The organism is Kitasatospora sp. NPDC057965 (assembly GCF_042887135.1).
Classification (GTDB): Bacteria; Actinomycetota; Actinomycetes; order Streptomycetales; family Streptomycetaceae; genus Kitasatospora.
The window spans coordinates 1-57,114 of record NZ_JBHVPZ010000013.1; the positions used below are offsets into that span (position 1 = coordinate 1).

Annotated in this window: 44 protein-coding genes and 1 pseudogene (1 of these 45 only partly in view); 21 read left to right on the plus strand and 24 right to left on the minus strand. The window is 73.7% G+C overall.

The features are described from left to right. Positions 1-63: 63 nt before the first annotated feature. Positions 64-1,716 (minus strand): cytochrome bc complex cytochrome b subunit, encoded by a 1,653-nt coding sequence (locus ACFVVU_RS18285; protein ID WP_380689839.1) that lies wholly within the window; start codon positions 1,714-1,716, stop codon positions 64-66. A 373-nt stretch (positions 1,717-2,089) separates the two neighbouring features. On the opposite strand from ACFVVU_RS18285, the gene ACFVVU_RS18290 reads away from it, so the two are divergent. Then, positions 2,090-2,434: a hypothetical protein gene (locus ACFVVU_RS18290; RefSeq protein WP_387790890.1), complete on the plus strand. Its 345-nt coding sequence runs from the start codon at positions 2,090-2,092 to the stop codon at positions 2,432-2,434. A 91-nt stretch (positions 2,435-2,525) separates the two neighbouring features. Further along, positions 2,526-2,873: an ArsR/SmtB family transcription factor gene (locus ACFVVU_RS18295; RefSeq protein WP_387790892.1), complete on the plus strand. Its 348-nt coding sequence runs from the start codon at positions 2,526-2,528 to the stop codon at positions 2,871-2,873. 40 nt (positions 2,874-2,913) lie between these two features. On the opposite strand, the gene ACFVVU_RS18300 is transcribed toward ACFVVU_RS18295, so the two are convergent. Then, positions 2,914-6,858, minus strand: a complete 3,945-nt coding sequence (locus tag ACFVVU_RS18300) for an amino acid adenylation domain-containing protein (RefSeq protein ID WP_387790894.1) — start codon at positions 6,856-6,858, stop codon at positions 2,914-2,916. 521 nt (positions 6,859-7,379) lie between these two features. Between ACFVVU_RS18300 and ACFVVU_RS18305 the strand changes: the two genes are divergently transcribed. Then, positions 7,380-7,613: a hypothetical protein gene (locus ACFVVU_RS18305; protein WP_355361372.1), complete on the plus strand. Its 234-nt coding sequence runs from the start codon at positions 7,380-7,382 to the stop codon at positions 7,611-7,613. A gap of 44 nt (positions 7,614-7,657) precedes the next feature. Here the strand turns inward: ACFVVU_RS18305 and ACFVVU_RS18310 are convergent, their stop codons facing one another. Then, positions 7,658-8,962: an MFS transporter gene (locus ACFVVU_RS18310; RefSeq protein ID WP_387790897.1), complete on the minus strand. Its 1,305-nt coding sequence runs from the start codon at positions 8,960-8,962 to the stop codon at positions 7,658-7,660. A 148-nt stretch (positions 8,963-9,110) separates the two neighbouring features. On the opposite strand from ACFVVU_RS18310, the gene ACFVVU_RS18315 reads away from it, so the two are divergent. Next, positions 9,111-9,845 carry a TetR/AcrR family transcriptional regulator C-terminal domain-containing protein gene (locus ACFVVU_RS18315; protein WP_387790899.1) on the plus strand — a complete coding sequence of 245 codons (735 nt, stop codon included), beginning with the start codon at positions 9,111-9,113 and terminating at the stop codon, positions 9,843-9,845. Between the two features lie 11 nt (positions 9,846-9,856). Then, positions 9,857-10,369, plus strand: coding sequence for an isochorismatase family protein (locus tag ACFVVU_RS18320; protein WP_380682679.1), 513 nt, complete (start codon positions 9,857-9,859; stop codon positions 10,367-10,369). Here the strand turns inward: ACFVVU_RS18320 and murQ are convergent. Then, entirely contained in the window at positions 10,356-11,276 is a 921-nt protein-coding gene (gene murQ, locus ACFVVU_RS18325) for an N-acetylmuramic acid 6-phosphate etherase (RefSeq protein ID WP_387790900.1), read from the minus strand. The two genes, ACFVVU_RS18320 and murQ, sit on opposite strands and share 14 nt — an antisense overlap. Before the next feature lie 72 nt (positions 11,277-11,348). Here murQ and ACFVVU_RS18330 point away from each other — a divergent pair, with 72 nt between their 5' ends. Beyond that, positions 11,349-11,987, plus strand: a complete 639-nt coding sequence (locus tag ACFVVU_RS18330; protein WP_387790902.1) for an endonuclease — start codon at positions 11,349-11,351, stop codon at positions 11,985-11,987. A 578-nt stretch (positions 11,988-12,565) separates the two neighbouring features. Here the strand turns inward: ACFVVU_RS18330 and ACFVVU_RS18335 are convergent. Then, a complete protein-coding gene (locus ACFVVU_RS18335) occupies positions 12,566-14,146 on the minus strand; it encodes a hypothetical protein (protein ID WP_387790904.1) in 1,581 nt (526 codons plus the stop codon). Positions 14,147-14,166: 20 nt separating this feature from the next. Continuing rightward, the gene (locus ACFVVU_RS18340; RefSeq protein ID WP_387790906.1) at positions 14,167-14,850 is read right to left on the minus strand and encodes a DUF6445 family protein; all 684 of its coding nucleotides are present in this window, start codon (positions 14,848-14,850) and stop codon (positions 14,167-14,169) included. A 142-nt stretch (positions 14,851-14,992) separates the two neighbouring features. On the opposite strand from ACFVVU_RS18340, the gene ACFVVU_RS18345 reads away from it, so the two are divergent. Next, on the plus strand, positions 14,993-15,535 hold the full coding sequence (locus ACFVVU_RS18345; RefSeq protein WP_387790908.1) for a PaaI family thioesterase: 543 nt from the start codon (positions 14,993-14,995) through the stop codon (positions 15,533-15,535). A 150-nt stretch (positions 15,536-15,685) separates the two neighbouring features. Here ACFVVU_RS18345 and ACFVVU_RS18350 read toward each other — a convergent pair whose 3' ends face one another. Then, entirely contained in the window at positions 15,686-16,693 is a 1,008-nt protein-coding gene (locus tag ACFVVU_RS18350) for a YdcF family protein (RefSeq protein WP_380682673.1), read from the minus strand. After that, positions 16,690-18,000, minus strand: coding sequence for an MFS transporter (locus ACFVVU_RS18355; RefSeq protein WP_387791110.1), 1,311 nt, complete (start codon positions 17,998-18,000; stop codon positions 16,690-16,692). The genes ACFVVU_RS18350 and ACFVVU_RS18355 overlap by 4 nt, the downstream gene beginning before the upstream one ends. A gap of 94 nt (positions 18,001-18,094) precedes the next feature. Between ACFVVU_RS18355 and ACFVVU_RS18360 the strand changes: the two genes are divergently transcribed. Continuing rightward, positions 18,095-18,682: a MarR family winged helix-turn-helix transcriptional regulator gene (locus ACFVVU_RS18360; protein ID WP_380682672.1), complete on the plus strand. Its 588-nt coding sequence runs from the start codon at positions 18,095-18,097 to the stop codon at positions 18,680-18,682. A gap of 51 nt (positions 18,683-18,733) precedes the next feature. Here ACFVVU_RS18360 and ACFVVU_RS18365 read toward each other — a convergent pair whose 3' ends face one another. The 3 genes from ACFVVU_RS18365 to ACFVVU_RS18375 form a co-directional block, all read right to left on the minus strand. After that, positions 18,734-20,287: an esterase/lipase family protein gene (locus ACFVVU_RS18365; RefSeq protein WP_387790910.1), complete on the minus strand. Its 1,554-nt coding sequence runs from the start codon at positions 20,285-20,287 to the stop codon at positions 18,734-18,736. A gap of 130 nt (positions 20,288-20,417) precedes the next feature. Beyond that, positions 20,418-21,395, minus strand: a complete 978-nt coding sequence (gene pip, locus ACFVVU_RS18370) for a prolyl aminopeptidase (protein ID WP_380682670.1) — start codon at positions 21,393-21,395, stop codon at positions 20,418-20,420. Positions 21,396-21,555: 160 nt separating this feature from the next. Beyond that, complete coding sequence (locus tag ACFVVU_RS18375) at positions 21,556-22,239, minus strand: TetR/AcrR family transcriptional regulator C-terminal domain-containing protein (RefSeq protein WP_380682669.1); 684 nt, start codon at positions 22,237-22,239, stop codon at positions 21,556-21,558. Positions 22,240-22,390: 151 nt separating this feature from the next. On the opposite strand from ACFVVU_RS18375, the gene ACFVVU_RS18380 reads away from it, so the two are divergent. After that, positions 22,391-24,013: an MFS transporter gene (locus ACFVVU_RS18380; RefSeq protein ID WP_387790912.1), complete on the plus strand. Its 1,623-nt coding sequence runs from the start codon at positions 22,391-22,393 to the stop codon at positions 24,011-24,013. Positions 24,014-24,054: 41 nt separating this feature from the next. Here the strand turns inward: ACFVVU_RS18380 and ACFVVU_RS18385 are convergent, their stop codons facing one another. Together ACFVVU_RS18385 and ACFVVU_RS18390 are read right to left on the minus strand one after the other, a co-directional pair. Further along, the gene (locus ACFVVU_RS18385; RefSeq protein ID WP_387790913.1) at positions 24,055-24,879 is read right to left on the minus strand and encodes a lysophospholipid acyltransferase family protein; all 825 of its coding nucleotides are present in this window, start codon (positions 24,877-24,879) and stop codon (positions 24,055-24,057) included. After that, positions 24,876-25,769 carry a GNAT family N-acetyltransferase gene (locus ACFVVU_RS18390; protein ID WP_387790914.1) on the minus strand — a complete coding sequence of 298 codons (894 nt, stop codon included), beginning with the start codon at positions 25,767-25,769 and terminating at the stop codon, positions 24,876-24,878. Before ACFVVU_RS18390 ends, ACFVVU_RS18385 begins: the two co-directional genes overlap by 4 nt. A gap of 281 nt (positions 25,770-26,050) precedes the next feature. Here ACFVVU_RS18390 and ACFVVU_RS18395 point away from each other — a divergent pair, with 281 nt between their 5' ends. Beyond that, the gene (locus ACFVVU_RS18395) at positions 26,051-26,461 is read left to right on the plus strand and encodes a hypothetical protein (protein WP_380688070.1); all 411 of its coding nucleotides are present in this window, start codon (positions 26,051-26,053) and stop codon (positions 26,459-26,461) included. A 64-nt stretch (positions 26,462-26,525) separates the two neighbouring features. Here ACFVVU_RS18395 and ACFVVU_RS18400 read toward each other — a convergent pair whose 3' ends face one another. Then, complete coding sequence (locus tag ACFVVU_RS18400) at positions 26,526-27,905, minus strand: serine hydrolase domain-containing protein (RefSeq protein ID WP_380688068.1); 1,380 nt, start codon at positions 27,903-27,905, stop codon at positions 26,526-26,528. Between the two features lie 252 nt (positions 27,906-28,157). On the opposite strand from ACFVVU_RS18400, the gene ACFVVU_RS18405 reads away from it, so the two are divergent. Continuing rightward, a complete protein-coding gene (locus ACFVVU_RS18405; protein WP_380688066.1) occupies positions 28,158-29,840 on the plus strand; it encodes a carbohydrate binding domain-containing protein in 1,683 nt (560 codons plus the stop codon). 157 nt (positions 29,841-29,997) lie between these two features. After that, entirely contained in the window at positions 29,998-31,311 is a 1,314-nt protein-coding gene (locus tag ACFVVU_RS18410; RefSeq protein ID WP_387790916.1) for a YhgE/Pip domain-containing protein, read from the plus strand. A 67-nt stretch (positions 31,312-31,378) separates the two neighbouring features. On the opposite strand, the gene ACFVVU_RS18415 is transcribed toward ACFVVU_RS18410, so the two are convergent. From ACFVVU_RS18415 to ACFVVU_RS18440, 6 genes are all read right to left on the minus strand, one after another. Continuing rightward, a complete protein-coding gene (locus ACFVVU_RS18415) occupies positions 31,379-32,722 on the minus strand; it encodes a M1 family metallopeptidase (RefSeq protein WP_380690293.1) in 1,344 nt (447 codons plus the stop codon). 160 nt (positions 32,723-32,882) lie between these two features. After that, entirely contained in the window at positions 32,883-36,899 is a 4,017-nt protein-coding gene (locus ACFVVU_RS18420) for a Pls/PosA family non-ribosomal peptide synthetase (RefSeq protein ID WP_387790918.1), read from the minus strand. A gap of 370 nt (positions 36,900-37,269) precedes the next feature. Then, positions 37,270-38,148 (minus strand): NmrA family NAD(P)-binding protein, encoded by an 879-nt coding sequence (locus ACFVVU_RS18425; RefSeq protein ID WP_387790920.1) that lies wholly within the window; start codon positions 38,146-38,148, stop codon positions 37,270-37,272. Positions 38,149-38,254: 106 nt separating this feature from the next. Further along, positions 38,255-38,728 (minus strand): hypothetical protein, encoded by a 474-nt coding sequence (locus ACFVVU_RS18430; protein ID WP_387790921.1) that lies wholly within the window; start codon positions 38,726-38,728, stop codon positions 38,255-38,257. Between the two features lie 136 nt (positions 38,729-38,864). Beyond that, on the minus strand, positions 38,865-39,386 hold the full coding sequence (locus ACFVVU_RS18435; RefSeq protein WP_387790923.1) for a MarR family winged helix-turn-helix transcriptional regulator: 522 nt from the start codon (positions 39,384-39,386) through the stop codon (positions 38,865-38,867). A gap of 130 nt (positions 39,387-39,516) precedes the next feature. Continuing rightward, entirely contained in the window at positions 39,517-39,720 is a 204-nt protein-coding gene (locus ACFVVU_RS18440; protein ID WP_380681942.1) for a hypothetical protein, read from the minus strand. Between the two features lie 288 nt (positions 39,721-40,008). Here ACFVVU_RS18440 and ACFVVU_RS18445 point away from each other — a divergent pair, with 288 nt between their 5' ends. The 6 genes and pseudogenes from ACFVVU_RS18445 to ACFVVU_RS18470 all read left to right on the plus strand — a co-directional run bounded on the left by ACFVVU_RS18445 (position 40,009) and on the right by ACFVVU_RS18470 (position 46,958). Next, positions 40,009-41,643, plus strand: a complete 1,635-nt coding sequence (locus ACFVVU_RS18445) for an FAD-binding oxidoreductase (protein ID WP_387790925.1) — start codon at positions 40,009-40,011, stop codon at positions 41,641-41,643. Further along, entirely contained in the window at positions 41,640-41,948 is a 309-nt protein-coding gene (locus ACFVVU_RS18450; RefSeq protein WP_387790927.1) for a hypothetical protein, read from the plus strand. Before ACFVVU_RS18445 ends, ACFVVU_RS18450 begins: the two co-directional genes overlap by 4 nt. A gap of 345 nt (positions 41,949-42,293) precedes the next feature. Continuing rightward, a pseudogene (locus ACFVVU_RS18455) lies at positions 42,294-42,653 on the plus strand (helix-turn-helix domain-containing protein); the annotation flags it as partial. 234 nt (positions 42,654-42,887) lie between these two features. After that, on the plus strand, positions 42,888-43,493 hold the full coding sequence (locus ACFVVU_RS18460) for a toll/interleukin-1 receptor domain-containing protein (RefSeq protein WP_380681939.1): 606 nt from the start codon (positions 42,888-42,890) through the stop codon (positions 43,491-43,493). Next, positions 43,490-44,923 carry a TIR domain-containing protein gene (locus ACFVVU_RS18465; RefSeq protein WP_380681938.1) on the plus strand — a complete coding sequence of 478 codons (1,434 nt, stop codon included), beginning with the start codon at positions 43,490-43,492 and terminating at the stop codon, positions 44,921-44,923. The genes ACFVVU_RS18460 and ACFVVU_RS18465 overlap by 4 nt, the downstream gene beginning before the upstream one ends. 4 nt (positions 44,924-44,927) lie before the next feature. After that, positions 44,928-46,958, plus strand: a complete 2,031-nt coding sequence (locus ACFVVU_RS18470) for a hypothetical protein (protein WP_380681937.1) — start codon at positions 44,928-44,930, stop codon at positions 46,956-46,958. 129 nt (positions 46,959-47,087) lie between these two features. Here ACFVVU_RS18470 and ACFVVU_RS18475 read toward each other — a convergent pair whose 3' ends face one another. Next, positions 47,088-47,774 carry a hypothetical protein gene (locus ACFVVU_RS18475; protein ID WP_387790929.1) on the minus strand — a complete coding sequence of 229 codons (687 nt, stop codon included), beginning with the start codon at positions 47,772-47,774 and terminating at the stop codon, positions 47,088-47,090. A 297-nt stretch (positions 47,775-48,071) separates the two neighbouring features. On the opposite strand from ACFVVU_RS18475, the gene ACFVVU_RS18480 reads away from it, so the two are divergent. Continuing rightward, positions 48,072-49,196, plus strand: coding sequence for a LuxR C-terminal-related transcriptional regulator (locus tag ACFVVU_RS18480; protein WP_387790931.1), 1,125 nt, complete (start codon positions 48,072-48,074; stop codon positions 49,194-49,196). 415 nt (positions 49,197-49,611) lie between these two features. Here the strand turns inward: ACFVVU_RS18480 and ACFVVU_RS18485 are convergent, their stop codons facing one another. Then, complete coding sequence (locus ACFVVU_RS18485) at positions 49,612-50,151, minus strand: hypothetical protein (RefSeq protein ID WP_387790932.1); 540 nt, start codon at positions 50,149-50,151, stop codon at positions 49,612-49,614. Between the two features lie 159 nt (positions 50,152-50,310). Here ACFVVU_RS18485 and ACFVVU_RS18490 point away from each other — a divergent pair, with 159 nt between their 5' ends. Beyond that, complete coding sequence (locus tag ACFVVU_RS18490; protein ID WP_387790934.1) at positions 50,311-52,776, plus strand: BTAD domain-containing putative transcriptional regulator; 2,466 nt, start codon at positions 50,311-50,313, stop codon at positions 52,774-52,776. Positions 52,777-52,982: 206 nt separating this feature from the next. On the opposite strand, the gene ACFVVU_RS18495 is transcribed toward ACFVVU_RS18490, so the two are convergent. Next, positions 52,983-53,576 carry a class I SAM-dependent methyltransferase gene (locus ACFVVU_RS18495; protein ID WP_380681931.1) on the minus strand — a complete coding sequence of 198 codons (594 nt, stop codon included), beginning with the start codon at positions 53,574-53,576 and terminating at the stop codon, positions 52,983-52,985. Between the two features lie 222 nt (positions 53,577-53,798). Here ACFVVU_RS18495 and ACFVVU_RS18500 point away from each other — a divergent pair, with 222 nt between their 5' ends. After that, positions 53,799-55,358: a M1 family metallopeptidase gene (locus tag ACFVVU_RS18500; RefSeq protein WP_387790936.1), complete on the plus strand. Its 1,560-nt coding sequence runs from the start codon at positions 53,799-53,801 to the stop codon at positions 55,356-55,358. A 102-nt stretch (positions 55,359-55,460) separates the two neighbouring features. Here the strand turns inward: ACFVVU_RS18500 and dnaE are convergent, their stop codons facing one another. Continuing rightward, positions 55,461-57,114, minus strand: partial view of a DNA polymerase III subunit alpha gene (gene dnaE, locus ACFVVU_RS18505; RefSeq protein WP_387790938.1) — the 3' end only. 1,913 nt of this gene lie beyond the right edge of the window; 1,654 of the gene's 3,567 nt are visible here — the last part of the coding sequence; the start codon falls outside the window, past its right edge; it ends in the stop codon at positions 55,461-55,463.

Genomic DNA, 57,114 nt, shown 5'->3' on the forward strand with positions numbered 1-57,114 from the left:
GCACGGGCCCGCCGCACACCCCTCGGGTGCGCGGCGGGCCCGTGCGCGGCCGGTGCGCGGGTCTCAGTGGTGGCCGTGGCCGCTGCTGATCTTCTCGTGCTCCTCGGCGGTCGGCTTGGCGATCTGGGCGCCCTCGCCGTAGAAGCCGCGGGAGAGCTTGGCCCGGGCGCGCTTCCAGATGGACACCTTGCGGGCCACCCCGTTCTCGTCCACCGCCGGCGGCAGCACGACCGGCTGCGGCTGGTCGTGCGAGGTGAGCGTGTAGAGCCGGTCCTGCGGCAGCGGCGCGTGCACCTCGACGAACTCGCCGTGCTGCAGCCGCTGGATGACGCCGGTCTCGCGCCCGTGCAGCACCTTCTCCCGGTCCCGCCGCTGCAGGCCCAGGCACCAGCGCTTGGTGATCACGAAGACGATCACCGGACCGACGAAGAAGCCGATCCGGGCCGCGTTGGTGATGGCGTTGATGGACAGGTGGAAGTGGGTGGCGAGCAGGTCGTTGCCGCCGGCGGCGAGCAGGATCAGGTAGAGGGCGATCCAGGCGGCGCCGAAGGCGGTGCGCACCGGCGCGTTGCGGGGCCGGTCGGCGATGTGGTGCTCGCGCCTGTCCCCGGTGATCCATCCCTCCAGGAACGGGTAGGCCCAGATCGCCACCAGGATCAGCGGGAAGATCATCAGCGGGACGAACACGCCCATGACGAGCGTGTGGCCCCAGAGGCCGATCTCCCAGCCCGGCATGATCCGGATCAGGCCTTCCGAGAAGCCCATGTACCAGTCCGGCTGGGCGTCGGTGGACACCTGGTCCGGCCGGTACGGGCCGTACGCCCAGATCGGGTTGACGGTGGCGATCGCGGCCATCGCCGAGACCACGCCGAACACCAGGAAGAAGAAGCCGCCCGCCTTGGCCATGTAGACCGGCATCAGCGGCATGCCGACCACGTTCTCGTTGGTCCGGCCGGGCCCGGCGAACTGGGTGTGCTTGTGGTAGAAGACCAGGATCAGGTGGGCCACCAGCAGGCCCAGCATGATGCCCGGGATCAGCAGGACGTGCACGGTGAAGAGCCGCGGAATGATGATGGAGCCCGGGAACTGGCCTCCGAACATGAACATCTCGATGTAGCTTCCGACGATCGGCACGGCGAGGACCGCGCCCTCCATGAACCGGATGCCGGTGCCGGAGAGCAGGTCGTCGGGCAGCGAGTAGCCCATGAAGCCGTCGAACATGCCGAGGATCAGCAGGCCCGCGCCGAACAGCCAGTTGATCTCGCGGGGCTTGCGGAACGCGCCGGTGAAGAAGACCCGGAACATGTGCGTGAACATGGCGGCCACGAAGACGATCGCGGACCAGTGGTGGATCTGGCGGATCAGCAGGCCGCCGCGGATCTCGAAGCTGATGCCCAGCGTCGAGGCGTAGGCCTCCGACATCCGGATGCCCTTGAGCGGCACGTAGCTGCCGTCGTAGACGACCTCGCCCATGGACGGGACGAAGAAGAGGGTCAGCCAGACGCCGGTCAGGATGATGATGAGGAAGGTGTAGAGGCAGATCTCGCCCAGCATGAAGGACCAGTGGTCCGGGAAGATCTTGCGCAGGTTGGACTTGGACAGGGCGTAGATGCCGAGCCGTCCGTCGGTCCAGTCGGCGAGGGCCTCGACCTTGTTAGCGGGCTCCGCGCGGGTACTGGTGGCCGGCTCCGGGCCCGGCTTGCGGTCGGCTCTCACGACGGGCTCCCCGGCGTCCGCCGCGGCACGTCCTGGACGCCCGGCCGCGAAACGGCCGGCCGATGGAGTGATGTGATCATCGGACCTCTCGATACGGGGGTGCCGGGCAGGCCGGCGCGCGGATCCGGCGACCCGCCGCCCCGTTGCTCAAAGTGATGGAGCGCTTACTCTGTCATGCTGTCGGGAGCACGCCGACTGTGCACGTCCATCGGCCCGTCCGGCCGCTCGTGTCGGCCCGTCCGGGGGGTGCGGCGCACCGGTTCGGCCCCGCCGCGGCCCCGATGCTGCGCTCGGGTGCTGTTGGCGGCACGGTGAAGCGTTTCGGCGCGCGCCGCGCCCGGGGAGGGTGTGGGGCCGGGCCTACGCTGCGCCAATGGTGGAACACGCGGAACTCTTCGAGGACGTGACGGCCGACCTGGCCAGGGCCGGCTTCGACACCGGGCGCGGGCCCTCGGGCCTGCGGATCGACCGGGAGTCGCAGGGGGTGGTGATCGGCTGGCCGTCCGTGGACGGCGCGGCCGGCGACCGGCCGCCCGCCGAGGGCATCCGGGCGGCGGTCACCGGTGCCGTCGCCGCGGTGCTGCGCGAGTCCGGCTACCGGGTCGCGCAGGCGGGCCCCGACGGACTGGTCGTCACCGACGGCCCCGCCCGGGCCGCGGCCGCGGCGGAGGGGGCCGAGCGCGAGCCGGCCGCCGTCCCCGAGCAGTGGTGGGGCTGACGCCGGGGCGGCGGGCCGTCGGATTGCCGCTGCTCCCGGCCACGTGCAACCATGAGGTTGCAACCGCTGGTGACGGCCGAGGAGCAGCCCCATGAACGACACCGCGACGGTGGACCGCGGCCCCGGCGACGCGGCGGTCGACGGCGTGCTCGGCGCCCTCGCCGACCCGACCCGCCGCCGGCTGCTCGATCTGCTCGCCGCCCAGGGCGAGGCCACCGCGACCACCCTCGCCGGGCGGCTGCCGGTCTCCCGGCAGGCCGTGGTCAAGCACCTGGCGGTGCTGGACGCCGCCGGCCTGGTCGCCGGGCAGCGGGCCGGGCGCGAGGTGCGCTACACCGTGCGCCCGGCCGCCCTGGACTCCGCGGCGCGCTGGCTGGCCGGCCTCGCGGCCGACTGGAACCGGCGGCCGGCCCGGGGCCCGGCCGCCGGCAGCCGGTAGCCGGGCCCCGGGCGGCTCGGGCGGTGACGGCCGGTCGGGTTCAGCCGTGCGTCGCGGCGGCGAGCGCCGCGGCCAGCTCCGCCACCCCGGGCTCCCGCAGCACGCCGTAGTGGTCGCCGGCCAGCCGCACCGTGTGCGGCGCGGCCGGTCGGCCGGCGCCGCCCCCGATGCCGTCCGCGCGATCGTCGCCGCCGGCGCCCTCGATGCCCTCGATGAACGAGTAGTCGTCACCGGTGGCCTTGAAGACGGTCACCGGGGCCGACAGCCGCCGCTCGGCCAGCTCCCGGAAGCTGTACTCGAACTCGTACGTCTCGCCGACGATCCGGGCGATCCGGCGGATCAGCTCCTCGTCGAGGTCGGGCAGCAGCCCGTGCACGAAGCCGGCGAAGCCGTCCTCGTCGCGCACCCCGGCCAGGCACCGCGCCAGCTCCGGTCCGCCGATCGATCCCGCGAACACCGAGTACAGGATCGTCAGGTACGCCGGGTTGCGGTAGGAGGACTCGCGCCCGTACCGCTCCCCGTCGGTCCGCCGCAGCTCCGGGTTGCCCGGGCAGATCAGCATGACGTCGGCCACCCGCTCCCCGGCCCGCTCCAGCTGCCAGGCCGTCTCGAAGGCCACCCGGGCGCCGAACGAGTACCCCCACAGGGTGTACGGGCCGTGCGGCCGGATCCGCCGGATCTCCGCCAGGTCGGCGGCGGCCGTCTCCCGGATCGTCGGGTACGGCGTCTCCCCGGGGTTGATCCCGTACGACTGCACCCCGAAGAACGGCCGGCCCGAGCGCCCGGCGAGCGGGCGCAGGTTCATCGGGTAGCCGCCCAGCCCCGGCCAGCAGAACACCGGCTCCCCGGCGCCGTCGCGGGCCAGCGGCACCAGCCGGGACACCGGCCCGCCGCCTGACCCGCGGGCGGTTCGGGCCGTGTCGATCCGCGCCGCCAGGTCCGCCAGCCTCGGGCACTCGAACAGCACCTGAAGCGGCAGTCGGGTGCCGAACTCCCGGTTCACCCGGTTGACCAGCGCCACCGCGATCAGCGAGTTGCCGCCCGCCGCGAAGAACTCGTCCGCCGTCGAGACGGCCTCGTACTTCAGCGCGGCCGCCCACACCGTGGCCAGCCGGCGCTCCGTCGGCGTCGACGGTGCCGTGAACGGCGCGCCCGTCCCCGCGTCGCGGACCTGCTCGGCGGCGGCCAGCGCCTTGGCGTCCACCTTGCCGTTGGCGGTCAGCGGCAGCCGGTCCAGCACCAGCACCCGGTTGGGGATCATGTAGTCCGGCAGCACCGCCGCCAGCTCGTCCCTGATCAGCTCCGCCGGGCCCTTCATGTGCACGGCGTCCTCCTGCATGCCCTCGCTGCGGACCTGCTCCTCGCTCACCCGGCCGCCGAGGAAGAAGTACGACGGCCCGGCCGGGATCCCGCAGCCGGTCAGGACGGTCTCGATCCGCCGGGCGGACGGCAGCGGGTGGCCGCTGCGCGAGCTGTAGCCCGAGGACATGAAGCCGAAGCCGAGACCGTTGCGCTGCAGGTGGTGCAGCCGGGCACCGAGGCCGATGTACTCCAGCCACGGCTCGGTGGCCCGGCTGACCGCTGTGATGCCGAAGCCCGCCCGCCGGTACACCTGCTGGTTGATCGCGATGACGTGCCGGGACTCCACGATCTCGTCCGAGACCCGGACCAGCTCGCCGCCCTCGTGCCGGTACAGGCCCGCCGGCAGGCCCTCGACCCCGCCCGGATGGGCCTGGACGAACAGCTCGGTGTCCTCCCGGCGCGGCCGCCCGTCGTCCGCGGCGACGGTGAAGCTGCCCAGGTAGAAGTCCTCCTCGGCGACGTCCAGCCGCCGCTGGACGGCCGGCTCGTGGCCCAGCGGACGCACCGCCAGTCCGTACTCCGGCAGCACCTCCTCCAGCACGCCCAGCATGTGGCCGGTCTCGAACTCCAGCACCTCCCGGATGTTGTTGCGGTACACCGGCTCGATCGCGCCGCGGCGGCCCAGGAAGTGCACCGCCAGCGGCGGCCCCGCGGGGTCGGCCTCGCCGACCCGGACCAGGGTGTGCTCCACCGGGTGGTGGTAGTACACGCCCGCCGGCGCGCCGTGCGAGCCGTCCGTCTCCAGGTACAGCTGGGTGGCGTACAGCGCCCCCGGGGAGGCGTAGGCGTACTTCGGCAGCAGCCGCTCCTCGCTGTGGAACTGTCCGAACCACCGCAGCACCGGGCCCAGTTCGGCGAGCGTGACGGGGGCCTCCCGGGGCGCGGCGGGCACCGCGGGCGGGGCCGGGTGCGGGGCGGCCAGCAGCGTCAGCAGGTCGTCCGCGGTCACCGGGCCGCCCTCGAAGAAGCGGTAGGTCTTGCGGGCGAAGGTCTCCCGCCGCTGCCGCCCGGTCTCCCGGCGCCCCGGCAGCTCCACCACCGGCCGCCCGGCCAGCTCGGCCGGGGTGCGCACGCCCGGATTGGACAGCTGCGCCCGCACCTGGAGCCGGCTCGCCTTGGACTGGTGGTGGCCGCCGTGGTTGCCCTGGTCCATCAGGGCGGCCTCCTTGGGATTCAGCTCCACGCAGGCGACCAGGTTCCGGTGCCCGGTCCGCGCGTCGTCGGTGACCACGGCCGCCGCCCGCCGCACCCAGGTGTGCTCCTCGATCGCGAGCGCGATCTCGTCCAGCTCCACCCGGTAGCCGCGCAGCTTGACCTGGTTGTCCACCCGGCCGGCGCACTGCAGGGTGCCGTCCGGGTTCCACTGGGCCAGGTCGCCGGTGCGGTACAGCCGCTCGCCCGGCAGGTGCGGCGAGGCGACGAACCGCTCGGCCGTCAGATCCGGCCGGTTGAGGTAGCCCCGGGCCAGCTGGACGCCGCCGATGTACAGCTCGCCGGCGGCCCCGACCTCCACCGGCGCCAGCTCCCCGTCCAGCACGAAGCAGCGGGTGCGGTCCACCGGCACGCCGATCGGCACCGAACCGCCCGGGTCGCCGAGCGCTTCGGGGTCGACCCGGTGGGCGGTCGCGTTGATGGTGCACTCGGTCGGGCCGTAGAGGTTGACCAGCGCCGCACCCGGCAGCGCGGCCGTCAGCGCCCGCGCCAGGCGCACCGACAGCGGCTCGCCGCCCGAGTACAGCCCGCGCAGGCCGGTGCAGTCCGCCAGCCGCTCGGTGTCCAGCAGCGCCTGCAGCAGGGTGGGCACGCACTGGAGGGTGGTCACCCCGTGCGCGAGCACGGTGTCGATCAGCGCCTCCGGATCCCGGTAGACACCCGGCGCGCCCATCACCACCCGGGCCCCGGCGGCGGGCGCCAGGATCTCCCACTGCGCCGCGTCGAAGCTCATCGGCGTCTTCTGCAGCACGGTGGCGGCCGGGCCGAGGTGTCCGGCGTCGGCCAGCCAGCGCAGCTGGGACACGATGCTGCGGTGCTCGATCATCACGCCCTTGGGGCGGCCGGTGCTGCCGGAGGTGTGGATGACGTAGGCGAGGGACTCCGGCTCCGGGGCGGCGGGACCCTGGCTCTGGTGCGGGATCGGGGACGCGCCGGGGTGCTCCGCGTCCTCGGGGGCGTCGGCCGGGGTGACGATCCGGGTGCCCGGCGGGACCAGCTCGGCCAGCCGGGTCCGGAGGTGCTCCTGGGCGACGATCACCTTGGTCCCGCTGGACTCGATCATCCAGCGCACCCGCTCCTGCGGGTACTCGGGCGAGAGCGGCAGATAGGCGGCACCCGCGTGGAGGATGCCCCAGGCCCCGGTCATCAGCTCCAGGGACGGTTCGGTGTACAGGCCGACGCAGTCGTCGGCGGTCACGCCCAGCCGGTGCAGCCGGGCGGCGAGGGCGTCGGCGGCCGCGCGGAGCTCGCCGAAGGTGAGCCGGCCGGCCTCGTCGGTCGCGGCGGTGGCGTCGGTCACGGCGATGGCGTCGGGCCGGGCGGCGGCCTGGGCACGGAGCAGGTCGGGCAGGCAGAGGGAGTGGCGGGCGGCGTCGAGCAGGACGGCGGACGGGACGGACTCTGCGGTCATGAGGGGGTTCCCTGAGGTCGGGGCCGGTACGGCCGCCCGGTGCGCCGACCGGGCGTGACTCCCAAGGTCGGCCGCCCGGTGTCCCGTCCGCCTGGGGCGAGGGCCGCCTTCCGGTCCGGGTTTCCGCCCGGGCCGGAAGGCGTCCGGGTCCCGGGTGTCCCGGGCAGGTCCCGGTCGGCCGCGCTCGCGGTCCCGCCCCGGGTCAGGTGCCGGCCGGGTGGCCACCGCCGTCGGGTGCGGGAGGAAGGCGGTCACGGCGGGCGGGGCCGAGCGGCCGCGCAGGGTGGCGGTGCGCACGAGGCGCCCGGGCGATCGACGCGGACTTTCCGGTGCGGCCGCCCGCCGCGGGGGTGCCGCCCCGGCAGATCGGTCGGACCTGGGGTTCCGGGGGGAAGTGACGTTGGTCCCTGCCGCCCGCCCCGTCGGGTTCCGCACGCTGGAATGCGGGTCCGCCGGTTCACGAAGACCGGCGGGCCCACCAGCAGACCCGGTAGCCGAACGAGTGAGGACCCACGCCGCCCATGCCCGTCGAGACGATCGTGCACCGTCTGGTCGATGCCTTCTTCACCCACTGCCGGGAGTGCGGCGAGCCCCGCGACGTCGAGTGCCACCACGCCCACTGGCGGCTCTACCTGGATCTCGACCTGGAGACCCTGCGCCGGATCCGCGCCTGGGCGCTCGACCCGGCCAGCCGGGCCGGCACCGAGACCGAGCGCACCGTGCTGCTGCACTGGCTGGAGACCCAGGAGGTCTGACCGCCTTCGGCGGCTCCCTCGGTGCCGCGGACGGCCTTGAGCGCTCAGGTCGGGTCCGGCGCCGTTGCCCGTTCCGCGCGGACCTCGGCGACGTGCGGGTCGGTGCGATCGTCGTACCGCCACAGCGCCGGCAGCGCGGCGGCCAGCACCCCGCCGCTCACCAGGCAGGCCAGGCCGCCGGTGCGCAGCGCGGCCCGGATGCCGTAGCGGGCGGCCAGTCCGCCGGCCCGGAGGTCGCCGAGGGCCGGCCCGGCGGCGCTGATCAGCAGCTCCAGCCCGGCCGCGCGCCCGCGCAGCCCGTCCGGGATGGACCGGTTCCAGATCGCGCCCCGGAAGGTGTCGCCCACCCAGTGCGCGGCTCCGGCGACGGCCAGGCAGAGCAGTACCGGCCACAGGCCGGAGCCGAGCGCGGCCGCCGCCGTCGCCGCGCCGACCGCCGCGCAGGACAGCAGGACGAACCGCCCGTGCCGGTGCACCCGCCCGGTCCAGCCGCTGGTGGCGGCGGCCAGCAGCCCGCCCGCCGCCGAGGCCGAGTAGAGCAGGCCGAGTGCCCAGCGCGCGTCCAGCTCGTCGGCGAGGAAGGGGAAGAGCGCGGTCGGCAGGGCGAAGGCGGTGGCCGCGAGGTCGGCCAGGTAGGTGCCGACCAGGTCCGGCCGCCGGGCCACGTGGCGGGCGCCCTCGGTGAGCTCGCGCAGCGCCGGGGCCCGCTCCTCCAGGGCCGGGCGCAGCGGGCGGAGCCGGGTGAGCAGCGCGATCGAGAGAAGGAAGGTGGCCAGGTCGACGAGGTAGGCGGTGCGCACCCCGGCGGTGGCGATCACCACCCCCGCGGCGGCGGGCGCGACCAGCCCGACCACGGTCCACCGCAGGGAGAGCAGGGCGCCGGCCGCGAGCAGCTGGTCGTGCGGTACCAGCCGGGGGACCATCGCCTCCAGCGAGGGCTGCTGGACCCCCTGGAGCGCGGCGGCGCAGCCCGCCGCCGCGTAGAGCGGCCAGATCATCGGCTCGTCGGTCAGCGCGTTGAGAAGCAGCAGCGCGCAGAGCACGGCGAGCGCGATCTCCGTGGTCAGGGCCACCGTCCGGCGGTCGAGCCGGTCGGCGAGCACCCCGCCGTACAGGCCGAGCAGGACCGTCGGCACCAGCTCCACCGCGCCGACGGCGCCCACCGCGAGCGGCGAGCCGGTGGCGTCGGCGATCTGCAGCGGGATCGCGGTGAGGGTGAACACCGAGCCCAGCATGGTGACGGCGCCGGACGTCCAGACCAGGCGGAAGTCCGCGGAGGACCGCCAGGGCGCGGTGTTCGGCAGGAGCCGGGACCACGGGCGGCCCGGGCCCGTTCCGGTGGTCGTCATGAGTGTGTGGGTCCCTTCCGGGGAGACGCGAAGGCGCGGGGACGGTTCCTTATCGCTGATAAAGTCCGAGCCGGAACTTAGCAGCGATAAAGTGAGCTGCCAAGGCAATAGCCGGGGGCCGGCCCGGGCGGCGGAAGGGCGGTACACGATGGCGCTGACACGGGACGCGGTGGTGCGCACCGCCCTGCGGCTGCTCGACGAGGTCGGCATCGACGGACTCACCACCCGTCGGCTGGCCCGCGAGCTCGGCGTGCAGTCCCCGGCCCTGTACTGGCACGTCAAGAACAAGCGGCAGCTGCTCGACCTGATGGCGGAGGCCATGCTGGCCGAGGCCCTGCCGCCGGACCGCGAACCCGACCCCGCGCTCTGGCCGGACTGGCTCGCCGCCGACGCCCGGGCCAAGCGCGCCGCGCTGCTCGCCCACCGCGACGGCGCCCGGGTGCACGCCGGCACCCTGCCCACGGCCGAGGAACTTCCCGCCGTCGAAGCGCAGTTGGGCGCACTGTGCGAGGCGGGCCTGCGTCCGCGCACCGCGCTGCGGCTGCTGCTGACCATCGACCGCTACGTCATGGGCTGGGTCACCGAGGAGCAGGCCTGGCGGCAGGACGCCGAACAGCGGGACGGCTCGCCTTTCCCGGACGAGGCGCTGCGCGAGCTTCCGCTGCTGCGCGAGGCCGCCGACGTGCTGCGCATGACGGACCACGACGCCGACTTCGAGTACGGGCTGCGGGTGCTGATCGAGGGCTTCCGGACCGAGATCGCCCGCGAGGCCGCGGGTGCCGCGGGTGCCGCGGGTGCCGCGGGTGTCGCGGAGGCCGGGGAGGCCGGGGAGGCTGGGGAGGTCGGGCCTGGGGACGATTCGCCGGCCGATCCGATCCGCTAACTTGACCGTCCATGCGAACTCTCGACCCTGCCCGCACCGCCCTCGTCCTGGTCGACCTCATGGAGCGGATCGCCGCCCTGCCGCTCGCCCCTCGCCCCGGCAGTGAGGTGGTCGCCACGGCGCTCGACCTCGCGACGGCGTTCCGGGCCGCCGGCGCGCCGGTGATCGCGATCCGCGTCGAGCGCCCCGGCGTCGCCGAGCAGCCACCCGGGAGCGACCTGCTGCCCGAGGTCGCCGCCCTCGCCGACGAGGTCGTCGTCAAGCGCACCATCGGCGGATTCCACCGCACCGACCTGCACGAGCTGCTCCAGGCGCGCGGCGTCGACACCCTGGTGTTCGGCGGCATCGCCACCAACCTCGGCGTCGAGTCCACCGCCCGGTCGGCCGCCGACCACGGCTACGCGGCGGTGTTCGTCGAGCAGGCCATGACGGCCCTGACCGAGGAGGAGCACCGGGCGTCCGTCGCCCTCTCGCTGCCCCGCTTCGGCGAGGTGGTCGACCGGAGCGGCCTCAGCCTCGGCTGACGCCGCCCCGGGCCAGCTCCAGCGCCTCGCGCAGCCGGCCGTCCGCCGAGGTGAGCAGCCGGGCGGCGGCCGGGGCGTCCACCCCCGCGAGGACGACCAGCACGGCGTCCTTCACCTCGCCGCCGGTGGCCGCCAGCGCCCGTCGCGCCGTCTCCTCGTCCGCGCCGGTGATCTCGGTGACGATCCGCCGTGCCCGGTCGCGCAGCTTGGCGTTGCCGGCCCGGACGTCGACCATCAGATTTCCGTACGTCTTGCCGAGCCGGACCATCACCGCCGTGGAGAGCAGGTTCAGCACCAGCTTCTGCGCCGTGCCCGCCTTGAGCCGGGTCGAACCCGCCACCACCTCCGGCCCCGTCACCACCTCGATGCCCAGCTCGGCGGCTGCGACCAGCGGCGATCCGGAGCTCCCCGCCAGTCCGACGGCCAGCGCCCCGGCGGCGCGGGCGTAACGCACCGCCGCCACCGTGTACGGGGTGCGACCGGAGGCGGAGAGGCCCAGCACGGTGTCCTCGGCGGTCAGCGCCAGCGCCGCCAGGTCGGCGGTCGCCAGCTCCGGACGGTCCTCCGCGCCCTCCACGGCGCGCACCAGCGCCCGCGCGCCGCCCGCGATCAAGCCCACCACCTGGCCCGGGGCGGTGTTGAAGGTCGGCGGGCACTCGCCGGCGTCCATCACCCCGAGCCGCCCCGCCGTGCCGGCGCCCGCGTAGACCAGTCGCCCGCCCCGGGCCATCCGCTCCGCGACCGCGTCCACCACGACGGCGATCCGCGGCAGCTGTCCGGCCACCGCCCCGGCGACCGTACCGTCCTCGGCGTTCAGCAGCCGCAGCAGCTCCAGGGTCCCCAGCCGGTCGAGGCCGGCCCACTCCGGCCGCACCACCTCGGTGGTCGGGCGGTCGGTGTCGTCCATACCGTCTCCCTCCCCGCGCATGACGGCCGCCAACCGGGGCAGGCGCCGCACGGGCGGGGAAAGGAGACCGCGATGGGCCACGAGGAGACGGTCGCCGCCCTGCTGACACGCTTCGGCCGCACCTACGCCGACGAGGCGGGCATCAGGCTCCGCGACACACCGTCGCCGCTCTACCGGCTGCTGGTCCTCACCACGCTCAGCTCGGTGCGGATCGGCGCCTCCCTCGCGGTCGCGGCGGCGCGGGAACTCTCCGCGGCCGGCCTGCGCACCCCGAAGGCGATGGCCGCCTCCCGCTGGCAGGACCGGGTCGACGCTCTCGGCCGCGCCCACTACGTCCGCTACGACGAGAGCACCGCCACCGCCCTCGGCCGCGGCGCCGAGCTGCTCCTCGACCGCTGGCGCGGCGACCTCCGCCGCCTGCGCGACGAGGCCGACGGCGACCCGGACCGCATCGCCGAACTGCTCCGCGAGTTCCCCCGGATCGGCCCGGTCGGCGCGAGCATCTTCTGCCGCGAGGCCCAGGCCGTCTGGCCCACCCTGCGGCCCTCCTTCGACGCCCGCACCCTCCGCGCCGCCGCCGACCTCGGCCTGCCCCACACCCCCGCCACCCTCGCCGCCCTGGCCCCGCCGCACGACCTCGCCCCCCTCGCCGCCGCCCTCACCCGCCTCAGCCTGAGCCACCCCCGCCCGCACGAACTCCTGGCGGCCTGAGGCTCCGCCTTGCCCACGCCGGCCCGCCCTCCGCCGGACGGGTGCGGCCCGGCCGGTGGGCGTCGTGCCTCCACCGTCGATCTGGCGTCTGGACCGCGGGCGTCACCGGGTGGGCCCGTCGGCCGGCGTGATCGTCGACGGGACGGCGTGTTCAGGTGGCGAGGTCGGTAGGGCGGACAGCGAGGTTCCGGGGGGGCGGAGCCGGAGTGGGAGACGGCTTCGTCGTTTCAGGGTGGGAAGCGCGATCCCGCGTTCCAACAGGGCATGTGGGAGTTCGCCGCAGCCTCCTTCCAGCTGGTGGCGGGATCGAGGCCGTCGCTGGAGGCGCTCGCGGCGCGGTTGCGGCTGCCCGTCGAGCGGGGGTGGGAAGGCCTCGGGTCCGTGGACGTCGCCATGGTCCGCACCGAGCAGGTGGACTTCGCCCTGAGCCGGTTGGAGGGAGCGCCTGCCCCGCACACGCAGGTCCGGGTGAGCCGTTCGACCGACGACGTGGAAGCGGCGCTGGACATCCTGCTCCGCGCGCTCGGTGTCGACCGCGGGCCGCTTGCGTTCCGGGGCAGCGTGGGCGCAGCTCGGGATCAGGGTGTGAGCTGGGTGAGGAGGGCGCGGGCGAGGGGGGTGGGGAGGGCGGGGTTGGCAGCGGCGACTTCGGCGATGTGGGGGACCGGGTCGGCGATCAGTTCGGTGAGGAGGGTGGGCGGTAGGGAGGGGTTGGCGGCGGCGATCGGGCGGGCCTGTCGGTCCTCCAGGCAGGCGGTCAGGGCGGGCAGCGGCGCTGCGGGGTGGGAGGCGATGGCGCGCAGGGCCGTCCGGACGGGCGGGCGGTGGTGGGCCAGGTCGGTGAGCAGGGCCGGTGAGGCGTCCGGGTTGGTGGCCATCCGGGCGGCGACGCGGACGCCGTGCCGGGTGAGCATGGCGCGCAGCAGTGGCTCGGGCAGACCGGGGTGCGGGGCGATCGCCTTCAGGACCTTGGCGTCGGGGTCGGCGGCGAGGGCGTCGCGAATGGCGGGCGGCAGGTCGCGGCGCTCGGCGACCAGCATCCGGACGGCCGGTTCCGGGGAGGCGGCCAGCTGTGCGACCTCGGTGGGGGAGGCGGCCGCGATCCTGGGCAGCAGGGTGGCGTGGGCGTGGCCTCGGGCGGCCAGTCGGGTGAGTACGTCGAGCGGTAGCCGTGGGTGGTCGGCCAGTGATCGGGCGACGTCGCTGCTCTCGTCCTCGGCCAGGATGCGGATCACGTCCTCGTCGATCGCGGGGTTCTCGGCGAGCGCGCTGCGGACCCACCGCACCGGGTCGGTGGCGAGCCGGCGGTAGACCTCCGGCGGCAGGTCGGTGCGGGCCGCCAGCTCGGCGCGCGGCGCCGCCGCGGGGTGGCCGGCGAACCGGGCGGCGGTGGCGGGGGGCGTCGCGGGGTGGGCGAGGGCGTTGGCGGTGATGTGGTGCCGGCCGGTCTCGTGCTCGCCGGAGCAGACGGTGCCGGGCAGCGCCGGGCAGTCGGGGAACTCGCAGTCCTGGCCGTGCTCGTAGGGCACGGTGTGCCGCTCGCAGACCGGGCAGGCACCGGCCGGTGGCAGCGCTTCGCCGGTCGGCAGCGTGCCTCCGGTCAGCAGGGCGTCGCCGGTGAGCAGGGCGTGCACGACATCCGGCGGTGTCCGGTCGTTGGCGGCCACCGCGCGGCGGACGGTGGTGTGCGGGTGGTGGGCGAGGGCCGCCGCGAGATCGGGTGGTGCGGCGAGGGCGAGTTCCGCGACGACCTCGGGATCCCGGTCCTCGGCGAGGCGTCGTACGACGTCGTCCGGCAGGTCGGGGCAGGCGGCGAGCCGGCCGCGCAGCCAGGGGTCGGGGTCGGCTGCGAGCCGTCGTGCCAGGTCCGGCCGGCCCTCGCCGCGCTCCAGCAGGGTGAGCGCTGACTCGGGCCGGCTCGCGTCGTCGACGTCGGCGAAGAGCGCGCGCACCTGGGACGGGGTGAGGTCGTCCCGGTCGGTGAGCTCGGCGGCGAGGTCGTCGGCGAGAGTCCGGTCGGGGGCGGTCGCGGCGAGGGTGATCAGCCGGTCGACCAGGTCGGCGGACAGGGCGGGGTTGGCGGCGAGGCCGCACAGGACGCGGTCGGGGTGGAGCACGACGTGGATCACCCCGGCATCCTGCCAGGTCCACAGTGGCACGCGTGTGCGCCTGTGCTGGGTCAGGCCATCCAGAAGAAGACCGCCGTCATCCGCCGGTCCTGCAGGGACAGACCGTGGTAGGCGGTGGCGCTGTGGATGAGGTTGGCGTGGTAGACGAGCAGCCGGTTGAAGCGGTTGGGGACGCGGACGTCCTCGGTGAAGGCGTCGGCGGGGACCCGGCGGGTGCCGAGGGCCTCGACCAGGTTGTTGTGCGGGGCGGTGACCAGGTTGCCGCCGAGCCGGCCGCCGGGGAACCGCTGGCGGTAGAAGCCGGTGCCGGCGCCCTTGGGGGCGCCGGGGGTCAGGTAGAGGACGGCCGCGTAGCGGCAGAGGGCGCGGGAGTCGGTGTGCGGGCGCGGCTCCGATTCGGCGGCGCCGACGAGCTGGACGCAGTTGTGGTTCAGGGTGCCGCCGCCGGGGGCGCTCTGCACCCAGAGCCGCGGCGCCCCGGTGGCCTTGCGGACCAGTGCCTCGACGCGGGCCAGCTCGTCCGCTTCGAGGCCGGGCATGGTCCGCAGGCCGGGCCAGGTCTCCGGGCGGTAGGGGTAGCCCTCGGCCCAGTCGTTGCGTTCCAGGCAGCGGCGTCGGACGGCGTCCGGGTCGGGCAGGACGTCGTCGAACACCCAGTAGTCGCGGCCGGGGGTGGGCTTGCGGTAGGGCAGGACGGGGAGGGGCGCCGTCCGTCCGGCGGGCAGTGGAGGCATGGGCCGACCATAGGATTCGTCGCCCCCAACGTTCTGCCGTGAGCAGGTCAACCTTTCGTCAAGGTCGCCATGGCCATGACCGGTCGTGGCTGTGGGCGGGGTCACGCTTGAGTGCGCGGCGGGGGACGGGAAGGGTGGTGCCATGACCACCTTCGAGATCGATCCGGCCGACCCGGCGGCCGCCGGGGCGCCGCGCACCCGCACGCATCACTGGCAGGCCGGTCCGCCCATCTCCGCGTTCCCGCACCTCACCGGGGAGGAGATCCTCCAGGAGATCATCGCCGGCCGGATCCCGCAGCCGCCGATCGGGAGCACCATGGGATTCCGGCTGGTGGAGGCCGGTCCCGGGACGGCCGTCTTCGACGGTGAACTCGGCGACCACCTCTTCAATCCGATGAACACCGTCCACGGTGGGTACCTGGCCACCCTGCTGGACTCGGCGCTCGGCTGCGCCGTGCTGAGCCGGCTGCCGGCCGGCGTCGGCTACACCACCACCCAGCTGAACGTGCACATGGTGCGGCCGTTGTTCGCGGACTCGGGCCAGGTGCGCTGCGAGGGGGTCGCCCTGCACGTCGGCCGGACGATCGCCACCGCGGAGGCGCGGATCATCGGCTGCGAGGACGGCCGGCTCTTCGCGCACGCGACCACCACCTGTGCCGTCCTGGCCCCGCGCCGGGCCGGCTGACGGACCCGAAACGGGCCCAGGGCTCCGGGCCCCCGGCGGTTCGCCCGCGCGCACCGGCGCGGTTGCCGACCGCCGGGGCCTGTCGGCCGTGACGGGGCGGGTGACGGGTGGCGGCCGACGGGCGGAGCCGTCACCGCGCCCCGGACGTCACTACGCCCCGAGGGCCGCGGCGGCCAGCCCGCAGACGGCGACGAAGCCGCAGATTCCGAGGTTGATCACCTTGTGGGAGAGGAAGACGGCGGCGAACTCGCGGATGGTCGCGCTCGGCCAGTAGTACCGGGCGGTGGGCGAGCCGCAGACCTGGCCGGTGACACCGGTCTTGCGGGCCGTCAGGGCGGCACGGAAGGCGTGGAAGTTGTTGGTGACGACGACGGCGCGGTAGTCGGCCTTGGCCTGCTCCATGATCACCTTGCTGAACAGCAGGTTCTCCTCGGTGGTGCGCGAGCGGTCCTCGCGCTCCAACCGCTCGGCCGGGAAGCCGCGATCGGTCAGGTAGTTCGCCATCGCGTGGGACTCCGGCAGCTTCTCGTCCGGACCCTGGCCGCCCGAGGTGATCAGCACCGGTGGATTGCCGCGCGCGGCCTGCTTCTCGTAGAGCTCGCGGCCGCGTTCGAGCCGGCTGGCGAGCAGCGGCGGCACCCGTTCGCCGCCGATCAGCCCGGAGCCCAGCACCACGACGAAGTCGACGTCGCCGCGCGGCCGGTGGAGCTGGTAGAGGAAGGCGTAGCCGACGAAGCAGACGAACAGGAAGGAGACGTAGCCGACCACCAGCAGCGCGGTCGCGGCGAGGATGCCGATGCTCGGGGACTTGGTGAGCAGCGCCGCGATGAACAGCCCGATCAGGCCCAGGATGCCGAGTCCGGCGAGCAGGGACAGCAGGTTCGCCGGCCGCCGCCCCTCCTTGCGGATCATCGTCAGCCCGTTGGAGAGCAGGAACCAGACCAGGGCGATGGTGCCGACGGTCGGGAGCAGCGCGATCAGGGCGACCGCCAGCTCGGCGACCAGGCTGGGCGCCTTGCGCAACTCGGCGATCAGCGCGAGGGCGAGCAGCGAGACCGCGATGCCGAGCAGAACGGCGTTGCTGAACCGGCGGCGGTCGCGAAGGACTCCGATCCCGCACAGGAGGAAGAACAAGGCCGCTGGGGCATAGGCGATCATGCCCGTATCGTAGGGTCCGGCCGGGCGGCGCCGGCTCGCGCCTCCTGCTCCGCGGGACACCCGCAGGCAGTATCCGCCTCGACCTCCTCTCCTGCGCTGTCCCGGTCCGCTTCCACCGGCCGACCGACCCGGCGGACGCCGGGAACGGCCGCGGTGCCGGCGCAGGCGAGCGCGACCAGGACGGCGGTGACCAGCAGTGGTCCGGTGCTGCCCCAGGCGTCCGCGGCCAGCGGTGCGAGCGCGTACCCGAGCGGGGCGGCGGCGAGCGACAGCAGCCAGTCGTAGGACGTCACCCGGGCCAGTACCTGCGGCGGGAACTCCTGCTGAACCACCGTCTGCCACACCGGGCTGAGGAAGCCCAGCCCCGTCATCGCCAGTGCGTACGCGGCCACCGTGACCGGGGCCGGCGCCGCCAGAGCGAGGGCGGCCAGCGGCAGGGCGTACAGCGCCAGGCCCAGGTTGGCGACCAGCACCGGCCGCCGTGGCCGGTACCGGCCGGCGAGCAGCGAGCCGACCAGCACGCCGCCCGCGGCGGCCTGGGTCATGGCGATCCAGACGCCGTCCCCGCCCAGCTGCCGGGTGGCGATCAGCGGGCCGAGGGTGAGCAGCACGGCGGCGGCGCCGTTCCACACGCCGTGGCCGATCAGGCTCGTCCAGTACCAGTCGCGCGAGCGCACCTCGCTCCACCCGCGCACCAGGTCGGTCCGCAGCGAGCGGCGCTCGCCGGGGGTGTGCCGCACCCGCAGCCGTGTCAGCAGCGCCGCGCTGACCAGGAAGGAGGCGCCGTCCAGCAGGAACGCCCAGCCGGCGCCGGCCGTCCAGATCAGCAGCCCGGCAAGTGCCGGGCCGCCGAGCCGGGCGGCGTTCGCGGCCGAGGCGAGCAGCGCGTTGGCCCGCATCCGCTGCGGCCCCGCCACGGTGGCGGCCACCAGCGGCGTGGCCGTCGGTATGGCGAACGCGGAGGCGATCCCGCCGATCGCCTCGGCGGCCGCGATCGGCGCCAGCCGGGGCTGGTCGGCGAGGAGTTCGAGGCCGACGGCCAGCTGGGCGGCGGCCCGGACCAGGTCGGTGACGAGCGCGACCAGCCGGGGGTTGACCCGGTCCCCGACCACGCCGCCCAGCGGGAGCAGCAGCAGACGCGGGACCATCGCGCAGCCGAGCACGAGGGCGAGCGCGCCGGAGGAGCCGGTCGCCCGGGTGACGGCGATGGCCAGGGCGGCGGGCACGACGGCGTCGCCCAGGGTGGAGATCGTCCGACCGAGGAAGAGCAGCCGGAAGTCCGGCAGGCGCAGCGGGTGCTGAAGCAGGGTCACGGGAGGAACTGTATTTCGTTGCCGAAGTTTCGGCAACGAAATATCGGCGGCCCGAAAGCCGTAGATCACGGCCGCCTAGACTCGGGGCATGACACGCGCGACCCACCGGACGGCGGCCGAGCGGCCCCGCGACTGGACCGACGGCCACGTCGAACGCTGGCGGCCGGTGCTGCCGCACCTCGACCCGGACGTCGAGGGCGCCGTCACCCGGATGAGCAAGCTCACCCGCCACCTCGGCCGGGTCCGCGAGCAGGGCGTGGCCGACTACGGCCTGCAGAAGCACGAGTTCGACACCTTGCACGGGCTGGCCGGCCGCGGCGGCCGGGCCACCCCCTCCGACCTGCGCGCCGACCTCAACCTGGCGCCGGCCTCGGTGACCGGCCGTCTGGAGGCGCTGGAGCGGCGCGGATTCGTCGTCCGCACCCCCTCCAGCGACGACCGCCGCCGGGTCGACGTCGAACTCACCGAGGCGGGCCGGCTGGCCTGGCGGCAGGCGCTGGACGTGGTCGGCCACGAGGAGCAGCGCCTGCTCGGCGTCCTCACCCCGGTCGAACGGCGTCAGCTCTCCGACCTGCTGCGCCGCGTCCTGCTGGCCGCCGAGGAGCCGGTGCCGGATGCCCCGGCCGACCACCCGCGGTCGCGGACCGACCGCGGGGAGACCGGCTGGCACGGCTGATCCGGCGCGGACGCGTCGGTGCGCCCGGGACCGTCCCGGGACGGTGGGCCGTCAGTTCCAGGGCCCGACCGTGAGGCGGATCCGGGCGTCCGGTCCGAGGATCGGCCGGGTGGTGGCCGGCAGCGGCACATGGGCGAGCCAGGAGCCGTCACCCTGCGGGGTCTCGTCGGGCAGCGGGTCGCCGGTCGGGCTCAGGTCCCGGATCGCCCCGGGCACCTCGGAGTTCCAGTGCGCCCAGGCCGCCGGCCGCGAACCGCCCGCGGCCACGTCGACGATCAGGGTGTCCGAGAAGTCGGCGGTCTGCTCCAGGTGGTCGCCGAAGCCGAAGAGCCCGTGCGTCTCGCGCAGCGAGAGCAGGTTCAGGTCGATCACGAACCGCATCGCGCCCGAGCCCTGCGAGCGGAGCCCGCTGGAGAGGAAGGTGGTCGCCAGCGGGACGGCGCCGTCCCCGGCGGTGGCGGCCCGTGCGCGCAGGCTCGCCTCGGTCGGGTCGGACAGCTGGATCGGGCACCAGTGCGGCGCGGTCCGTTCGTGCATCAGCACCGGCAGCCCGCGCGCCGTGACCCGCACCTCCGCCTGCCAGGTGACCTCCGCGTCCCCGGGCAGCCGGACGTCCACGAGGTCGGTGTCGGCGCGCACGTCTCCGAACAGGAAGCGGCGCAGGTTCTGGTAGCCCTCCTCGGAGTTGACCAGCCCGTAGGCGCCGCTGTGGCTGCGGTAGGCGAACGCCCGGTGGGCGCCGGTGACCTGGGCGTTCTCGATCTGTACCAGCCCGTCGCTGCGCGGGCCGACGGCCTCGGCCGAGATGCCGTGGCCGACGTCGTAGTCCCGGGCGTCGGTGCCGACCATGCAGAACACCCGGTCGAGCGGGAAGCGGCCGGCGGCGTCCGCGGCCGAACCGCTGCCGTCGTCGTCGCCGATGTCCACCGCGCGCCAGCCGTCCGGCGGCCCGTCCGGGTCCGGGGCCGGCGTCAGGTACTGGTACATCCGGTCCGGGCCGAAGATGTCGGCGCCGTTGATGTCGAACATGTCGCGCAGCGCCTCCGGGACCCCGAAGCCGACGGCGAAGGTGATGCCGCCGTGCGGCGTTCCGTAGGTGAACAGCTTCGCGACGTAGTCGGTGGCGCGTTCGTTGCGCTCGGCCGGGATGATCTTCTGCAGCAGGCAGCGGCAGATCAGCCCGCCCATCGAGTGGGCGACCAGGTTCACCCGGCGCGCACCGGTCCGCTCCCGTACGTGGTCGATCAGCCGCAGTAGGTCACGGGCGGCCGTCTCCAGGTCGAACGACTGTGCCTGGCTGCCCCAACTGCCGGAGCAGAGGTCGTAGAAGCGGTGGATCCAGATGCTCTCGGGGGGAGGTTCCTCCTCCTTCTCCGGCCGCGGTCCGCCCTCGACGACGATGTGGTAGCCCTCGTCGAGGTGCAGCCGCAGTAACGGACTTTCGAACTGGTAGAGAACGGGGTTGTCCTGGCGGCCGACGCGGATGTGCGTCGAGCCCTGGTTGAATCCGTAGAACGGATCCGTGACGGCCTTCTCGATCCCGGGGGTGCCTCCGGCGTATCCCCGGACGTAGATGATCGGGAGCCCGGCGGACGGCGTGCTCATGGCCGGCCTGCCCTCTCCGCGGCCGGTACCGGCCGGCACCGGCCGACCCGTTGACAAGGGAGCTTCTCCTCCCAGTGTCGGCGGCCGGCACCGGCCTGTCACCCCCCTGCTTCGGACCGTTGATGACCCGTCACTGAACGTGTGGGGGCCGTTGGTCCGCGAATCGCTCCATCGCGGCCAGGACGGCCTCGCGGGTGGCGGGGGAGCCGGTGTGCCCGGCGTTCTGGATCACCGTCAGCTCGGCGTCCGGCCAGGCCTTGGCGAGCGCCCAGGCGGTGTCCAGCGGACTGTCGAGGTCGAGGGCGCCGTGGATCAGCACGCCCGGGATGCCGGCCAGCCGGTGCGCGTCGCGCAGCAGTTGGCCGGGCTCCAGGAAGGCCCGGCGGGAGAAGTAGTGCGCGGTGATCCGCACGAAGGCCGTCAGCGCCTCGGAGGGGCGGTTCGTGTAGGCGTTGGGGGAGCCCTGGGTCTCGTGGGAGATGACCGCGTCCTCCCAGGTCGCCCAGGCGAGGGTGGCCGCGCGGCGCACGGACTCGTCCGGGTCGTTGAGCAGCCGGTCGTACGCGGCGAGCAGGTCGCCGTCGCGGTCCTCGGGCGGCAGCGCGTCGCGGAAGGCCTCCCAGGGGCCCGGGAACAGCCGCCCGACGCCCCGGTAGAGCCAGTCGATCTCCTCCGGCCGGGTCATGGTGACGGCGCTGATGACGATCTCCGACACCCGTTCGGGGTGCGCCTGCGCGTAGGCGAGGATCAGCGTGGAGCCCCAGGAGCCGCCGAACATCAGCCACCGCTCGATGCCCAGGTGTTCGCGCAGCCGCTCCAGGTCGGCGACGAGGTGCGCGGTGGTGTTGTGCTCCAGGCCGGTCGCCGGGTCGGCGGCGTGCGGCTCGCTGCGGCCGCAGTTGCGCTGGGAGAACAGCACCAGCCGGTAGCGCTCCGGGTCGAAGTACCGCCGGTTCCCGGTGTTCAGCCCGGAGCCCGGTCCGCCGTGCACCACGACGGCGGGCTTGCCGCCCGGGTTGCCGGACACCTCCCAGTGGATCCGCTGGCCGTCGCCGACGTCCAGCAGGCCCTCCGCGTAGGGCTCGCCGACAGGGTGTAACGCGGTCATGCGGGTGCCTCCTCGCCGGGACGGATCGTGCGCGTCCGCGAGACTAGCGTTCTGACGGACGGTGGTCGAACGATTTCGGACGGCACCCGCCCGCGCGGCACCCGCCCGCGCGGCCGGCACCCGCGCGAGGCGGACGGCGTCGAGGGCCGCGCGCTGACGGTCAGCGGCGCTCGGCCGGGAGCAGCGCCGCCAGCCCGTCGAGGATGCGTTCGAGGCCGAAGGCGAACCGGGCGTCGAGGTTCGGCCCGGTGAGCTCGTCGGCCATCGCGACCAGCCGGGGGAACTCGTCGGCCGGCAGCGCCCGGAACCGCTCGGCGGCGGCGTCGGCGACCGCGCGCCGGCCGGTGCCGGTGGTCTCGGCCGCCGCCATCGGGGACTGCTCCTGGAGCACGAAGCCCTGCACGTACGCGCCGAGCAGGTAGGACACCATCGCGGCGTCGGCGGCGGAGAAGCCGGCCCCGCGCAGCCGGTCGAGCTGGTCCTCCATCAGGTGCAGCAGGTTCGGGCCGGGCGCGAGGCGGCCCGCCACCACCTTGGCCGCGTCCCGCCTGCCGAGCAGGTGGGCGCGGTAGCGCTCGCAGTAGCCGCGCAGCTGGACGCGCCAGTCGCCGGTGCGCGGCGGGGCCTCGACGCCGGCCATCAGGGCGTCGTTGAGGAGGTCCAGCAGCTCCTCCTTGTTGCGGACGTGCCAGTACAGCGAGGCGGCCTTGACGCCGACCTCGGCGGCCACCTTGCGCATCGACAGGCCGGCCAGGCCGTCGCGCTCCAGCACCCGCAGCGCGGCCTGCGCGAGCGCCTCGCGGGTGAGTGCGGGCTGGGCGGCGTCCTGCTCGTCGGCCGGCATGGGGTCCTCGCTGTTCGGCGGGTGGGGGGTGATCGCACTTGCAATCTAACACCGTTAGGTGCACGCTGTCCTCCGTCGCCCAGTCCCTAACGTCGTTAGGGACCTCATGGGACCGACCCACTTCACGGGACCGAATCAGGAGGGCCACCCGATGGGGGAGACCGAGGGGATCGCGGCGCCGGGCGCCCGGCGCCGCCGGCTCGCGCTCGCGACGCTCTGCATCACCATGTTCATGTCCATGCTGGACAACGTCATCGTCAACAACGCCCTGCCCCGCATCGGCCGGGACCTCGACGCGGGCATCACCGGCCTCCAGTGGGTGGCCGAGGGCTACAGCCTGGTCTTCGCCGCCCTGCTGCTCACCGGCGGCGCGCTCGGCGACCGCTACGGCCGCACCGCCGTCTTCCGGCTCGGGCTCGCGCTGTTCACGGCCGGCTCGGCCGCCGCCGCGCTCGCCGGAACCGTCGGGACACTGGTCGCCGCGCGGATGCTCCAGGGCATCGGCGCCGCCCTGCTGACCCCGGGCAGCCTCGCGATCCTGCGGCAGGTGTTCACCGACGAGCGCGAGCGCACCAAGGCGATCGGGACGTGGTCCGGCGTGTCGGCGCTCGGCCTCTCGGTCGGCCCGGTGGTCGGCGGCCCGATGGTGGAGGCCTTCGGTTGGGCGAGCGTGTTCTGGATCAACGTGCCGATCGGCGTCGCCGCGTTCGTCCTCTCCGGCCGGGTGCTTCCCGCGATCCCGGGCCGCGCCCGCCGCGTCGACCTCGGGGGCCTCCTGCTGTCCGCGACGGGCCTCGCCGCCGCCGTCCACACCCTCGTCGAGGGCCCCGGGCGCGGCTGGACGGACACCCGGGTGCTCACCACGGCGGTGCTCGCGGTGCTGCTGCTGGCCGCCTTCGTGCTGCTCGAACGGCGGATCGCCGAGCCGATGCTGGACCTGCGGCTGTTCCGCGACGGCGTGCTCGGCGGCGCGCTGCTCGGCGGGTTCATGGTGAGCTTCGGGATGTTCGGCGCGCTGTTCTTCCTGCCGCTCCTGATGCAGGGCGTGCTGGACTGGTCACCGACGGCGGCCGGCCTCGCCGGACTGCCGATGACGGCGATGATCGTCGTCGCGGGCCCCGTCTCGGCCCGGCTGACCGGCCGCCACGGGCCCCGGTTGCCGCTGGTGCTGGGCATCGCCCTGTGCGCGCTGGGCCTGGCCGGCCTGTCGCTGTACGGCGAGCAGGCCCGCTACGCCGAGTACCTCTGGACGCTGTTCGTGCTCGGCCTGGGCATGGGGATGACCTTCACCCCGGTCTCGATCGCCGTCCTCCACCGGGTCGCCCCCGAACGGATGGGGACCGCCTCGGCCACCGTCAACACCCTGCGGGAGCTCGGTGGCGTCCTCGGCATCGCCGTCCTCGGCGCGGTGCTGACCCACCGCCTGACGACCGTGCTGACCGCCTCGCTGGCGGGCCTCGGCCTCTCGTCCGGGACGTTCGGCCGCGCCGCCGACACCCTGGCCACCGCCACCACCGCCCCGGCCGAGCCGCTGCCCGCCCCGGTCCAGTACGCCGTCGAGCACGCCTTCACCGACGGCATCCACCTCGCGCTGCGCTGCGGCGCAGCGGCCCTGGCGGTGGCCGCCGTGCTGGTCGCCCTGCTGCTGCGGGCGGGTCGGCGCCCGTCGGCCGCCGCGGCACCCGGCCCCGTGGAGCACGACCTCCCCGCCGAGGCCGAAGCGGAGGCCGAGGCCCGAGCCGGGACCGGAGCCGGAGCCGGGTCCGCGCCGTAGCGGTCGTGCCCGGCCGTCCGCCCACCGGCCCCGGCGCCCGCTCAGCGGATGCCCTCCACCGCGCACTGGGCGGCGCGGGCCAGGGACTTGCGGGCCTCCCAGCGGCGGGCCGGGTCGCCGGGCGGGGCCGGGATCGCCGGGCGGAAGGCCAGCTCGGCGACCAGGCCCCGGACGGCGACGACCCGGGCCAGCGAGGTGAGCAGACCGTCCTCGCCGACGAAGGCGGGGGCGCTGGTGGGGCGGCCGTCGGCCAGCCGGTAGCGGATCGCCACCGGCTGGACGGGGGCTTCGGCCCGGACGGCGGCCTCGAAGAAGGCCGGGCGGAAGCGGCCGCTCTCCCGGCCGCACCAGGTGGAACCCTCCGGAAAGACGATCATCGGGTGACCGGCCCGCAGCCCGGCGGCCACCTCGGAGACGGTCGTCGGCAGGGAGCGCAGCCGGTCGCGGTCGAGGAAGACGGTGCCGCCCAGGGCGATCAGCGGACCGAGCACCGGCCAGCGCCGCACCTCGGTCTTGGCCAGCGAGCGGCCCGGGCCGGCGGCGGCGATCAGCGGGATGTCCAGCCAGGAGACGTGGTTGGCCACCAGCAGCATCCCGCCCCCGGCGCCCGGGGCCGCCCGCGGTCCGGGCTCGATCCGCACCGCGACCCCCAGCGAGCCGAGCAGGGCGCGCGCCCAGAACCGGGCGAGCCGGTCGCGCGGCCCGCGCGGCAGCGCCCGCGCCGGCACGGTGAGCGCGAGCCCCACCGTGAGCACCGTCAGACAGGCGGCCAGCCGCAGGACCCGGCGGGGGAGGGCGACGGTGGGCGCCGGGTCCGTCAGGCAGGCCTCCGGGGTGCAGGAGGCCGTCGGCAGCCAGACGCTCATGAGACCTGTTCCGGGGCCGGGGCCGGGGCCGGGGCCGGGTTCGAGGCCGGGGCCGCGGTGCCGACGCCGCCGACGCCGGAGAGGAAGTGCCGCAGGTAGCGCGGGTCGGTGCGCTCCAGCGACAGCAGCACGTAGAGGTCGGCGCAGTCGAAGTCCGGGTCGTGCGCGGGCCGGCCGCAGACCCAGGCGCCGAGCCGCAGGTAGCCGCGGAGCAGGGCCGGCAGCGGCGCCTTGGCGGCCCGCTCCACGCCGGTGGCGTCCCACGGGCGGTGCGGGGTCACCCGGTACTGCTCGGGGGCGAGGTGCTTGGCGGCGACGGTGTCCCACACCCGGGCGGCGGTGGCGCCGCCGTCCTCCAGCGGGATCGAGCAGCAGCCGCCCACCCAGGTGTTGCCGGTGTCGGCGAGGTAGCGGGCGATGCCGCCCCACATCAGGTTGATGACCGCGCCGTTGCCGCGGTGCTCGGCGGCGATGCAGGAGCGGCCGAGCTCCACCAGTCCGTCCCGCAGCGGGGCGAGGCCGGAGAGGTCGAACTCGCCGTCGGAGTAGAGCCGACCGGCCCGGCGGGCGGCCTCGGGGCGCAGCAGGCGGTAGGTGCCGACGACCGCGCCGTCCTCGCCCTCGCGGACGAGCAGGTGGTCGCAGAACTCGTCGAACGGGTCGACGTCCAGCCCGGGGACGGTGCTGTGCAGGGTGGCGCCGAGCTCGTCGGCGAAGACCTGGTGGCGCAGCCGCTGGGCGGCCCGGACGTCGGCCTCGTCGCGGGCCAGCGCCACGGTGTAGACGGCCGAGGCGGAGCCGGCGGCGCCTTCCTGGCGCGCGGCGGGCACCGCGTCGGCGGCCCGGCCGGGGGTGACTGCGGGCGGAGCGTACGTGGGGACGGTGGTCATGGCGGACCCTCCAGGGCAGCACGGACGACGGCGGCCACGGGGTTTCCGTGGCACCGGCCCGGCCAGGCCCGTACGGTCGACGGGTCTGCGAACCGGCACCCGTATGTCTCTCCAAGTCGGCTGGCATCCACGTTGCCGTTCGGCGGAGCGCAGATGTGCACCTGCTGAATGCGACCACGCGACGTGTGCGGGACACCTGTTGGGCACCGGCGCGCCGCCCTATCCTCCGCTGCATGGGGTGGATTCCGGGGGCGGGATTCTGGCGAGGAATCGCCAGTGACATGACAGGCGTGCTGAGGTGCCAGGCGGCGGCGACGGCGGGGCTCACCGTCGTCTACCTGCTGGCCAGGGCGGTGGGACTGGCACCCTCGCCGTGGTGGTGCCTGGTGGTGGCGATGGCGCTCGCCCTGCACCTGGTCGGCGAGCGCTGCTGGGAGGACGACCGCCGACCGCGGGCCGCGCTGGTGGCGCTGGGCGTGGCGCTGCTGGTCGCCGTGGCGCCGTACCTCCTGATCGGGGTGGCGGCCGGCTGGGCGGAGGCGCAGGCGGCGGACACCTACGCCTCGGGCGCGATGGCGGGTGGGCTGCTGCTCGCCGGGTACGTGGTGCGCGCCGTGCACGCGCTGCGCAGCGGCGCCCGCCCGCCCGGCCCCGCCGTCGCCCCGGCGCCCGGCCGGGGCACGGGCGGGTAGTGGGACGGATCGGGGCCGGGCGGGCGCCGGGGTCTCGGCCGGGCCGAGGGACGGTCGGGTCAGGTCAGTAGGCCTGCCAGCCCTGCGGGTCGAGGCCGCCCGGGATGACCTCGGCCGGCCCGTAGGGCGCGCGGGTGAGGACGAAGGAGCCGATGTCCAGATGGCTGACCGAGCCGTCGGCGGCCCGCACCACGCGCAGCGTCTCGCCCGCGTAGTAGTCGTCGAGCCCGGTCCAGGTGCCGTCCTCCTCGGGGCGGAACCGGGAGCCGCGGCCGCCCTGGCCGAGCACCGAGAGCTCCAGCGCACGCCCGGCCGTCAGCCGCAGGACGTGCGGAGCGGCGCCCCAGTACCAGGGGCCGGTGAGGGCGAGGAGCTGCTCGTCGACCTCGGGCAGCGGGCGCCACGGCTCGGGGAGGCGGGGCTCGTGCTGCGCGGTGATCGCGATCAGCTCGGCGGCGACCAGCGGGGTGCGGGAGCCGTGGGTGGCGTTGGCGAAGGCGATCGCGGCCAGGCCGTCGGCCTCGCTGACCCACAGTCCGGCGGTGAAGCCGGGCATCGAGCCGCTGTGCCCGAACAGGGTGCGGCCGTCGTGCCGGATCAGCTGCAGGCCCAGGCCGTAGGTCTCGGTCCAGTCGTCGGTGTCCGGCGCGACGGCGGGGCGGCGCATCTCGGCGACGGTGTCGGCGGACAGCACCTTCGGGTCGCCGTCGGCCAGGAAGGCGGCCCACTTGGCGAGGTCGGCGGTGGTGGACCAGAGCTGGCCGGCCGGGGCCATCAGACCGGCGTCGTTGAGCGGTTCGGGCAGCAGGACGTCGGCCCAGGGGTGGACGGCGAAGCCGCCGGCGTGCGGGTGCTCCGGGAGCAGGGTGGTGCGGTCCATGCCGAGGGGTTCGAGCACCTCGCGGCGCAGCACCTCGCCCCAGTGCTCGCCGCGCAACCGCTCGACCAGGGCGCCGAGCAGCGCGTAGGTGGGGTTGGAGTAGTGGTGCAGCCGCCCGGCGGGGTGGCGCCGGGGCCGCTCTTCCTCCAGCAGGTCGGCGAGGGCGGGCCGCAGCGTGCCCTCGGTCCGCTCCCACCAGGGGCCGGGGGTCTCGCAGGCGAGGCCGGCCGAGTGCGAGAGCATCTGGGCGACGGTGGCGCCGTCGGCGGGGGTGCCGGGCAGGTGGCGCTCGACCGGGTCGGCGAGGTCGAGCAGGCCCTCGTCGCGCAGCCGCAGGACGAGCACGGCGACGAAGGTCTTGGTGATCGAGCCGATCCGGTACTGCACGTCGGCGGTGGGAGCGTGGCCGTCGACCATGCTGCGGGCGCCGTTCCAGACCGGCCGCCCGTCCCGGACCACGGCGGCCACCATCGAGGGGGCGCGGCCCTCGCTCTGGGCGACGGCCAGGCGGTGCAGCAGCGCGCGGCGGGTGGTGGGGAGCAGTTCGTCGGACAGGTCGGTCATCTGATCCTCTGACATGGTGCGGTCGGGTTCGGTCGGGTTCGTTCCGCGGTGCCATGGCACAGCGGCCCCAACCTAGTTCGCTCCGGGCGCGTCGTTCCACCCATTTTCTCCCGACCGGTTCCGCCACTTCCGCCACTTCCGACACTCCGGCACCGTCCGTCCGGCGGACATCACTTGACATGAGCAATTGGTCCAGTCCATTTTGGGGCCCTCCCCGCACCTCCACCCCCACACCCCCACTGGAGGTCATCGGTGCACAAGCGCACCCGACTGCCCGCCGCCGGCGCCGCCGCGCTGCTCGCGGCCGCCGCGGCGTTCACCGCGCCCACCGCCGCCCACGCGGCCGACCAGCTCACCAACGGCGGCTTCGAGACCGGCACACTGTCCGGCTGGAGCTGCTCCGGCGGCCTCGGCTCGGTCGTCACCACCCCCGTGCACAGCGGCGGCAAGGCGCTCGCCGGCGCCGCCACCGCGGGCGACACCGCCAAGTGCGTGCAGACCGTCGCGGTCAAGCCCAGCACCACCTACACGCTCTCCGGCTGGGTCCGCGGCAGCTACGTCCACCTCGGCGTCACCGGCGGCGGCTCCGCCTGGACCTCCGCCGCCGACTACAGCAAGCTGAGCGTCTCCTTCACCACCGGAGCCACCCAGACCAGCGCCGAGGTCTACGTCAACGGCTGGTACGGCCAGGGCACCTACTACGCCGACGACATCGTCCTCGACGGCCCGGGCGGCGGCACCACCCCGCCGGTCGACACCCAGGCCCCCACCGTGCCGGGCAACCTGCGCGCCACCGGAAAGTCCGCGACCAGCGTCACCCTGGCCTGGGACGCCGCCACCGACAACGTCGGCGTCACCGGCTACGACGTGTACCAGGGCACCGCCAAGGTCGCGACCGCCACCGGCACCACCGCCACCGTGCCCGGCCTGAGCGCGTCCACCGCCTACACCTTCACCGTCAGGGCCCGCGACGCGGCCGGCAACACCTCCGCCGCCTCCACCGCCCTGGCCGTCACCACCGACGCCAACGGCGGCGGCCCCGCCCCGAGCGGCTTCAAGCAGGCCGCGCCCTACCTCTACAACGGCTGGGGCAACCCGCCGGCCGCCACCACCGTCATGAACGCCACCGGCATCAAGTGGTTCACCCTGGCGTTCGTCCTGGCCCAGAACGGCTGCAACCCCACCTGGGACAGCCAGCGGCCGCTGCTGAACGGCGTCGACCAGGCCACGATCAACGCGGTGCGCGCGGCCGGCGGCGACGTCGTCCCGTCGATCGGCGGATGGAGCGGCAACAAGCTCGGCCCCAACTGCGCCACCACCGCCGACCTCGCGGCCGCCTACCAGAAGGTGATCGACGCGTACGGCCTCAAGGCGATCGACGTCGACATCGAGAACACCGACGAGTTCGAGAACACCGCCGTCCAGGACCGGATCCTCGGCGCGCTCAAGATCGTCAAGCAGAACAACCCCGGTCTGCGCACCATCGTGACCTTCGGCACCGCCACCACCGGCCCGACCTACTACGGCAACCGGCTGATCGAGCAGGCCAAGGCGCTCGGCGCGGACATCGACGTCTTCACCATCATGCCGTTCGACTTCGGCAACGCGTCCACCGACATGTACGCCGCCACCGTCAGCGCCTCCGAGGGCCTGAAGACCAAGCTGAAGTCCGTCTTCGGCTGGGACGACGCCACCGCCTACGCGCACATGGGCATCTCCGGCATGAACGGCCTCAGCGACACCGGTGAGATCACCAGCGTCCAGAACTGGACGGCGATCCGCGACTGGGCCAACAGCCACCACCTGGCCCGGATGGCCTTCTGGTCGGTCAACCGCGACCGCGGCTGCCCGGGCGGCGGCCAGCAGGAGACCTGCTCCGGCATCGCCCAGAACGACTGGCAGTTCACCTCCGTGACGGCCGGCTTCACCGGCTGACGCACCCCCGGCACGGACCCGGTCCGGCCCCTCGGCGGAGGGGCCGGACCGTACCGCTGCCGCCGTACGGGCGGGTGACCCCGGCGGCGTGGCGCCGACCCGCGGAAGCGCTGCGCTCCTAGGGTCCGTCTGACCGCCGACCACCCCACGGAGCGTCATGCCCTCCCACCGCGAGCCGAGCCTTCCCGAGCCGCGCCGGCCCGAGCCGCCCGCCGGCGTCAAGGCCCGCCGGGTGCTCCGCAACCCCAGGGTCTGGGCCGTCCCGGCCGTGCTGGTCGGCCTGCTCAGCCTGCTGATGTCGCTGCTCTACCTCGGCGGCATCCTCGACCCCCGCGGCGATCTGCACCACCTGCCGATCGCCCTGGTGAACAGCGACCGCGGGGCCGAGGCCGGCGGGCAGCCGCAGAACCTCGGCGAACAGCTCGTCACCGGCATCGCCACCGCCCCCGGCCAGGGGGACGCCGTCTCCTGGCGGCGGCTCGACGAGGCCGAGGCGAAGCGGCAACTGGCCTCCGGCAAGCTCTACGGTGCGCTCCAGGTGCCGCCCGAGTTCACCGCCACCGTCGTCGCCCTCCGCGGCGCGAGCGCCACGCCCGCGCGCCCCACCGTGATCCAGTACACCAACCCGGGCGTCGGCAGCCTCGGCTCCTCGATCGCCGCCCAGATCGGCCAGCAGGCCGTCCACCAGGCCTCGCTGTCCCTCGGCACCCGGCTCACCGCGCTCCCGCAGGCCCAGGGCCTGGACGACGCGGCCCGGCTGCTGATCGCCGACCCGATCGCCCTCAGCACCACCGTCGGCCACCCGATCGGCAACCGCAGCGGACTCGGGCTCTCCGCCTTCTACTACACCCTGCTGCTCGTCCTGGCCGGTTTCTTCGGCGCCAACATCATCGGCAACGGCGTCGACGTCGCGCTCGGCTACGCCGACAACGAGATCGGCCCCTGGCGGGCCCGCCACCCGGTCGTGCCGATCAGCCGCACCAGCACCCTCGCCGTGAAGAGCGTGATGTCGGTGGGCCTGTCGCTGCTCACCTCCTCGCTCATCATGCTGGCCGGGGTGGTGATCCTGGACATGGACGCCGCGCACCTGCCGCTGCTGTGGATCTTCTCGGTCTGTGCCAGCAGCGCGGTCGGCCTCGGCGTCCAGGCCATCAACGCGGCCTTCGGCGGCCTCGGCCTGCTGGTCAGCATGTTCGTCTTCATCGTGCTCGGCCTGCCGTCCTCCGGCGCCACCGTGCCGCTGGACGCCCTGCCGGCCTTCTACCGGTTCCTCGCGCTGTTCGAGCCGATGCGCCAGCTCACCGACGGCGTGCGGGCCATCCTGTTCTTCGACGCCCAGGCCGACGCCGGCCTCACCCGGGCCTGGATCTGGATCGGCATCGGCACCGTCGCGGCCCTGCTCTTCGGCTTCGCGATGACCCGCTACTACGACCGCAAGGGCCTGCACCGCACCGTGCCCGAGCTCGCCTGAGCGCGGTCCGCCGCACCGGGGCCGGGCGCGGGCCCGGTCACGGTGCGGCGGACCGCGGAAGGCCGGGTCAGCCCGCCGGCAGCGGCGGCAGCTCCGGCCGCCACAGCCAGGCCTCGAACAGCTCGTCCAGCGGCCCGCGGGCGTACCGGGCGGCATGGGCGCGGAAGTCCGCCGTGGTCACCACCCCGTGCCGGTGGAACGACGCCCAGTCCTTGAGCATCCGGAAGAAGGCGGTGTCACCGAGGGCCAGCCGCAGCGCGTGCACCACCAGGCCGCCGCGCTGGTACAGCCGGTCGTCGAACATCAGCTTGCGGCCCGGATCGGCCAGCCGCAGGTCCTGCGGCAGCCCGGCCAGCAGCCGGTGCGCGAACGCCGCCCGGGCGCCCGCCGTCGGCCCGCCGGAGCGCTCCGACCAGAGCCACTCCGCGTACTTCGCCAGCCCCTCGTTCAGCCAGATGTGGCTCCAGTCGCCGATCGACACGCTGTTGCCGAACCACTGGTGCGCCAGCTCGTGGGCCACCAGCCGCTCCCGCTCCCAGCCGCCGCCCAGGTGGTTGGTGCCGAAGGTCGCCACCCCCTGCGCCTCCACCGGGACGTCCAGCTCCTCGTCGGCGACCACCACCGTGTACTCGCCGAACGGGTACGGGCCGAACACCTCCCCGAAGTAGGCCATCATCTTCGGCTGGCGCCCGAAGTCACCGGCGAACGCGCCCGCCAGCCGCTCCGGTACGTACCCGGTCTGCGGCACCTGCGGGTGCTCGGCCAGCACCACCGGCCGGTACTGGCCGATCGAGACCGTCACCAGGTACGTCGAGGTGGGCGCGGACTGCTCGTACACCCAGGTGGTGCTGGACGAACCGGTGGTCCGGGTCAGCAGTCGGCCGCCCACCACCACCGTGTACGGGGACGGCGTGGTGACCGCTATCTGGTAGGTCGCCTTGTCCGCCGGCCGGTCGTTGCACGGGAACCAGGACGGCGCGCCGATCGGCTGGCTGGCCACCAGGGCGCCGTCGGTCAGCTCCTCCCAGCCCAGGCCGCCCCAGGGGCTGCGCACCGGCCGCGGGTTGCCGGTGTAGTGCACGTCGACGGTGAACGCCGCCCCCGCCGCCAGCGGCTTCGGCGGGCGGATCCGCAGCTTGCCGGCCCGGTGGGTGTAGCGGGCCGCCTTGCCGTCCACCAGCACCCGGCCGATCCGGAAGTCGGCGAGGTCCAGCGCGAACTCCGTCAGCGCGCTCACCGAGACGGCGCTCAGCCGGGCGGTGCCGCCCAGCCGGTTCGGGCCGGGCCGGTAGTCCAGCGCCAGCTCGTACCGGTGGACCCGGTAACGCGGGTCACCGCTGTTCGGGAAGTAGGGGTCCGGCGGGGCGGCGGGCTGCGGGGGCTGCGGGGACTGCGCCGGGCGGGGGTTCACCGGGTCGTACGCTCCTGGAAACACGGGACTGGGCAGGGGACGGGGCTGGACGGTGGCTGGACGGTGGCTGGACGGGCGGGCTCGACGCGGACACGGACAGGGACGGGGACGCCCGGGGGCCGGACGGGGCGAACCCCGGCCGGCCCCCGGGGGACGGCGGTCAGGAGGTGGCCTGCCACACCTCGATCGGGTTGCCGAGCCACCGGCTGTCGGCGGGCACGGACTCGGCGCGCATCACCAGCGAGGCCGGGCCCAGCGTGCTGCGCGCGCCCACCGTACTGCCGGGCAGCACGATGCCGCCGGGCCCCAGGGTGGCGCCCTCGCGGAGGACGACAGTATCCATCCGCATGATCCGGTCGTGGAAGAGGTGGGTCTGCACCACGCAGCCGCGGTTGACCGACACCCCGTCCCCGAGCGTCACCAGGTCCGCCTCCGGCAGCCAGTAGCTCTCGCACCACACGCCGTGCCCGACCTTGGCGCCGAGCGCCCGCAGCCACAGGTTCAGCACCGGCGTACCCGGCACCGCGCCCACCAGCCACGGCACCGCCAGCACCTCCACGAAGGTGTCCGCCAGCTCGTTGCGCCACACGAAGGAGCTCCACAGCGGGTGCTCCACCGCCCGGAACCGGCCGACCAGCAGCCACTTCGCGGCCACCGCGACCGCGCACGCCGCCGTGCCGGCCGTCAGCAGCAGCGCGCCGGACAGCAGCGCCGCCGCGAGCGGGGACCACTCGGTGGAGAGCCAGGACAGCGCCGCCAGCGTCAGCGCGCCCAGCGCCCCCGAGGCCACCACCGGCAGCAGCCGGGCCACCTCGACCAGCCCGCGCGCCCACAGCAGCCGCGCCGGCGGCTCGTAGGTCAGGCTCTGGTCCGCCTGGTCGGCCGAGCGCGGCAGCCGCACCGGCGGCATGCCCAGGTACGAGCCGCCCTTCTTGGCCTTCTCCGGCGTCGCCGACAGCACACCCACCAGGCCGCGCTTGGGCACCGAACGGCCCGGCGCGGTCATCCCCGAGTTGCCCAGGAACGCCCGCTCGCCGACCTTCGCCTCACCGAGGCGCACCCAGCCGCCGCCCAGCTCGTACGGCGCCATCAGGGTGTCGTCGGCCAGGAACGCGCCGTCGCCGACCGTGGTCAGGCTCGGCAGCGCCAGCACCGTCGACACCTCGGCGTGCTTGCCGACCCGCATGCCCAGCGCCCGCAGCCACACCGGGGTCACCAGACCCGCGTACAGCGGGAAGAGGACCTCCCGGGCCTGGTCCATCAGCTGCATGACCGTCCACGCCTGCCAGCCGACCCGGCCGTGCAGCGGGTGGACGCCCGGCTTCAGACCGATCGACAGCAGCCGCACCGCCGCGACCAGCTGCGCCGCGTACACCACCCCGAACGCCAGGGTGGCCGGCAGCAGACCGAGCAGGGCGCCGCCGAGCGCGCCGCCCAGACCGTCCGCCGGGTCGACGAACGGGGCGAGCACGGCCAGGCCGGCCACCGCCGGCAGCAGCGGCAGCAGGCTCAGCGCCGTACCGCTCAGCCCGTACAGCGCGGACCAGCGGGCCCGGCGGACCGGGCGCTCCTTGGGCCAGGTCCGCTCGGCGCGGCCCAGCTTGACGGCGGGCGCGCCGCCCCAGCGCTGACCGGTCGGGACGTGCCCGGTGACGCTGGAGCCGGCCACCACCTGGGCCCGCTTGCCGACCCGGGCGCCCGGCAGCAGCGTCGAGCGGGTGCCGACCACGGCGCCCGAACCGACCTTGAGCTGCCCGACCTCCAGCCGGTCGCCGTCCAGCCAGTAGCCGTTGAGGTCCACCTCGGCCTCCACGGCGCAGCCCCGGCCCAGCTTGAGCATGCCGGTCACCGGCGGCAGCGAGTGCAGGTCCACCTCCTCGCCGACCTTGGCGCCCAGCGCCCGCGCGTAGCGGACCAGCCAGGAGCCGGAGAGCGAGGTCGCGCCGCTCACCTCGGCCAGCCGCTCGGCGGTCCACAGCCGCAGGTGGACGCCGCCGCCGCGGGGGTAGCTGCCCGGCCGCAGGCCGCGCAGCAGCAGCCGGGCGCCGCCGGCCGCGATCGCCAGCCGGCCCGCCGGGGTGAACAGCGCCGCCGCGCCCGCGCCGACCGCCCACCAGGAGGCGGTCGGCGCCCAGGCGAAGCCGTCCAGGTGGGAGAGCAGGTTGCCGAGCGCCAGCAGGGCGACCGTCCAGCGCAGGCCCACCACGGTGAACAGCGGGATCAGCAGGAGCAGCTGCAGCAGCTTGGCGCGGGTCGGCACCGGTTCGACCGTCCGGGCCTCGCCGGTGTCGGCCGCGGTGCGCTCCAGGTGGCGGGCGAGCTTGCGCAGCGTCGGCTGCTGGTAGATGTCCAGCACCGCCGCGTTCGGGTAGCGGGTGCGCAGCAGGGTGGTCAGCCGGGCGGCGGCCAGGCTGCCGCCGCCGATCGCGAAGAAGTCCTCCCGGGGGCCGCTCACCGGCACGCCGAGGATCTCCGTCCACTGCTCGGCCAGCCAGGCCTCGGTGCCGTAGAGCTGCTCGGTCGGCCCGGCGGTCTCCAGATCGGGCAGCGGCCAGGGCAGCGCGTTGCGGTCCACCTTGCCGGAGGTGCGGGTGGGCAGGGTGTCGACCGGCGCGAGCAGCGGGACCAGCGCGGCCGGCAGCTCGGCGCGCAGCCGCTGCACGGCCTGCTCGCGGTCCCAGCCCTCGCCGGTCACCAGGTAGCCGACCAGCAGCTGGTTGCCGCCGCGCGCGGTGCGCACGGCCGCGGCCGCGCCGGCGACACCGGGCAGCGCCTGCAGCGCCGCGTCCACCTCGCCGAGCTCGATCCGCCGGCCGCCGAGCTTGATCTGCTCGTCGGCGCGGCCCAGGAAGAGCAGGCCCTCCGGGTCGGCCTGGACGAGGTCGCCGCTGCGGTAGGCGCGTTCCCAGCCCATCGAGGGCAGCGGGGCGTACTTCTCGGCGTCCTTCTCCGGGTCCAGGTAGCGGGCCAGGCCGACGCCGCCGATCACCAGCTGGCCGGTGCCGCCGGGCGCGACGGGCTCACCGGCCTCGTCGACCACGACGAGGTCCCAGCCGTCCAGCGGCAGGCCGATCCGCACCGGGCCCTCGCCGGTCAGCAGCGCGCCGCAGGCGACCACGGTGGCCTCGGTGGGGCCGTAGGTGTTCCACACCTCGCGGCCCTCGGTGACCACGCGCTGCACCAGCTCGGGCGGGCAGGCCTCGCCGCCGAAGATCAGCAGCCGGACCTCGTTCAGCGCCTCGGCCGGCCAGAGCGCGGCCAGCGTCGGCACGGTGGAGACCACGGTGATCTCCTGCTCGGCCAGCCAGGGTCCGAGGTCGGCGCCGGAGCGCACCTGGGAGCGGGGGACCGGTACCAGGCAGGCGCCGTGCCGCCAGGCCAGCCACATCTCCTCGCAGGAGGCGTCGAAGGCGACGGACAGGCCGGCCATCACCCGGTCGCCGGGGCCGATCGGCTCGTCCTGGAGGAAGAGCGCGGCCTCGGCGTCGACGAAGGCGGCGGCGTTGCGGTGGGTGACGGCGACGCCCTTGGGGCGGCCGGTCGAGCCGGAGGTGAAGATGATCCAGGCGTCGTCCGCCGGGGTGGGGCGCTGCGCGGCCGGGGTCTGGTCGGCGAGCGGCTCGCGGGCCGCCCCGACGGGGGTGAGTACGCGCTCGGCGCCGAGGACGGCGGCGACGGCGGCCTCCTCGAAGACCAGCTGGGCGCGCTCGTCCGGGTCCTCGAAGTCCACCGGGACGTAGGCGGCGCCGGCGGCGAGCACCGCGAGGACGGAGACGTAGAGGTCGTTGGTGCCGGAGGGCACGCGCACGCCGACCCGGTCGCCGCGGCCGATGCCGGCGGCGGCGAGGCGGCGGCGCAGCTGCTCGACCTCGGCGGCCAGCGACCGGTAGCTGAGCACGGTGCGGCCGTCGTCGAGGGCGGGCTCGGCGGGGTGCTGCCGGGCGGTCGCGTCGAGCACGTCGACCAGGGTGCGCGGGGCGGCGGCGGGGCGGCCCGGGTAGCGGGCCTGCTTCTCGGCCTGCTCGGGCTCCGCGGCCTGCGCGGGCCCCGGGGTCTGCTTGCGCAGCTCGGCCTGCGCGGGCTGCTGAGCCGGCTCGGCGGGCGGCGTCGGGGTGGCGGCCGGGGTCTGCTCGGTCGCGGCGTCCGGGCGCGGTTCCCGGCTGGGTTCGGCTGTCATGGCTGCCGTGTGCTCCTTGTCCTCGCCCCGTCCCGATCGATGTCCGACCCTTGGGGGCTGTGGGAGCACTCGCCTGTCCGGGTGACCCCACTCCGGGGCCGGAGCGGACAACCCGACTGATGGTAGCCCCGGGTGATGAACGAAGGTTCGACCAATGCTCCGCCCAACTGGCCCGCAAGTGGCCGAATCTGACGGAGCATCAGCTCACAACTGAGGCTTCGTGGGTTGCATGTGACGACCTGTCAGTCGTTTTGACGGTCCGTCAGGTCGATTTTCCGACCGTGACCCATGCCACACCGGATGCTGCTCCTTCGGGGTGACGGGCCCGCCGCGCGGGGGTGCGGCGGGCCCTGCGGGGTGGTGCGGGCGGTCAGCGGAGGGGGTGGCGGAACCGGTCGAGGTGCTCCTGGAGGAACGCCTCCAGGGTACGTGGGGACCGTCCGATCAGCCGGGTGGCGGCGTCGTCCGGGGCCTCCGGACGCTCGACGGCGAGCCGCTGGATCTCCACCACGTGGGCGGCCAGCCAGTCCGGCATCCCGGCCCGGGCGACCAGGTGGGCGCGCAGTTCTCCGGGCGGCAGGTCCACGTAGGCCACCGGCCGGCCGAGCAGGGCGCCCAGCAGTCCGACGAGTTCCGGGTAGCTGTAGGCCCGCCCGCCGGTGAGCGGGATGCTGCCGCCGGCCACCTCCGGACGGGTGAGCACGGCGGCGGCGACGTCGCCGATGTCCCGGCAGTCGACGTAGTTGCAGCGGGCCGTGCCCATCGCGCCGTGGATCAGTCCGGCCGCCGCGATGCCGGGGGCGAGCAGCAGCAGCTTCTGCATGAACGCGTAGGGCCGCAGCACGGTGGCGGTGACGCCGTGGGTGCGCAGCCGTTGCTCGATCAGGTGGTGGCCGCGGGAGACCGCGACCGGGGAGTCCGGCTCGGCGGCGGGCGCCGAGACCTTGACGATGTGCTCGACCCCGGCCTGTACGGCGAGGTCGACGGCGAGCAGCTCGTGGTCGACCTGGCGCGGGCCGTTGGCCATGGTCAGGAAGAGCTGCCTGGTCCCCTTGAGGGCGTCACGCAGCGACTCCGGGTCCTCCGCGTCGGCGGCGACCGGCTCGACGAGCGGGCGGGTGCGCCCGTCGAGGCCGGCCGACAGCCGGCCGGGGTCACGGCTCAGCGCGCGGACGGGTACGCCCTGGGCGGTGAGGCTGCGCAGGGTGGCGCCGCCGGTGGCGCCGGACGCGCCCATGATGGTGATCATTCCGGGTCTCTCTCTTCTCGGGAGGGTGCTTGGTGTGCTCGGTGTGCTCGGTGTGCTGTGTGTCGGGGTGGCGGGGGTCCGTGTCGGGCCGGGTCAGCGGGCCGGGTCAGCGGGCCCGGCGGCGCCGGGGGAGGCTGCCGCGCCAGCGCCAGGTGATCGCGGTCCCCGCGATGGCGGCGGAGACCGGCAGGTCGAAGCGGAGCCGTCCCGGCCACGGGCTGTCGGCCAGGGCTGGGATCCGCGGCAGCCACTGCGCGCCGGCCAGGCCGACGGCCAGCGCCAGCGCGGCGGCGCCGAGGCCGAACGCGAGGGCGAGCAGCGGGCGCGGCCCGCGCTCCGCCCAGGAGCCGGGCGGGCGGCGGCGGTGCCGAACGCCGACCAGGGCGGCGACCAGGGCGGAGGTGCCGGCGATGGTGCTGACGGCCGCGATCTTGAGCTCCGTCTGGCCGGTGGCGAAGCCGCCGATCCCGGCCATGACGGCGGGCGCCGCGTAGGAGACGAGCACCTCGCGCCAGAGGACGAAGGGTGGCGGGGCGGCGGTGGCCGGAGCGGCCGGCTGCTGGTGGACGGTACTGGGCATGGATGGCTCCAGAGTGATTAGGCAACTAACTATAAGTGCTAAGGAGGCTAACTATCCGGGTGTGAAGGGCTTCGCCGGTGGCCGTGGCCGGTCCGGTCTCTCGGGCGGGGTGGGTGGGTGGCCGGGTGGCGGGTGCTCAGTCGTCGGTCAGGGCGGTCATGCCCTCGACCAGCCGGGCCAGCAGGTCGAGGAAGACCGCGCGCTCCTCGATCGTGAGGCCGCTGACCATGGCCTGCATCCGCTCGAAGTGCTCGGGTGCCATCTCGCGCAGCCGCAGGGCGCCGCGCGTGGTCAGCACCACGACGTTGCCCCGTCCGTCCTCGGTGGACGGGCGCCGGGCGACCAGGCCGTCCCGTTCCAGTCCGTCGACCAGGCCGGTCACGGTCGCCCGGGAGACTCCGAGCGAGGCCGCCAGCTGCGAGGGCGACTTCTCGCCGCCGTGGTCCTCCAGTTCGGCCAGCAGCCGGTAGCGGCCGGTGGACAGGCCGAAGCGCGCGAAGTGCGCTTCGCCGGCCTGGCCGAGCCGGGAGCCGGCGGCCATCAGCCGCGCCGCGACCAGAACCGCCTGCGGGTCGGCCGACAGGCCGTACCGGGAGAGCTGCCGACGGGCCTGGTCGAGCGTGGGTGCGCCGTTTCCGGCCTCGTGCTGCTGAGCCATGGAAGTAATATGGCGGCTAACCATATTCGCCGTCAAGCCGCCCGCCCGCCCGTGCGGCGGCCCGTCCGTCCCCCGGTGGCGCGCCGCAGCCCCTCCCCGTGGCACGGGGAGGGGCTGCGGTGGTCGCCGGCTAGCGGAGCTGCTGGCCGGCCCGGTAGTGCGAGAGGTAGACGCCGAGGCTGGTGACGGCGAGGGTGCCGACGCTGAGCGCGGCCGTGATCGTCTCCTTGTGGTGCTCCAGGAAGTCCTCGATGCTCGCGAACAGGCCGTGGTGGTTCTCGGTCTCCAGGTGGACGTCGCCGTGCGGGGTGACGATCGTGTACTGATAGGCCATGACTGCCTCCCGGTTCCGGATTGCTGGTGTAGCGGCTCCCCGGCCAGGGGTGGCCGAAAACCGGCCTCCGATGCGGTACGGCCAGATTCACCGGTGCGCAGTGATCGGAACGGACCGGTCGGTCTACGCATGGGAACCCCGGCCGGGTGGCCGCCGTTGGAGTGTTGTCGCGGGTGGCTGAAATTCGCCTACATACTTTCATATTGATTCGTACTGGACCTGCGATTTCCTGGTTCGAGTGCTAGCGTGCCCTGCCAGCTTCTCGGAGTCGGGAAAGAGGGTCCCGGAATGCGTCATGAATTCTCCCGCCGCGGATTTCTCGGCGGTACCGGAATGGCCGCCGCCGGAGCATCCGCCACCTCCATCGGCCTGACCGCCGGCGATGCCGGAGCGGCCGGAGCCGCGTCGACGGAACGGCCCGAGGGGGAGACCGTCCTCCCCTCCGACCGCCGCTACGAGACGCTCAGCCAGGGCTTCAACCAGCGCTGGCGGAGTCGGCCGGCCCACATCCGGCTGGTGGGCAACGAGGCCGACGCCGTCGCCGAACTGCGGTCGGCATCGGACCGCGGGCTGCGGCCGACCGTACGCGGCGGCGGCCACTGCTACGAGGGATTCGTCGACAACGACGAGGGGGTCATCCTCGACCTCAGCTCCCTGCGCGGCGTGCGCGCCGCGACCGACAAGTTCGGCGCCGCCACCTACGCCGTCGAGGGCGGCGCCACCAACTGGGACGTCTACACGGGCCTGTTCCGCCGCTACGGCGTCACGCTCCCCGCCGGCTCCTGCTACTCGGTCGGCGCCGGCGGGCACATCTGCGGAGGCGGGTACGGACTGCTCTCCCGGCGGCACGGCCTGACCGTCGACCACCTGGTCCAGGTCGACGTGGCCACCGTCCGCGGCGGCCGGGTCGAGGTGACCCGGGCGAACCGCGCGGACCCCGAGGGCTCACCCGAGCGCGAGCTGTTCTGGGCCCACACCGGGGGAGGAGGCGGCAACTTCGGCGTCGTCCTGCGCTACCACTTCGCCCACCGCCTGCCCGAGCCGCCGCCCCGGGTCTGGCTCAGCAGCGTCGCCTGGAAATGGGAGGAACTGCGTAGGCATCCGGAGGACTTCCGCACCCTGCTCACCAATTTCGGCGCCTTCTTCGCCGCCCACAGCGGGAAGGAGGAGACGGTCTACCGGGGCTTGTTCTCGATCCTCCACCTCACCCACCACTCGAACGGGAACGTCGTCCTGTTCAGCCAGTGGGACGAGGAGGACCCGGCGCCGCTGGACGAGTTCCTCGCCCAGGTGGAGTCCGGGATGCACACCGGCGCCACCGTCCAGAGCGGCCCGGCCGGCCTGCTCTACCTGCCCTACCCCGACAAGCGGCGCCAACTTCCCTGGTTCCAGGCGACCATGACGGTCAGCGGTTCCGGCGCCAACCAGCGCGGCAAGTACAAGTCCGCCTACCACCGCAAGGCCTTCACACCCGCCCAGATCGACACCTGGTGGACCTGGCTCACCAAGGACGTCGAGGGCGCCGACCTCACCCAGACCCTGGTCCAGATCGACTCCTACGGCTGTCGGGTGAACGACCGCGCCACCACCGACACCGCCGTCCCGCAGCGCGACTCGGTGATGAAGCTCCAGTACCAGACCTACTGGACCGACCCTGCCCAGGACGCCGCCCACCTGGCCTACCTCCGCGGGCTCTACCAGGACACCTACCGCACCACCGCGGGCATCCCGGAGACCGACACCGACACCGACGGTGCCTACGTCAACTACCCCGACACCGACCTCGGCACCACCGCCGACCGGGCACCCGCCTACCAACGCCTCTACTACAAACAGAACTACGCCCGCCTGCAGCACGCCAAGTGGCTCTGGGATCCCGCCAACGTCTTCCACCACGCCCAGTCGATCACCCTGCCGTCGTGAGTGTGAACGCAGAGTCATGTCGACCATCCGGTATCAGAGCGACAGGCCTCCGTGCGTGCGACGAGAAGGACGACTACACCGGCCAGACCTGGAGCCATACGTTCTCCACCGGGAACACGTGCTACAACGGCGCCGGCCCCGACAACATGGGGGCGAAGTCGGTCTACAACAACTACGGCTACACCGCCCAGTTCTTCGACGCGCTCGGCAACGGCCACCGCTCGTTCCCCACCGTGGGCCACTACAAGTACGCGTCGTTCGGAGCGTACGAGGGCAAGGCGTACTCGTTCCGCATGGACCGGTAGCGCCTGGAGGTCCGTCGAGCGAACCGGCCTCCGAGCGGTGTCGGGGGCCGGTTCGCTCGCGGGGGCGGCTGGCTGGGCCGATGTGGTCCTTGGCGTACACGCGGGTCCGGAGGGCTTCCAGTTTGCTGTACAGCAGTTCGCCCGGCACGGCCACAGGCATCCCGCCGACATCCCGCGGTGCGAAGTGGCGCGGTGTGCGGGCCATTTGGAGTACGACTGAGTTCTGCTCGGCATCGATCACCGTCAGGTCCGCCCACCGGCTTCCGGCGGCGGCCGGCGGCGGCTTCGGGGTCGTCAGCACCTTGACCTCGAAGCCGTGATGGCGCAGGGTCGCGCCGACCCCGACGGATGAGCGCCCGCCCGTCGCTCGATCCAGAGGTCGCCGCTGCCTGGTGGCTGATGCGCACCAGCCGGGGACGGGTGCGCGTCGACAGCCTGGCGAACGAGGTGGGATGGAGCCGCAAGCGCCTGTGGTCCCGCTTCCGGTCCCAGATCGGCCTCACCCCCAAGCACGCCGCCCGGCTTGTGCGCTTCGACCACGCCGCCCATCTCCTCGCGGCGGGTAACGCCGCCGCCAAGGTGGCGGCCGCAAGCGGCTACACCGACCAGGCCCACCTCCACCGCGAGGTCAAAGCGTTCACCGGGGTGACACCCACCGCTGTAGCCGCTGCGCCGTGGCTCGCCATCGATGACGTCGCGTGGCCGACCCACGGCGACCCGCTCCACGAACGGGTGGGGCAGGTCGAGTGCGGCAGGACGGACGGCCGACGACACTCCCGAGCAGCGTGGCCGACGCTTCGGACGGCCCAGTCAACTGCCTTGGAGACCTTGCCCGTTGTGACATCATCGGCCGTCACCGTGCCGGTCGTTTCCTCTGAAGAAGCTCAAGGATGGCGCAAAGGCGGCGGCGGTTCCGGGCACAGGAGCTAACCTCCGGACATGGGGTCATGGGAAGTGGCGATCGCCGCTGCGGGCGCGGCCGCCGCCTTGTTCACCGCCGGGGCCGCCGTGCTCTCGGCCGGCATCGATGTGCGTGAGCGGCTGTCACGGCTACGGCGTCCTGCGGATGCCCCGCCCGCGCTGGAACCCGTCACCGAATCCGCGACCGGACCCGCCGCCGCCGAACCCGGCGACACGTACGACGCGTTCGTCTCCTACGCCCAGGCGGACACCGAGGTTGCGCAGGCCCTCGCCGCCCGGTTGCGTGCCGAAGGGCTGCGGGTCTTCCTGGCCGAGTGGATCGGCCCGGGGCTGGTGGAGAGCCTGGAGAAGGAAGCGGCCCTGCGCGTCACGGCCAACGGGATCCTGCTCTTCAGCAGCGCGACGATGGACGACGCCGCGATCCGCGACGAGTACGCGGCGCTGCTCCAGCGCGTGCACACCGGTGGACGGCGGTTCATCCCGGTGCTCGTGGACGATGTGGAACTGCCGCCCTTCGCCCGGATCCGCCGGCCCGCGGACCTGCGGAATCCCGGCAGCGCGCCCTACGACGCGAACCTCGCCGCGCTGGTGCGAGCGGTACGGCCACGGGGCGACGCCGTATGACTCGGGTGTTCCTCTCCTACGCCAGGGAGGACGCCGACTGGGCGAGAGCGCTGGCAGCCCGTCTCGGGCAGAGCGCCCTGACGGTCCTCTTCGACGAGTGGGACGTGCTGCCCGGTGACGTGGGCGTGCACCACACCGAGGCCGCGATCGAGGACGCCGGGTGTGTCCTGGTTGTCATCAGCCCGGCCTCGCGCACCTCGTCCTGGGCCCGTGAGGAGTACGCGGCCCTGGTCACGGCCGGAGCGCGGCGGCAGTTGCGGCTCATTCCGCTGCTGATCGGGGACGCTCCGCTCCCGCCCCTGGCCGCGAGCCGGGTCTGGCGCGACTTCAGGACCGTGGACGCCGCCGACTACGAGCGGAAGGTCGACGAACTCGTCGCCGCCGTCCGCGGCGAGCCCGTCCGGCACGGTTCCGGCGGATCCGTCGCACCGGGGCACGCGGAGAACATCGCGTCGGCCCAGCCGTCGCCGCCCCGGCCCCTCGTGCCGCCCGACCGCCCCGCGGTCGTCCTCTGCTACGACAAGGCAGACACGGCGTACGCCCATGCGCTCGCCGACCAGGTGAGAGGAGCCGGACTGCAGGTCTGGTCGGTCGCGGACCTGAAGGCCGGGGACTCGCATGTCTGGGTGAGGCGCCAGCAGTTGGACTTCGCGACGGCCGTGATCGTCCTGATGTCACCGCATTCCCAGGACTCGGACGACGTCACGGACATGATCCTGGAGGCGATGCACCACCAGCGTCCCTTCTTCCCGGTCCTGCTGGACGGGAAGCGCAACTACCTTCTGGCACACGCCTGGTACGTCGACGCCCGGGACGGTCGACCGCTGAGCCCGGAGGAACTCGGCCGGCTGCGGGACATCGACACCGCCTCCCGGAACGGCAGTTCGCCGGAGGAGATGTCCGCCCTGTTCCCGGCTCCGCTCCAGCGGCCCGCGGTGCAGACGGTGCGGGTGCCGGCGGCCGTCTCCCTCGGACGCCTCGACGGCTATCTCGCCGAGGGCAACTTCGCGCACGCGGATCTCCAGACCACCACCATCGTGCTGGAGGCGGCCGACCGTCTTGACGAGGGCTGGCTGGGCACCCGCCACGCACGCCGCATCCCCGTCGAGGTCCTGGCCCGCGTCGACGGCATCTGGGCCGATCACACGCACGGACGGCAGGGCTGGAGCGCCCAGGCGGCACGGGCCGCGGTGCGCGGAAACCGGCACGCGGACTTCCTCGCGCTGTCGGTGGCCTGTGGCTGGCGCAGCTCCGCCGATGCGCTGGTGCCGCGCTTCTACCCCGAAGTGACGGAGCGGGCGGGGCCCGGTCCCCGCGCAGCGTACTACCCGACGCTGCGCAATCCGCAGAACGAGCCGTTCAACCACTGGTACGACGAGTGGACCTCCACGGTTCTGGCCGTGCATCTGCGCAGGGTGGACAGGAGATGAGCCGGTGAAGCGGGCGAGCCGGACGGACCTGGCGATCTACCTGGTCGGGTCCCTGGCCGCGCTGTGCGCGCTGGCTGTCTCCCATCAACTGGCGCTCTACATCCACGCGTCGGTGAACGTCTTCGGCATCCTGGCTCTCGGCCCCGGCGTCAGACGAAAGATGTACGCGCTCAATCGGGGCAGGGAGGAGAAGCCCGATCTCCCCGTGAGCTGTCTCCCCCTCGTCTTCCTGATCTACATCACCGCTACGGAAGTCTCACATATGGGTATCGTGGTCGTCGTTGTCCTGCTCCTCCTGGCGATTGCCGGTGTCGTCTGCCGGCTCAGTCTCCATTACGTGCCGCCCGGCCACATCGGCATCGTGCGGCGCCGGTACGGCCCGGCTCATCCGGACTTCCCACAGGTCACCCCGTACTCCACCCACGGGGTGCTGGCCCGCACGCTCCTGCCCGGGCGCCACTGGATGCCGCCGTTCGTCTACCAGGTCCGGCCCGTCCCCCGGCTGCAGGTGCCAGGGGGCAAGATCGGCCTGGTCACGGCGAAGGAGGGCCGGACGCGGCCGGGGAACCGAGTGCTGGCACAGCCGGTGCCCTGCGACGACTTCCAGGACGGCGTGAAGTTCCTGCTGAACGGCGGGGAACAGGGCACACAGGTCGGCGTGCTGGCCGGCGGACAGTCCTACTCCGTCAACCCGGCGCTGTTCCATGTGTCGATGGTGGACCGGGTCCACGTGCCGACGGGCACCATCGGCCTGGTCGACGCGAGGGCCGGCGGGAACCGGCCGCCCGGGGCGCTCTTCGGTCGTCATGTGGAGTGCGACGACTTCCAGGACGGCCAACGGTTCCTCGTCGGCGGCGGCCAGCAGGGCAAGCAGCTCGCCATTCTCCAGGGCGGTGCCTACTACGACATCAACCCGGCCCTGTTCGACGTCATCACCATGCACAATGTGAAGGCACGCGGCGGACCGCTGGAAGAAAAGCACCTGAAGCAGATCGCCATTCCCGCCGACCGGACCGGCGTGGTGATCACGCTCGACGGCGCGGATCCGGGGGACGACGACCAGGCGGCACCACCGGTGCCGGGCCATCAGGGGTTCCACCTGCCATGGGTGTTCCTGCAGAACGGCGGCCGCCGGGGAGTGCAGGACGAAACCCTGTCCGGGGGAACGGTCTCCGCGCTCAACCCGTACTTCGTCCGCGTCATGCTGGTCCCGACGCACCTCCTCTCCCTGGAATGGGACGAGAAGACGCCCGCGAAGCAGCAGAACTACGACGTGCACCTGGGGAGGATCACGGCCACCGTGCAGGGCTACCGGCTGTCCGTGGACGTGAAGCAGCACATCCAGATTCCCGCCCAGTCCGCGCCCGGACTGGTCAGGAGGCACGGCGGAGCCCAGGGCTCGGACATCGGCGGCCTCGACGACAACCGGCTGCCCGTTCAGCTCTTCGTGCAACGCGTGCTGGGCGCCATCGTCGCCACGTACTTCAGCCAGATCGCCACCGCGTCGACCGTGCTGGAGTTCGTGAAGAACTACCGTGAGGCCCGACTCGAACTCGCCACCCTGGTGGAGAACGGACTCCGTGACTGGGGAGTGGAGCCCAAGGGCACCCACCTGGGCGTGTACCGGGCGGAGGACGAGCGGCTCAACGAGATGCTCAAGCGGACGGCCGACGAGGAGATGGAGGGCGAGAAGCTCGTGCTGCAACTGGAGAACGCGGAACGCGAGGACGCGATCGACCAGGTGCGGGTGGAAGCGGAACGGCGGCGTGTGAAGCTGGAGCTGGAGGCCGAGATCCAGCTCCTCGGCCTGCCGAACGTCATGGTGCTCAAGATGCTCAGGGAGATCACCCAGGCGCCCGTTCCGCAGATCGTCAGCGGGGGCGACCTCTCGGCATTCCTCGAAACGCTGCCGCTCAACCGGCTCGACGGGCTGATGGACCGGATGCGGAACCTGCGCGGGGCGGCCGGGATCGAAGACGTGGAACGGCCCGCGCTCCCCGAGGCGGAGGGCGGGGAGGCCGGGGAGAAGGAGTGAGACGCGGCGCCTGCCTGGTATGAAGACCTTGGTGTGATCGGGGCTGTCGCCGTCAGGTGACAGCCCCGATCAGCCAGGCGCAGGACACCGGATGCTCCGTCCGGCGTACGCAACCCGGTCCGGGGCGGACTACGGCCTGGTGTCGTAGAGGTTGAGCCCGCCGATGATGTCCGAGCCGTCGATCCAGAACTCGCTCCTGTTGCCGTACCGGTCGTAGGCGGCGATCTCCAGCGTGTACCACTCGCCCCAGTTCGTCAGCGGCCCGTTCGGGAGGTGCCAGCCGTCGCCGCCGGTGGTGGAGTGCACCCAGGTGAAGCAGAGGTAGCGCTCGGGGTAGCTCCGGTCGTAGATCCTCGCGTAGTCCCACCACTTGTTCCCGTCGGGGAAGTTGACGACCTCGCCCAGGCTGTGGCCGTCCGACGGGACGTAGTAGGCGGAGTCGTGCGGCTCCTGGTTCCAGACGTAGCCGCCGTAGAAGTTCTTGCGGTGATTGTCGGACGGGATGTGGCTGGAGAAGAACCCCTGGTAGCCGGACTGGCTGAAGCAGTTCCACACCTTGAAGGTGACGAAGTGGTTGTCCCTGGAGTCCAGTGACAGGTAGTAGTTCCAGGCGTCCGTCGTCACGTACTGGGTGTTGCCGCCGTACTTGGTCGTCGTGCGCGCGTACTCCCAGGTGACGTCTCCCCGCCGGTACACCACGGCCGACCTCGGCGTGAGCGTGACCTTGTCGTGGAACGTGCCGTTGAGGGAGCTCGTGACGCTGTCGTTGGTGTCGGTCCTGACCAGAACACCGATCCAATTGACCGGAACGTACACCTACCGGAGCTTCCTGGAGCTTTCCGATCCCGTCGACGACTTCAACATGCTCCGGTTCGCCCAGACGACGTGAGCCGCGGTCGCCGGGCGGCGGTGCCGGAGGCGGGGACTCGTAGGAGGAGTAGGTGAAGAGGTCGACGACCAGACCGGTGCCGCAGGCCGAATCGGCGGCGACCTGGTAGCCGAGGGTGGAGCTGCTGCTGACGGTCCGGCCGCGGCGGGCGTACTCTTCGGCGCCGCCCGGCGCGCGACCTCCCGGGACTGTGGGGGCGCCAACTGCGGCCCTATGGTAAAGAGATGACCTCAATCCGGGACAGGGAACGCCGCATGGTGGGAGAGATCGACGATCTGGCGGCGGCGAAGCTTCCGCTCGAACAGTTCTTCCGAGAGCTCCTCACCGTCCTCGGGCCCGCTCTCGGATCCGAAGCGGGATGCCTGCACGGCGCCGATCCGGTCACCGGCTTCCTGACCTCCACCGTTGCCGAGGGCCTGCAGCCGACCGCCTTCGAGCACGCCATCCGGTTGGAGATGTGGTCCGACGACACCACCCGGTTCGTCGACATCCGGGCCGCAGGACGCGTCGTGGAGACCGTGCACCGCGCCACCGGGGGCCGACCCGAACGTAGCGTGCGCTACCGGGAGTTGCTTGCCGAGTTCGGGCTGGGCGACGAGCTGCGGATGAACTTCGATGTCGGCGGCGGGCGATGGGGCGCCGCCGCGTTGATGCGCGAGGCCGGTTCGGCGCCCTTCGGCGCGAGCGAGCAGAGACTGGCCGAACGGGCCGCCCGGGCCGTGGCCGCCGCCCTGCGCGACTATGCGCTGCCCACCGCAGCCGGCCCTGACGGGCAGGGCGTCCGGGCGGACCCGCAGGACGGACCGTACTGGCTCGGGGTCGCCGTCATCGGCCCCACCGGTCAGCTCACCTCCGCGGACTCCGGGGCCCGGCAGCTGTTCGAGGAACTCTCCGAGCCGCGGTACCGCCCCGCCGGAGTACCGACCGCGCTGATCTACCTCTCCGAGCGGGCCCGCACCCACGCGACCTCCGCGAACGCCAACGCGGGCTCCCACGCCTGGACCCGGCTGCGCCGCCCCAGCGGCCAGTGGGTCGCCGTCCGCGCCTCGCTGCTCGACCAGAGCCCGCGGGGCAGCGTCGCCCTGGTCGCCCAGCCCGCGAGCCCGGTCGACGTCATTCCGCTGTCCCTGCTGGCACACCGGTTCTCCCCCCGGGAGCAGGAGGTGGTCCTCCAGGCAGTGCGGGGCCTGAGCACCCGGGACATAGCCCACCGGCTCTTCCTGAGCCCGGCCACCGTCCAGGACCACCTGAAGTCGGCCTTCACCAAGACCGGCGTACGCAGCCGCCGCGAACTCGTCGCACTCCTCGCGGCCCCGTACACCGCCGGACTCGGCCGCCCCCCGGGCTGACACCCCCGCCCGGCAACCGGGCAGGAGCCGCGACAGCGCGAGGAGCACAGGTCGCTGACCTGGGGCTTCGTCGTCGAGCGGTCCGCAACAGGTCGCCTTCCTACCACAGGGACGAGGCGTCGCGCCCCCTGCAAACCTGGGATGCCACCGGTCGCCGCCGGATGGGAGGGTCTGTCCCATGCCACGCGCCCCCCACCCCGGAGTCCCCGCCGGCCGACGAGGCCCCCGCCCTGCCTCCCGTATCGTCGAGGAGCCCCGAGCGCCGGACGGCCCGGCCACCCGAGGGTGACCGGGCCACTCGTACGGGAGCCCTCGCGCCCGTGCCCCGAGGGCTCCGGACCGCTACCGGAATCGGAGGCGGTGCGGCCGGGCGGACTGCTCACCGCCCCGCCCGGCCGTCACCACCGCGCCGCCGTCAGTTCCAGGGGTTGGCCTGCTGGTCGTTGATGGCGGTCCAGAAGCGGGCGTTGGGGGCGATGTTGCCGTAGGCCCAGAAGCTCCACCCGCCGACGTACTCCAGGTTCGGGCCGTAGCGGCCGTCGTGGAACTCGGCCTGGCGCCAGCCGATGCCGAAGGACGCCTGGCAGACGCTGTTCGCGGCGGCCTGGCTGTTCAGTCGCGAGCCCTTCACCGGCTGGCTGAGCGCGACGGTGCCGCCGGCCCAACCGCTGTAGAAGCCGAGGCTGATGCCGTCCGGCGCCGGGCTGTCGTCCACGTTGATGCAGAGGACCGGCAGCGAGACGGACGGAAGGGTGTCGCCGTTGTACGGGTCGCTCGGCGTCGAGTGCTGGGGGCCACCGACCTGGACGGTCCCGTCCGGGCCCGTCGCGAGCACCTGCCAGGTCATTCCCTTGTGGGTGGCCGGCCCGGCGGCCTGCGCGGTGCTCGCCGAGAGCGGTACGAGGGCCAGGCCGAGTGCGACGGCCAGGGCTGCGGCCTGCTTCATGCGCTTCATCCAACTGCTCCTTGAGTGTGGGGGAGCCGGCCCCGGTGGGGCCGGTGAGAGAAGACTCGCAACCGGATGCACAAAGTTGACACGAATCCATCATGAAATGGTCACAGGCTTCGACGGTGTACGGGTCGCCTCGACCTCGGCCAACCACGGGAGGGACAGATGGAGTTCAAGATCCTGGGACCACTGGAAGTGTGGGCCGACGACGGTGAGCGGACCCGGACGGAAGGGGCCAAGCAGGAGCGGATGCTCGGCATCCTGCTGCTGAACGCCGGGGCCGTCGTCCCGGTGGCCCGCCTGGTCGACGCGGTCTGGGACGACGAACCGCCGGCCACGGCCCACCGCCAGGTGCGGAACCTCGCCGGGCTGCTGCGGCGCAAGCTCGCCGCCGCCCACGACGGGTCGCCGGTACTGCTCACCGACGGCCCGGGCTACCGGATCGCACCGGACGGCCACCAGGTGGACGCCCTGACCTTCGCCCACCGGGTGTCGGTGGCGCGCCGACTGGCCGAGCGCGGCGAACCCGCCGCAGCCGTACAGGAGTTCCGCTCGGCGCTCGGCCTGTGGCGCGGCCCGGTGCTGGACGGGCTGTCCGGCAGCCTGCTGGCCGCCGGCTCGGTGGCACTGAACGAACTGCGGCTCACCGCCTGGGAGAACTGCCTGGACCTGGAGGCCGAACTCGGCCGGTACCGGCAGAGCGTCCCGGAGCTGACCGCACTGGTCGCCGAACACCCGCTCCGGGACCGCTTCGTGTCACAGCTCGTCCGGGCCCTGCACCGGGCGGGCCGACAGGCCGACGGGCTCGCCGCCTACCGCCGGTTCGCGCGACAGCTGGCCGATGAACTCGGCCTCGACCCCGGGCCGGAACTCCAGCTCCTGCACCAGGAATTGCTGAAGGGCGGGCCCACCCCGGCCGCGCGCTCGCCCCGCGCCCGGCAGCACGTGCCCAGGCCCGCCCAACTGCCGCCCGCGCTGGCCACCTTCGTCGGACGGAAGGCGGAACTCGGCGCCCTGGACGGCCTCGCCGACCCGGCCGGCGCGGTCGTCGCCGCCGGCATCGGCGTGGTGACCGGCGGCGCCGGGACGGGCAAGACCGCCCTCGCCGTGCACTGGGCACACCGGGTCCGCGAGCGCTTCCCCGACGGTCAGCTCCACCTCAACCTGCGCGGGTACGCCTTCGGCCCGCCGCTGGCCACGTACGAGGCGCTGGCCCGCCTCCTGCGGGCCCTCGGCACCGACCGCGAGCAGATACCCGGCACCATCGACGAGAGTGCCGCCCTGTACCGGTCGCTGCTCGCCGACCGCAGGGTCCTGGTACTGCTCGACAACGCCCGCAACGCCGAGCAGGTCCGCCCGCTGCTGCCCGGCTCGGCGGGCTCGCTGGCCCTGGTGACCAGCCGGGACGGGCTGGCCGGGCTCACCGCCTGCGACGGCGCCCGGCGGCTGGTGCTCGACGTCCTGCCCCAGCCCGATGCCGTCGAACTGCTCGCCCGGATCACCGGCGCCGACCGCACCCGCGCCGAACCCCGAGCCGCCGCCGAACTCGCCGCCGCCTGCGGTCACCTGCCGCTCGCCCTCGGCATCGCCGCGGGCCGCCTCGCGGAACGACCCCACCGCACCCTGGTGGACCACGCCGCCGAACTGCGCGACGCGGAGGACCGCCTCACCGCGCTCCAGATCGACGGCGACGCCACCTCCGCCGTCCGGGTCGCCTTCGACCTCTCCTACCGGGCCCTGCGACCCACCGCCCAGCGGCTCTTCCGACTACTCGGTCTGGCCCCCGGCAGTCGAATCAGCACGGCCGCGGCCGCCGCGCTCTCCGGCTCGGCCCCCGCCGCGACCAGACCGGTGCTCGACCGCCTCGCCGCGGCCCATCTGCTCCACCCCGCAGGCCCGGACCGCTACCGCCTGCACGACCTGCTGCGCTGCTACGCCGCCGACCGTGCCACCGCCGAAACCGCCCCCGCCGACCGCGCCGCCGCCCGGGAACGCCTCTGCTCCTGGTACCTGCACCACGCGGAGGCGGCGGCCCGCCTGCTCACCCCGCGCCGCCGGCGCCTGCCGCTCACCGCCGCCGGCCCCTGGTACGAGCCGCCGGGCTTCACCACCCCGGCCGAGGCGCGGCAGTGGTGCGAGAGCGAGCACTCCCATCTGCTGGAGACCGTCCGGTACGCCGCCGAGCACGGTCTCGACGGCCACGCCTGGCAGCTGCCCGTGGCGCTCTGGGGCCACTTCCGGGCCGGCCCGTACCTGGCGGACTGGATGGAGGCGGACCGGTCGGCGGTCGCGGCGGCCCGCCGGATCGGCGACCGCGGCGGCGAGGGCAGGGCCCGCAACGACCTGGCCGCCGCCCTGAGCGCGCAGGGCCGGCACGAGCCCGCCCTCGGTGAACTGCGCACGGCCCGCGCGCTGCTGGCCTCGGTCGGCGACCGCGCGGGCGAAGCCGACGTGCTCGGCAACCTGGGCCGGCAGAGCCTGCTCACCGAGCAGTACGAGGCCGCCGGCACCTATTTCCGCGAGGCCCTCGCGATCCTGCGGGAACAGCCCCCGCCGCGCCGCGACGAGTGGGCGATCGACCGCTGCGAGGCCAACCTGGCCATGGCCGGCCGGTTGAGGCCCGTCCGCTAGACGATCACCTGGCCGGGCCGCGGAGCCGGCGGACCGAGGGGGCCAGGACGACTCCACGGCCGGCCGCCCGGTCGCGTCGCTCGGGGGATCGTGGCGGCGCTACCCCGGCGCCGGCGGCATCCGGCGGCGAGGCGGTGTGGTCACGGCGGGGGAGTGCGTTGCCCCCCGTGGAAGTCTCCCGGGGCGTCTGCCCCGGGAGACGGACCCTAGGCGCGGCTCAGCACCCAGACGCCGTAGGCGTCGTTCGCGGGATGCAGCTGGTAGGTGCCCGCGCGCAGGTCGACGCGCAGTCCGGCGGCGGCCAGATCCGCCTCGAACTCGGCCGCGGTGTAGTTCCTGGCGTGCGGCGGCGGGTCCTGCAGGTGGAAGCCGACCAGGATCCGGCCGTTCTCGCCGAGCACGTCGCGCATCGCGCCCAGCGCCCTGCGCTCCGTGCCCTCGGCGAGGTAGACGAGGACGTTGCCCACGCAGACGACCAGGTCGAACGGGCCGTCGTCGGGACCGAGGCCGAGAACGTCGCGTTCCTCGATCGGCAGCCCGGGGTAGGTCTCCCGGGCCTGCCGGACCAGGGCTTCGTCGGGCTCGATCGCGACCACGTCGTGTCCCCGGCGCAGGAGGGCCGCGGCCACCCGGCCCATGCCGGCGCCGGCGTCGAGCACCCGGGCGCCACGCGGCAGCAGCGTGTCGGCGAGCCGGGCCTCGCCGTCGACGTCCTCGCCGGCGGCGATGAGCTCGGCGAACCGCTTGCCGAAGCTCCCGCTCTGCCCCGCCTCCTGCCAGCGGGTTCGCCGCATGGTCATCGGTATCGGTTCTCCGGGTGGCGGCGTGATCCTGTCCATGTCCGCATCCTAGAACCATGGCCCCGACCCTGGTCGTGGCGCCGAGGCGCCCGCCATGCGCGCTGACCGTAGGGGCGCCGCCGGGTCCTCTTCATGACGTTCTCACAATCGGGGAGTAGACGGGCAGTTGCCGGGACAGGGATCGGTTCGACCCGATCGTTCCAGTGATCCCTGGAGGACCATGTGCGCAAGAGGTTGATCGTTTCTGCCGCCGGTGCCCTGAGCCTGTTCCTGGCCGTCCCCGCCTCGGCTTCCGGCTTCCAGCCGGGTGCGGACGGCTTGGGGGACCCGTACTACCCCACCCTCGGTAACGGTGGGTACCGCGTCTCGCACTACGACGTCCGGCTGAAGTACCAGCCCGCCACCGACGAGCTGGAGGGCACGACGACCATCCTGGCCACGGCCACCCAGAACCTCTCCCGGTTCAACCTCGACTTCGCGCTGAAGGTCTCCGAGGTCCGGGTCAACGGACGGCTCGCCGCCTTCGCCACCAGCGGCGATCAGGAGCTGGAGATCACTCCGGCCCGGCCGCTGGCGAGAGGGTCCCAGGCCACCGTGGTGGTGCGCTACAAGGACGTGCCGTCGACCGTGGAGAAGTACGGCGGCTACACCGCCTGGCGCCGCACCCCGGACGGCGCGGTGGTGGCCGGCGAGCCCGTTTCGGCGGGCTGGTGGTTCCCGAGCAACGACCACCCGAGCGACAAGGCGACCTTCGACGTCTCGGTGCTGGTGCCGGACGGCACCCAGGTGGTCAGCAACGGCGTGCTGGCCGGCACCGCCTCGCGGGCGGGCTGGACCCGCTACAACTGGCGCGAGGACAAGCCGCAGGCCACCTACCTGGCGACCCTGGCGATAGGGAAGTTCGACATCACCCGGGACACCACGGCCAGTGGGCTGCCGGTCTACAACGCCTACAGCAAGGACCTCGGGGCGAACGCGGGCGCGGCCCGGGCGAGCGTGGAGCGCACCGGCGAGCTGGTGGACTGGCTGAGCGGCTACTTCGGCGAGTACCCGTTCAGCTCGGTCGGCGGCGTCGTGCCCAACGTCCGGAGCAGCGGTGGTCTGGAGACCCAGACGCGGGTCTTCTACGGTCCCGGGTTGTTCGCGCGGGGATCCAACACCTCGGTCGTCGTGCACGAGTTGGCCCACCAGTGGTACGGCGACAGCGTCTCGCTCTCCCGCTGGAGCGACATCTGGCTGAACGAGGGCTTCGCCCAGTACGCGCAGTTCCTCTGGTCCGAGCACGAGAACGAGGGCACCGCGCAGGAGCTGGCCGACTACATCTACGCCCTCTACCCGGCCGACGACCCGTTCTGGAGCGTCAAGCCGGGCGACCCGGGCGAGGAGAACCAGCTGTCCGACGCGGTCTACCAGCGCGGGGCGGTTGCCATTCAGGCGCTGCGCAACACCGTCGGGGACGAGACGTTCTTCCGGATCCTGAAGGGCTGGCCCACCGAGCGCCGTTACGGCAACGCCACCATTCCGGAGTTCCAGGCGTACGCGGAGAAGGTCTCCGGCCGGAAGCTCGGCGACCTGCTGAACACCTGGCTGTTCACCCCCGGCAAGCCCGCCACCGGGCCGGTGCCGAACACCACCACGGCCGCCGTCCCGCCGGCGGCGGGTGCGGGTGCGAGTGCGGGTGCGGGTTCGGCGGCGGACCGCGGCGACGGGCCGCGGCCGGCGGAACCGAAGTCCTGGCGGAAGATCCTGGACGCCAACGCCGTTCACGCGGACCGGAAGTGACGGGACGGCCATGAGGAACCGGCGGTCCGCGCGTACGGCGCGGACCGCCGACCCGGCCTGACGGCGACAGCGGCCACCGCCGGCCGGTGGTCCCGGCCCGGTTCAGGAACGGACCGCGGTGCCCATCCAGGCGCGGTTGCCGAGCAGGGTCTTGATGTCCGAGGCGAGTCCGTTCTCGGGGTTCACCAGGAAGCCGAGCTCGTAGAGGGTGTCCTTGTCCCAGCCGGTGGTCAGGAGGCGGATCGGGACGTCGCCGGGGTGGGCGTGGAGGGCGAGTTTGAGCTCGGCCACGACCTCGGGGGTGATCCGGGCGGCCGGCACGGTGATCTGGACCGGTGGCTTGGTGCCCAGTTCGGCGGAGGAGACGTCCAGCGTGGTGATCTCCTGGCCGAAGATGCTCAGCGAGCCGTCGCGCTCGTTGAGCCGGCCGCGGACCGAGATGACGTTGTCCTCCACCATCTGTTCGGCCATGAGGTTGTAGGTGGCGGGGAAGAACAGCACCTCGACCGAGCCGTCCCGGTCGGCGAGGGTGATGATCGCCCAGGCGTTTCCGGCCTTGTTGATCCGGCGGTCCACGGCGGTGATGAGGCCGGAGAGGCGGACCTCGCCCTCGGTCCGGCCCGAGCCGAGGAGGTCGGCGATCGAGGTGTCCCGGTTCTGGGAGAGGATGTGCTCGGCGCCGTCGAGTGGGTGGCTGGAGACGTAGAGACCGAGCATCTCGCGCTCCAGGGAGAGGAGTTGGCGGCGCGGCCACTCACGGTCGGTGAGCTCGAAGTCCAGTCCGATACCGGGTCCGCCGCCGTCGCCGGTGTCCAGCGAACCGAAGAGGTCGTCCTGGCCGATCGCCTGCTGCTTCTTCACCCCGGTGACGGCGTCGATCGCGCTCTCGTGGACGGTGCTGAGCGAGAGCCGGGTGTGCCCGAGCGAGTCGAAGGCGCCGGCCTTGACCAGCGAGTCGACGGTGCGCTTGTTGCACACCACCAGCTCCACCTTGTCCAGGAAGTCGGGGAAGGAGGTGTACTTGCCCTCCGCCTCCCGGGTGCGCACCAGCGACTCGATGACCGGGACGCCGACGTTGCGCACCGCCTTGAGGCCGAAGCGGACGTCGCTGCCGACGGCGGTGAAGTCGACCACCGACTCGTTGACGTCGGGGGAGAGGATCCGGATGCCCATCTGCCGGCACTCCGCCAGGTAGACCGCCATCTTGTCCTTGTCGTCGGCGACCGAGGTGAGCAGCGCGGCCATGTACTCGGCGGGGTAGTTGGCCTTGAGGTAGGCGGTCTGGTAGGAGACCAGGCCGTAGGCGGCGGAGTGTGATTTGTTGAACGCGTAGCCGGCGAACGGGACCAGGACGTCCCACACGGCCTGGATGGCCTCGTCGGAGTAGCCGCGTTCCTTGCAGCCGGCGTGGAAGGGGACGAACTCCTTCTCCAGGACCTCCTTCTTCTTCTTGCCCATCGCCCGGCGCAGCAGGTCGGCCTGGCCGAGCGAGTACCCGGCGAGCACCTGGGCGGCGCGCTGGACCTGCTCCTGGTAGACGATCAGCCCGTAGGTGGGGCCGAGGACGTCGGCGAGCGGGGCCTCCAGCTCGGGGTGGATCGGGATGATCTCCTGCTGGGCGTTCTTGCGCAGCGCGTAGTTGGTGTGGGAGTTCATGCCCATCGGGCCCGGGCGGTACAGCGCGGAGACGGCGGAGATGTCGGCGAACTCGGTGGGCTTCATCAGCTTGAGCAGGGCGCGCATGGGGCCGCCGTCG

Coding starts and splice junctions, on each gene's coding strand:
- ACFVVU_RS18290 (WP_387790890.1), top strand. CDS start 2,090: ATGGTGGAACACGCGGAACTCTTCGAGGACGTGACGGCCGACCTGGCC.
- ACFVVU_RS18295 (WP_387790892.1), top strand. CDS start 2,526: ATGAACGACACCGCGACGGTGGACCGCGGCCCCGGCGACGCGGCGGTC.
- ACFVVU_RS18300 (WP_387790894.1), bottom strand. CDS start 6,858: ATGACCGCAGAGTCCGTCCCGTCCGCCGTCCTGCTCGACGCCGCCCGC.
- ACFVVU_RS18305 (WP_355361372.1), top strand. CDS start 7,380: ATGCCCGTCGAGACGATCGTGCACCGTCTGGTCGATGCCTTCTTCACC.
- ACFVVU_RS18310 (WP_387790897.1), bottom strand. CDS start 8,962: ATGACGACCACCGGAACGGGCCCGGGCCGCCCGTGGTCCCGGCTCCTG.
- ACFVVU_RS18315 (WP_387790899.1), top strand. CDS start 9,111: ATGGCGCTGACACGGGACGCGGTGGTGCGCACCGCCCTGCGGCTGCTC.
- ACFVVU_RS18320 (WP_380682679.1), top strand. CDS start 9,857: ATGCGAACTCTCGACCCTGCCCGCACCGCCCTCGTCCTGGTCGACCTC.
- murQ (WP_387790900.1), bottom strand. CDS start 11,276: ATGGACGACACCGACCGCCCGACCACCGAGGTGGTGCGGCCGGAGTGG.
- ACFVVU_RS18330 (WP_387790902.1), top strand. CDS start 11,349: ATGGGCCACGAGGAGACGGTCGCCGCCCTGCTGACACGCTTCGGCCGC.
- ACFVVU_RS18340 (WP_387790906.1), bottom strand. CDS start 14,850: ATGCCTCCACTGCCCGCCGGACGGACGGCGCCCCTCCCCGTCCTGCCC.
- ACFVVU_RS18345 (WP_387790908.1), top strand. CDS start 14,993: ATGACCACCTTCGAGATCGATCCGGCCGACCCGGCGGCCGCCGGGGCG.
- ACFVVU_RS18350 (WP_380682673.1), bottom strand. CDS start 16,693: ATGATCGCCTATGCCCCAGCGGCCTTGTTCTTCCTCCTGTGCGGGATC.
- ACFVVU_RS18360 (WP_380682672.1), top strand. CDS start 18,095: ATGACACGCGCGACCCACCGGACGGCGGCCGAGCGGCCCCGCGACTGG.
- ACFVVU_RS18365 (WP_387790910.1), bottom strand. CDS start 20,287: ATGAGCACGCCGTCCGCCGGGCTCCCGATCATCTACGTCCGGGGATAC.
- pip (WP_380682670.1), bottom strand. CDS start 21,395: ATGACCGCGTTACACCCTGTCGGCGAGCCCTACGCGGAGGGCCTGCTG.
- ACFVVU_RS18375 (WP_380682669.1), bottom strand. CDS start 22,239: ATGCCGGCCGACGAGCAGGACGCCGCCCAGCCCGCACTCACCCGCGAG.
- ACFVVU_RS18380 (WP_387790912.1), top strand. CDS start 22,391: ATGGGGGAGACCGAGGGGATCGCGGCGCCGGGCGCCCGGCGCCGCCGG.
- ACFVVU_RS18385 (WP_387790913.1), bottom strand. CDS start 24,879: ATGAGCGTCTGGCTGCCGACGGCCTCCTGCACCCCGGAGGCCTGCCTG.
- ACFVVU_RS18390 (WP_387790914.1), bottom strand. CDS start 25,769: ATGACCACCGTCCCCACGTACGCTCCGCCCGCAGTCACCCCCGGCCGG.
- ACFVVU_RS18395 (WP_380688070.1), top strand. CDS start 26,051: ATGACAGGCGTGCTGAGGTGCCAGGCGGCGGCGACGGCGGGGCTCACC.
- ACFVVU_RS18400 (WP_380688068.1), bottom strand. CDS start 27,905: ATGACCGACCTGTCCGACGAACTGCTCCCCACCACCCGCCGCGCGCTG.
- ACFVVU_RS18410 (WP_387790916.1), top strand. CDS start 29,998: ATGCCCTCCCACCGCGAGCCGAGCCTTCCCGAGCCGCGCCGGCCCGAG.
- ACFVVU_RS18420 (WP_387790918.1), bottom strand. CDS start 36,899: ATGACAGCCGAACCCAGCCGGGAACCGCGCCCGGACGCCGCGACCGAG.
- ACFVVU_RS18425 (WP_387790920.1), bottom strand. CDS start 38,148: ATGATCACCATCATGGGCGCGTCCGGCGCCACCGGCGGCGCCACCCTG.
- ACFVVU_RS18430 (WP_387790921.1), bottom strand. CDS start 38,728: ATGCCCAGTACCGTCCACCAGCAGCCGGCCGCTCCGGCCACCGCCGCC.
- ACFVVU_RS18435 (WP_387790923.1), bottom strand. CDS start 39,386: ATGGCTCAGCAGCACGAGGCCGGAAACGGCGCACCCACGCTCGACCAG.
- ACFVVU_RS18440 (WP_380681942.1), bottom strand. CDS start 39,720: ATGGCCTATCAGTACACGATCGTCACCCCGCACGGCGACGTCCACCTG.
- ACFVVU_RS18445 (WP_387790925.1), top strand. CDS start 40,009: ATGCGTCATGAATTCTCCCGCCGCGGATTTCTCGGCGGTACCGGAATG.
- ACFVVU_RS18460 (WP_380681939.1), top strand. CDS start 42,888: ATGGGGTCATGGGAAGTGGCGATCGCCGCTGCGGGCGCGGCCGCCGCC.
- ACFVVU_RS18465 (WP_380681938.1), top strand. CDS start 43,490: ATGACTCGGGTGTTCCTCTCCTACGCCAGGGAGGACGCCGACTGGGCG.
- ACFVVU_RS18480 (WP_387790931.1), top strand. CDS start 48,072: ATGACCTCAATCCGGGACAGGGAACGCCGCATGGTGGGAGAGATCGAC.
- ACFVVU_RS18485 (WP_387790932.1), bottom strand. CDS start 50,151: ATGAAGCGCATGAAGCAGGCCGCAGCCCTGGCCGTCGCACTCGGCCTG.
- ACFVVU_RS18490 (WP_387790934.1), top strand. CDS start 50,311: ATGGAGTTCAAGATCCTGGGACCACTGGAAGTGTGGGCCGACGACGGT.
- ACFVVU_RS18495 (WP_380681931.1), bottom strand. CDS start 53,576: ATGACCATGCGGCGAACCCGCTGGCAGGAGGCGGGGCAGAGCGGGAGC.